The sequence below is a fragment of the Methanofastidiosum sp. genome (assembly GCA_020854815.1).
Classification (GTDB): domain Archaea; phylum Methanobacteriota_B; class Thermococci; order Methanofastidiosales; family Methanofastidiosaceae; genus Methanofastidiosum.
The window spans coordinates 1-43,386 of sequence record JAHKLW010000061.1 but is presented as its reverse complement, the minus strand read 5'-3'; the positions used below and the strand labels follow the sequence as shown (position 1 = coordinate 43,386).

At 35.2% G+C, this 43,386-nt stretch carries 55 protein-coding genes and 1 pseudogene; 28 read left to right on the top strand and 28 right to left on the bottom strand.

Features of this window, described 5'->3' with window-relative positions; all coding sequences use genetic code 11:
• Positions 1 to 55 precede the first annotated feature (55 nt).
• Positions 56 to 910 (top strand): DUF2666 domain-containing protein, encoded by an 855-nt coding sequence (locus tag KO464_07990; GenBank protein MCC7573316.1) that lies wholly within the window; start codon positions 56 to 58, stop codon positions 908 to 910.
• Here KO464_07990 and KO464_07985 read toward each other — a convergent pair.
• The 11 genes from KO464_07985 to KO464_07935 all read right to left on the bottom strand — a co-directional run bounded on the left by KO464_07985 (position 897) and on the right by KO464_07935 (position 7,229).
• Positions 897 to 1,373 carry a DnaJ domain-containing protein gene (locus tag KO464_07985; GenBank protein ID MCC7573315.1) on the bottom strand — a complete coding sequence of 159 codons (477 nt, stop codon included), beginning with the start codon at positions 1,371 to 1,373 and terminating at the stop codon, positions 897 to 899. The genes KO464_07990 and KO464_07985 overlap by 14 nt on opposite strands.
• Positions 1,374 to 1,486: 113 nt before the next feature.
• Positions 1,487 to 1,798, bottom strand: a complete 312-nt coding sequence (locus KO464_07980) for a hypothetical protein (GenBank protein MCC7573314.1) — start codon at positions 1,796 to 1,798, stop codon at positions 1,487 to 1,489.
• 24 nt (positions 1,799 to 1,822) lie between these two features.
• Entirely contained in the window at positions 1,823 to 2,245 is a 423-nt protein-coding gene (locus tag KO464_07975) for a hypothetical protein (GenBank protein MCC7573313.1), read from the bottom strand.
• Positions 2,227 to 2,739, bottom strand: coding sequence for a hypothetical protein (locus KO464_07970; GenBank protein ID MCC7573312.1), 513 nt, complete (start codon positions 2,737 to 2,739; stop codon positions 2,227 to 2,229). The genes KO464_07975 and KO464_07970 overlap by 19 nt, the downstream gene beginning before the upstream one ends.
• Before the next feature lie 154 nt (positions 2,740 to 2,893).
• Entirely contained in the window at positions 2,894 to 3,148 is a 255-nt protein-coding gene (locus tag KO464_07965; GenBank protein MCC7573311.1) for a 50S ribosomal protein L37ae, read from the bottom strand.
• 5 nt (positions 3,149 to 3,153) lie between these two features.
• A complete protein-coding gene (locus KO464_07960) occupies positions 3,154 to 3,954 on the bottom strand; it encodes an exosome complex protein Rrp42 (protein MCC7573310.1) in 801 nt (266 codons plus the stop codon).
• Complete coding sequence (locus KO464_07955; protein MCC7573309.1) at positions 3,947 to 4,675, bottom strand: exosome complex exonuclease Rrp41; 729 nt, start codon at positions 4,673 to 4,675, stop codon at positions 3,947 to 3,949. Before KO464_07955 ends, KO464_07960 begins: the two co-directional genes overlap by 8 nt.
• 15 nt (positions 4,676 to 4,690) lie before the next feature.
• Entirely contained in the window at positions 4,691 to 5,371 is a 681-nt protein-coding gene (locus KO464_07950) for an exosome complex protein Rrp4 (protein MCC7573308.1), read from the bottom strand.
• A gap of 15 nt (positions 5,372 to 5,386) precedes the next feature.
• A complete protein-coding gene (locus KO464_07945) occupies positions 5,387 to 6,079 on the bottom strand; it encodes a ribosome assembly factor SBDS (protein MCC7573307.1) in 693 nt (230 codons plus the stop codon).
• Between the two features lie 5 nt (positions 6,080 to 6,084).
• Positions 6,085 to 6,834, bottom strand: a complete 750-nt coding sequence (gene psmA / locus KO464_07940; protein ID MCC7573306.1) for an archaeal proteasome endopeptidase complex subunit alpha — start codon at positions 6,832 to 6,834, stop codon at positions 6,085 to 6,087.
• A 17-nt stretch (positions 6,835 to 6,851) separates the two neighbouring features.
• Positions 6,852 to 7,229, bottom strand: coding sequence for a hypothetical protein (locus KO464_07935; GenBank protein ID MCC7573305.1), 378 nt, complete (start codon positions 7,227 to 7,229; stop codon positions 6,852 to 6,854).
• A 160-nt stretch (positions 7,230 to 7,389) separates the two neighbouring features.
• Between KO464_07935 and KO464_07930 the strand changes: the two genes are divergently transcribed.
• Positions 7,390 to 7,569, top strand: a complete 180-nt coding sequence (locus tag KO464_07930) for a hypothetical protein (protein MCC7573304.1) — start codon at positions 7,390 to 7,392, stop codon at positions 7,567 to 7,569.
• A 289-nt stretch (positions 7,570 to 7,858) separates the two neighbouring features.
• Here KO464_07930 and KO464_07925 read toward each other — a convergent pair whose 3' ends face one another.
• Together KO464_07925 and KO464_07920 are read right to left on the bottom strand one after the other, a co-directional pair.
• A complete protein-coding gene (locus tag KO464_07925) occupies positions 7,859 to 8,029 on the bottom strand; it encodes a hypothetical protein (GenBank protein ID MCC7573303.1) in 171 nt (56 codons plus the stop codon).
• Positions 8,026 to 8,673, bottom strand: a complete 648-nt coding sequence (locus KO464_07920; protein MCC7573302.1) for a DDE-type integrase/transposase/recombinase — start codon at positions 8,671 to 8,673, stop codon at positions 8,026 to 8,028. The genes KO464_07925 and KO464_07920 overlap by 4 nt, the downstream gene beginning before the upstream one ends.
• A gap of 321 nt (positions 8,674 to 8,994) precedes the next feature.
• On the opposite strand from KO464_07920, the gene KO464_07915 reads away from it, so the two are divergent.
• From KO464_07915 to KO464_07885, 7 genes are all read left to right on the top strand, one after another.
• Complete coding sequence (locus tag KO464_07915; protein ID MCC7573301.1) at positions 8,995 to 9,186, top strand: hypothetical protein; 192 nt, start codon at positions 8,995 to 8,997, stop codon at positions 9,184 to 9,186.
• Positions 9,187 to 9,367: 181 nt separating this feature from the next.
• On the top strand, positions 9,368 to 9,595 hold the full coding sequence (locus KO464_07910; GenBank protein ID MCC7573300.1) for a hypothetical protein: 228 nt from the start codon (positions 9,368 to 9,370) through the stop codon (positions 9,593 to 9,595).
• Complete coding sequence (locus KO464_07905) at positions 9,582 to 10,286, top strand: hypothetical protein (GenBank protein ID MCC7573299.1); 705 nt, start codon at positions 9,582 to 9,584, stop codon at positions 10,284 to 10,286. Before KO464_07910 ends, KO464_07905 begins: the two co-directional genes overlap by 14 nt.
• 59 nt (positions 10,287 to 10,345) lie before the next feature.
• Positions 10,346 to 10,897: a hypothetical protein gene (locus tag KO464_07900; GenBank protein ID MCC7573298.1), complete on the top strand. Its 552-nt coding sequence runs from the start codon at positions 10,346 to 10,348 to the stop codon at positions 10,895 to 10,897.
• 130 nt (positions 10,898 to 11,027) lie between these two features.
• Complete coding sequence (locus KO464_07895) at positions 11,028 to 11,681, top strand: ACT domain-containing protein (GenBank protein ID MCC7573297.1); 654 nt, start codon at positions 11,028 to 11,030, stop codon at positions 11,679 to 11,681.
• Between the two features lie 26 nt (positions 11,682 to 11,707).
• Entirely contained in the window at positions 11,708 to 12,196 is a 489-nt protein-coding gene (locus KO464_07890; GenBank protein MCC7573296.1) for an adenosine-specific kinase, read from the top strand.
• The gene (locus KO464_07885) at positions 12,193 to 12,741 is read left to right on the top strand and encodes a flavin reductase family protein (protein ID MCC7573295.1); all 549 of its coding nucleotides are present in this window, start codon (positions 12,193 to 12,195) and stop codon (positions 12,739 to 12,741) included. Before KO464_07890 ends, KO464_07885 begins: the two co-directional genes overlap by 4 nt.
• Here the strand turns inward: KO464_07885 and KO464_07880 are convergent, their stop codons facing one another.
• From KO464_07880 to KO464_07860, 5 genes are read right to left on the bottom strand one after another with little or no spacing between them, the layout of a single operon-like run.
• Positions 12,742 to 13,233, bottom strand: coding sequence for a hypothetical protein (locus KO464_07880; protein MCC7573294.1), 492 nt, complete (start codon positions 13,231 to 13,233; stop codon positions 12,742 to 12,744). It abuts the gene before it with no gap.
• Positions 13,230 to 14,036 carry an HAD-IIA family hydrolase gene (locus KO464_07875; GenBank protein ID MCC7573293.1) on the bottom strand — a complete coding sequence of 269 codons (807 nt, stop codon included), beginning with the start codon at positions 14,034 to 14,036 and terminating at the stop codon, positions 13,230 to 13,232. Before KO464_07875 ends, KO464_07880 begins: the two co-directional genes overlap by 4 nt.
• Entirely contained in the window at positions 14,033 to 15,427 is a 1,395-nt protein-coding gene (locus KO464_07870; protein MCC7573292.1) for an NAD(P)/FAD-dependent oxidoreductase, read from the bottom strand. The genes KO464_07875 and KO464_07870 overlap by 4 nt, the downstream gene beginning before the upstream one ends.
• A gap of 44 nt (positions 15,428 to 15,471) precedes the next feature.
• A complete protein-coding gene (locus tag KO464_07865) occupies positions 15,472 to 17,082 on the bottom strand; it encodes a carboxypeptidase regulatory-like domain-containing protein (protein ID MCC7573291.1) in 1,611 nt (536 codons plus the stop codon).
• 35 nt (positions 17,083 to 17,117) lie between these two features.
• Positions 17,118 to 17,381, bottom strand: a complete 264-nt coding sequence (locus tag KO464_07860; GenBank protein ID MCC7573290.1) for a hypothetical protein — start codon at positions 17,379 to 17,381, stop codon at positions 17,118 to 17,120.
• Positions 17,382 to 17,652: 271 nt separating this feature from the next.
• Here KO464_07860 and thyX point away from each other — a divergent pair, with 271 nt between their 5' ends.
• The 6 genes from thyX to KO464_07830 are packed head-to-tail and all read left to right on the top strand — an operon-like array spanning position 17,653 to position 23,074.
• On the top strand, positions 17,653 to 18,372 hold the full coding sequence (gene thyX, locus KO464_07855) for an FAD-dependent thymidylate synthase (protein ID MCC7573289.1): 720 nt from the start codon (positions 17,653 to 17,655) through the stop codon (positions 18,370 to 18,372).
• Between the two features lie 13 nt (positions 18,373 to 18,385).
• Positions 18,386 to 18,838, top strand: a complete 453-nt coding sequence (locus KO464_07850) for a dCMP deaminase family protein (protein MCC7573288.1) — start codon at positions 18,386 to 18,388, stop codon at positions 18,836 to 18,838.
• The gene (locus KO464_07845; GenBank protein ID MCC7573287.1) at positions 18,839 to 19,528 is read left to right on the top strand and encodes a hypothetical protein; all 690 of its coding nucleotides are present in this window, start codon (positions 18,839 to 18,841) and stop codon (positions 19,526 to 19,528) included.
• Positions 19,529 to 19,567: 39 nt separating this feature from the next.
• Positions 19,568 to 20,515: a replication factor C small subunit gene (locus KO464_07840; GenBank protein MCC7573286.1), complete on the top strand. Its 948-nt coding sequence runs from the start codon at positions 19,568 to 19,570 to the stop codon at positions 20,513 to 20,515.
• A 7-nt stretch (positions 20,516 to 20,522) separates the two neighbouring features.
• Complete coding sequence (locus tag KO464_07835) at positions 20,523 to 21,896, top strand: replication factor C large subunit (protein MCC7573285.1); 1,374 nt, start codon at positions 20,523 to 20,525, stop codon at positions 21,894 to 21,896.
• Positions 21,897 to 21,907: 11 nt separating this feature from the next.
• Entirely contained in the window at positions 21,908 to 23,074 is a 1,167-nt protein-coding gene (locus KO464_07830) for a pyridoxal phosphate-dependent aminotransferase (GenBank protein MCC7573284.1), read from the top strand.
• On the opposite strand, the gene KO464_07825 is transcribed toward KO464_07830, so the two are convergent.
• Both KO464_07825 and KO464_07820 read right to left on the bottom strand, forming a co-directional pair.
• Positions 23,071 to 23,244, bottom strand: coding sequence for a hydrogenase maturation nickel metallochaperone HypA (locus tag KO464_07825; protein MCC7573283.1), 174 nt, complete (start codon positions 23,242 to 23,244; stop codon positions 23,071 to 23,073). The genes KO464_07830 and KO464_07825 overlap by 4 nt on opposite strands.
• Complete coding sequence (locus KO464_07820; protein MCC7573282.1) at positions 23,232 to 23,432, bottom strand: hydrogenase maturation nickel metallochaperone HypA; 201 nt, start codon at positions 23,430 to 23,432, stop codon at positions 23,232 to 23,234. Before KO464_07820 ends, KO464_07825 begins: the two co-directional genes overlap by 13 nt.
• A 62-nt stretch (positions 23,433 to 23,494) precedes the next feature.
• Here KO464_07820 and KO464_07815 point away from each other — a divergent pair, with 62 nt between their 5' ends.
• Positions 23,495 to 23,785, top strand: a complete 291-nt coding sequence (locus KO464_07815; protein MCC7573281.1) for a signal recognition particle protein Srp19 — start codon at positions 23,495 to 23,497, stop codon at positions 23,783 to 23,785.
• On the opposite strand, the gene KO464_07810 is transcribed toward KO464_07815, so the two are convergent.
• Positions 23,782 to 24,075 carry a DUF211 domain-containing protein gene (locus tag KO464_07810; protein ID MCC7573280.1) on the bottom strand — a complete coding sequence of 98 codons (294 nt, stop codon included), beginning with the start codon at positions 24,073 to 24,075 and terminating at the stop codon, positions 23,782 to 23,784. The two genes, KO464_07815 and KO464_07810, sit on opposite strands and share 4 nt — an antisense overlap.
• A gap of 106 nt (positions 24,076 to 24,181) precedes the next feature.
• Here KO464_07810 and KO464_07805 point away from each other — a divergent pair.
• The 7 genes and pseudogenes from KO464_07805 to KO464_07775 all read left to right on the top strand — a co-directional run bounded on the left by KO464_07805 (position 24,182) and on the right by KO464_07775 (position 32,800).
• Positions 24,182 to 24,690, top strand: a pseudogene (locus KO464_07805) (nitroreductase family protein).
• 102 nt (positions 24,691 to 24,792) lie between these two features.
• The gene (gene nifJ / locus KO464_07800) at positions 24,793 to 28,362 is read left to right on the top strand and encodes a pyruvate:ferredoxin (flavodoxin) oxidoreductase (protein MCC7573279.1); all 3,570 of its coding nucleotides are present in this window, start codon (positions 24,793 to 24,795) and stop codon (positions 28,360 to 28,362) included.
• Positions 28,359 to 29,354, top strand: coding sequence for a dihydroorotate dehydrogenase-like protein (locus tag KO464_07795; protein ID MCC7573278.1), 996 nt, complete (start codon positions 28,359 to 28,361; stop codon positions 29,352 to 29,354). Before nifJ ends, KO464_07795 begins: the two co-directional genes overlap by 4 nt.
• A 146-nt stretch (positions 29,355 to 29,500) precedes the next feature.
• Positions 29,501 to 30,394, top strand: coding sequence for a glycine/betaine ABC transporter substrate-binding protein (locus KO464_07790; protein ID MCC7573277.1), 894 nt, complete (start codon positions 29,501 to 29,503; stop codon positions 30,392 to 30,394).
• Between the two features lie 20 nt (positions 30,395 to 30,414).
• Complete coding sequence (locus tag KO464_07785) at positions 30,415 to 31,539, top strand: ABC transporter ATP-binding protein (GenBank protein ID MCC7573276.1); 1,125 nt, start codon at positions 30,415 to 30,417, stop codon at positions 31,537 to 31,539.
• A gap of 89 nt (positions 31,540 to 31,628) precedes the next feature.
• The gene (locus KO464_07780) at positions 31,629 to 32,192 is read left to right on the top strand and encodes an ABC transporter permease subunit (GenBank protein MCC7573275.1); all 564 of its coding nucleotides are present in this window, start codon (positions 31,629 to 31,631) and stop codon (positions 32,190 to 32,192) included.
• Positions 32,189 to 32,800 (top strand): ABC transporter permease, encoded by a 612-nt coding sequence (locus KO464_07775; protein MCC7573274.1) that lies wholly within the window; start codon positions 32,189 to 32,191, stop codon positions 32,798 to 32,800. Before KO464_07780 ends, KO464_07775 begins: the two co-directional genes overlap by 4 nt.
• Before the next feature lie 6 nt (positions 32,801 to 32,806).
• Here the strand turns inward: KO464_07775 and KO464_07770 are convergent, their stop codons facing one another.
• The 7 genes from KO464_07770 to KO464_07740 all read right to left on the bottom strand — a co-directional run bounded on the left by KO464_07770 (position 32,807) and on the right by KO464_07740 (position 39,565).
• Positions 32,807 to 33,298 (bottom strand): GNAT family N-acetyltransferase, encoded by a 492-nt coding sequence (locus KO464_07770; protein ID MCC7573273.1) that lies wholly within the window; start codon positions 33,296 to 33,298, stop codon positions 32,807 to 32,809.
• Positions 33,299 to 33,309: 11 nt separating this feature from the next.
• Positions 33,310 to 34,662, bottom strand: a complete 1,353-nt coding sequence (locus KO464_07765; protein ID MCC7573272.1) for an NAD(P)/FAD-dependent oxidoreductase — start codon at positions 34,660 to 34,662, stop codon at positions 33,310 to 33,312.
• A 40-nt stretch (positions 34,663 to 34,702) separates the two neighbouring features.
• Complete coding sequence (locus tag KO464_07760; GenBank protein MCC7573271.1) at positions 34,703 to 34,984, bottom strand: DUF427 domain-containing protein; 282 nt, start codon at positions 34,982 to 34,984, stop codon at positions 34,703 to 34,705.
• Between the two features lie 118 nt (positions 34,985 to 35,102).
• Complete coding sequence (locus tag KO464_07755; GenBank protein MCC7573270.1) at positions 35,103 to 35,852, bottom strand: alpha/beta fold hydrolase; 750 nt, start codon at positions 35,850 to 35,852, stop codon at positions 35,103 to 35,105.
• A 91-nt stretch (positions 35,853 to 35,943) separates the two neighbouring features.
• On the bottom strand, positions 35,944 to 37,236 hold the full coding sequence (locus KO464_07750; protein MCC7573269.1) for an aspartate aminotransferase family protein: 1,293 nt from the start codon (positions 37,234 to 37,236) through the stop codon (positions 35,944 to 35,946).
• Between the two features lie 12 nt (positions 37,237 to 37,248).
• Positions 37,249 to 38,718, bottom strand: coding sequence for an aldehyde dehydrogenase family protein (locus tag KO464_07745; GenBank protein ID MCC7573268.1), 1,470 nt, complete (start codon positions 38,716 to 38,718; stop codon positions 37,249 to 37,251).
• Between the two features lie 55 nt (positions 38,719 to 38,773).
• Positions 38,774 to 39,565 (bottom strand): proline dehydrogenase family protein, encoded by a 792-nt coding sequence (locus KO464_07740; GenBank protein MCC7573267.1) that lies wholly within the window; start codon positions 39,563 to 39,565, stop codon positions 38,774 to 38,776.
• A 156-nt stretch (positions 39,566 to 39,721) separates the two neighbouring features.
• On the opposite strand from KO464_07740, the gene KO464_07735 reads away from it, so the two are divergent.
• From KO464_07735 to KO464_07715, 5 genes are all read left to right on the top strand, one after another.
• Positions 39,722 to 41,095 carry a dihydrolipoyl dehydrogenase gene (locus KO464_07735; protein MCC7573266.1) on the top strand — a complete coding sequence of 458 codons (1,374 nt, stop codon included), beginning with the start codon at positions 39,722 to 39,724 and terminating at the stop codon, positions 41,093 to 41,095.
• A gap of 4 nt (positions 41,096 to 41,099) precedes the next feature.
• Positions 41,100 to 41,864, top strand: coding sequence for a DUF432 domain-containing protein (locus KO464_07730; GenBank protein MCC7573265.1), 765 nt, complete (start codon positions 41,100 to 41,102; stop codon positions 41,862 to 41,864).
• Positions 41,861 to 42,700 (top strand): mechanosensitive ion channel family protein, encoded by an 840-nt coding sequence (locus KO464_07725; protein MCC7573264.1) that lies wholly within the window; start codon positions 41,861 to 41,863, stop codon positions 42,698 to 42,700. Before KO464_07730 ends, KO464_07725 begins: the two co-directional genes overlap by 4 nt.
• Positions 42,701 to 42,791: 91 nt before the next feature.
• Positions 42,792 to 43,094 carry a zinc-ribbon domain-containing protein gene (locus tag KO464_07720; protein MCC7573263.1) on the top strand — a complete coding sequence of 101 codons (303 nt, stop codon included), beginning with the start codon at positions 42,792 to 42,794 and terminating at the stop codon, positions 43,092 to 43,094.
• 5 nt (positions 43,095 to 43,099) lie between these two features.
• On the top strand, positions 43,100 to 43,330 hold the full coding sequence (locus KO464_07715; GenBank protein ID MCC7573262.1) for an RDD family protein: 231 nt from the start codon (positions 43,100 to 43,102) through the stop codon (positions 43,328 to 43,330).
• Positions 43,331 to 43,386: the final 56 nt, after the last annotated feature.

The following is a 43,386-nucleotide window of genomic DNA, read 5'->3' as shown; positions in this document are numbered from 1 at the left end:
TTAATTCAGTAAATACTTTTAAGTATCCTCTACACAATAGAAGTTAGGTGATATAATGCCTCTACCAGAAAAGGTTGAGTTTATTGGTAATTACAAGGGATGGAAGTGTTACAAAAGTTTTGAATCCCTTGATGGAAAAGAAAAACTTGATATTGCAAGATTATTACTCTCTATAAGGGAATCATTTAATGAAAAAATATTTGAATATTTGGGCCAGGGATTTAATATAAAGTATATACAAGACATTGTTGATTCAATAGTAAGGGACGAAAAAACTATTTCTAAAGCCCTTTACAAAGCAAAATCGCCTACAACAACTAAAAAATTATCAGAAATTGCACAGATAAAAGAAGCTAAAGACATTGCAAAGGGAATGCTTACTGAAATGATGTTGGAAAAGCTAGGGATTGAAAGACTTACACCTGATGTCCTCGATAATTATCTCGGACAGAATCCCATTGAGGACAAAGAAAGCAAGGCCGGTTCTGATAAGCAGATGATTCATTTTCTTGGTAACTATAGTGGTTGGAAGTGCGTTAAGAGAATGGAAATTGACGAATTAACGGAGGATTTTGATATAGCTATGCTTCTTCTCTCAATAAGGGAATCCTTCAATAACAAAATCTACGACTACATGTCAGAGAAGTTTGATATGAAATCCCTTGATGGACTTGTAGAGGATATAATACCAAACAAGGGCAGATTCAAAGAAGAAGACATTGCCAATGCACTTTCAAAATTAAATTCTCCAGAATTTCTTTCTAGCTTGGAAAGAATATCTTCAGACAAAAATGCAGAAGATATCTTGAAGAGAATTGCTGCAGAAAAAACTTTAATAAAATTAAAACTACCACTATTGAATGCAAAGATGGTGGAAAAGTACATCGAAAAGAAGGCTATAATTGCCTAAGGATCATCAGCATGTATATCGTCGCTAAAACCATGATAAACGTGGCAGAATAAACAATGACTCTAATAAGGATTTGTTTTGAATTTTTTGAATAGTCATAGACTACAGTAGGCCTACTCCTAACAAATGTTCTTTGGATAGGATCAATTCCTAAAGAGTCTATGTCAACATTTGTAGTATATGTCCACCCAGAACGGCCTTCATAGTTAACAGGTTTTTTAACAGATAGATATTTCTCTCTTTCTTTGTCATATTTTGCTTTTTTCTCTTTATCTAGGAGAGTTTCATAAATTTCTTTTAATTCAAGAAATTTGTTTTTGGCCCATTCTTCTTTTCCAGGATTTTTATCCGGGTGGTATTCTAAGGCTTTTTTCCGATAAGCTTTCTTGATCTCACGAACGGTAGATGATGGCTCAATTTCTCCTACAGTTTTGTAGTAATCATTTTTTGGATTGTATGACATCTTATCATCAAACCCTCATATCTAATATTTGTATTCTAAGAACATCTTGCAATATAAAGTTATTACCTCAAAAATCTTTCATTAATCAAGGTATAGAGATATTAAGAAAAAGATTATCTAAATTTTGAATATTTGGTCAGGACTCTCAAAATATCAAATGCAATGTCCTTGTCTATTAATCCTTCGTCTTCCTTGTCCTTTAAGAACTTTTTAGCTTCGTCAAAACCTATTTTTGATGCTTTGGCGTATAAAGGTCCACGGATTAGGCCAGCTTTATCTTCAGGCATTTTATTCAATATTTGGTTCAGGTCCCATTTGAAATCTGAAACTCTTGCCATGTTTAATTTTTTAGTTTTTCTCGAATATATTTTTTGTTTGAATCTTTTAGATCCTTTTGAATAAAATGTGTTTGATTGTCCTTGCATCTAACCCTCTCTTTTACCTAACTGTTAAATAAAACTTTTTAAGCCTTTGCTTAATTCTAATAGATTTTCCTGTTCTTTTCTTATAATTTTATCCTCATAAATCTGATTTTTAATTAAAATAAAGGTCCATCCTGGCTTTTTTGAAGAAAACTTCACTGCAAGAATTGTTTTTGGATAAAGGACGGTCTTCTTTGATATTTCAGCTGCCGTGTCTAAAAGCGAATTGATTTGTGAGTTCTTGATTTTGATACATGAAAGTTTGGTGTTTTTGACCTCCATTACAATTACCTTTTCATCCTTTATGGCTATGATGTCTGGCCCGCTTTGGCTCACTCTTTTGCTAAAGACAAAATATCCATTTTCAAGAAGATATTTCTTGACTTCATATTCCGCACGGACCCCTCTGGATTTATTTCTTGTTACTGCCGTCAGGTTAAACGCTTCCATTTTGATACTTTAATTTTAGGGCCAATAGGAGAACTTGAAATATCGTCCCTTAAGAAATTGATATAATCTCCATTCCACAATAGAACGGGACCTTCTTGTTCACCTTCATAATCTTGACAGAAGAACATCTCCTTCATGAAATCAAAAGATTCACTCTTATCACCCTGGATAAGTAAGGGTAGATCGTCATCAAAGGAATCTAATTTATTATTTATGCTCATTTCTCTTCTAAGAGAAACAGAAATATCTATGACGCCTAGCCATTTCCAATCTTTCTTGTCAATATACATAAAAGAAAGTGCAGAAGGATTACCATCTTTTGATTCTACTATCATCAATCTTCTGCAACCCTTAAGAACAGCAATATCTTTTAATTCTTCAATAGATTTTTTACCTCTTGTGATCTGAAAAGAAAGAGGTATAACTCCTAGTAGCTCTTTAACAAAAGATCTAGTCCTTGTTGATGGCCTTCTAGAAGTTGAGATTAACATCATAATTAACGAGCTGGGACTGTCTTTGCCATTTCAGGCCTCATCTTGATGAATATTCTGTTACCACAGTAGGGACATTTAATTCCCCTTATATCCTCAAGTTCCGTCGGGGTGAGTATTCTTTTACACTCAATACATTTATACACTTACTCACTTCCTACTTTACAGATGCTTTCTGTGAAACCCTTCCCATTGGCGTATCTGGGAGATATGTGCCTCCAGCAAATGTAGTCTCACACTTTGAGCATTGCCATATTGCAGTGTTTATCCTTTTTACAGATTTTCTTCCACATTGTGGGCACTTGTGCTTTTGTCTCATCTGGGCTTCGATGTTAGAAATCTTAACTCTAATTTTTCTACCATATCTTGGCCCAAATCTTCCGGCACTGCTTGATTTATTTGAAACTGCCATGAACATCACCTCATTTCAGAAAATTTTTCTTTTAGAAGGGACCTTACTTCGTCGCCCCTTACCTTTGATCGTCTGACGATGTCTAAAATCTCCTCTTTTTTAAAGCTTCCTACGTCCCCTTTCTGCATTGCGGCGATTCTTCCATTGTCTTCAGTGGTTGCAGTTATTCTTGAATCCATTACACTTTCCTCTTCCATTGAGGGATCATATAATATTGAATCTGCTATTTTTGCATATGTACAAGGTATAGGGATTTTAGTCATAGGTAGAGGCATTAGTTCTTCTGTTTTCTTCCCTTCTTCGTCTAATACTGGCATTTTGGTGTTATGAAGAGCTGCTATAGCTGCAATCCCAGCTGCGTCGAATAGGTTTCCGTTGTAATCCATTATGTGTATATCAACAAACAAAACTCTAACAAGTTCTCCTTCTTTAATAACTAATTTCTGGAAATCAACGGCGCCTGATTCCCTGATTCCTCTGTCAACTATTCTTGCAAGTTCTATTGAGTCTTCCCTTGGGGGGCCTGCCTCAAAATCAGGGGATGCCATTGGAATCAATTCTGCGTTAGTTGTAAAAACACCTTGATTGGGTGTGTCAGGGAATGGTGCTCCAGTGTCACACTTAACTCCGGCAATTACCTTTGTATCTCCAATCTGGACAAAACTTGATCCTTCGGCTTTGTTTATAATGCCAAGTTCGATCTTTAGATCTCTCATGTCATTAAGGCCTCTCCCGTCTTCACGTTTGCCGTTTTTCAAGAGGCTTATCATATAATCTTTCTTGATATCTGAAAGAACACTACTCATTTGACACATCCTCCGTTATGTATTTTTTCTTTAGTGCTTCCTTTTGAATTTCATATACTTGAAGACATCCTTTCCTACCGAGGTCTAAAGCTTCTTCAAGCTGCTCTTCTGATAGGTCTCCGTCCATCTGTAAAAGACTAAATTCGTTTCTTCTTGGAAGTAGTGCCAATGGCAAATCTGCTTGACCGTAGTTATCCTCTTCTTTACAGAGATCCAATACAATTTTATCGTCAACTTTTCCAGCCGCACATGCGGGTACCAATTCTTTCATAGGTATGCCTGCATTGGCAAGTGCAACAGATGCAGCCGTTATTCCTGCACATCTTGTTCCAGCGTCTGCTTGGACAACTTCAATATTAACCTCAACCATGCATTTTGGGAAATTTTCTAGTAACAGAGCAGGTTCTAATGCACCTTGTGTTACTTTGCCTATTTCTACCCCCCTTCTGCTTGGGCCTGGTCTTTTTCTCTCTTCAACTGCGAATGAAGCCATATTATATCTGCACTTCAGTATGGCCCTGTCAGATTTCTGAAGAAATCTTGGGTAAGCTTCTCTTGGGCCATAAACAGCACAATAAATCTTATTTCCGCCCCATTCAATGTAAGATGAGCCATCTGCTCTTTTGAAAACTCCAACTTCAATCTTTATATTTCTCAATTCATCTACGGCTCGTCCATCGAGTCTCTTGCCGTTAGTAAAGAACTTTATGTCTTTCTCCATATATAACACCTAATATTATCTTGATAATTCAGCTTCAAGTATTTTTTTTATTCTGTCTGTTAGTCCTGGTATGTGGGCTTCTTTGTCAATTTTCAGAATGGCTCTCTCAACAACATCTTCCATTTGTCTCTCGCCCTTGATCCATATATTGCCATTCTGGCCAACCATAATCTCACATTTGGTCATTTGCTTCAATAATTTAATCATAGATCCTTTTTTACCAATTACTCGGGGTACCCTTGTGGCATGAATTTTTACAACTCTCCCCCATTTCATTTTGCCATAAGGTCTTTCCTTTGACTGCAAAACAATGTCTGAAGATTCTCCGACATCTCTCACATTTGCATATATTACATCGCCTACTTTGAATATCCTTTCAAGATTTGAAGTATCTTTGACATACCTCAAAGCATCTTGGACATGAAGATTGGCTAAATAAGGAGCATTTATATCTAAATCCCAACTAAGAGGATTTATGCCTACAACCGTTCCAATTACATCGTCTCCCCTTTTTGGCATATATTTGCCTTCCAGTGGAACTACCTTAACATTTTCGTTTTCAATGTAAACTATTCCTAAGACAGAAGATATTATCGTATCCTCGAATTTATCAATTCCATATTCGTATCTAAAAGGGCCCTTTGCAATAGCCATACCTGGCGTGACAATAGATCTGTCTTTTACTAAAAATTCCAATATTATCTCTCCGTATCATTTATCCATTATCTTTGTCTCAACGTTTCCTTTTGTAGCACTGTTCAACTTATTGAAAAGGTCATCTTGTAATCCGGCCGGTATTTCAATTACAAACATCCAAGAGCCGTCTCTTCCCCATTCCTCTTTAATAATAGTACCAAGAGACTTTGCAAATCCCATTGTTTTGGGTGCATGTTCAGCAGGAACTTTTACGCCAATTCTTCTATTTTCAATCTTAATAGGTAGAATTGGGGCCAATAAATGAATTATCTGCTTTATTTGGTCTTCAGTTCTCTTGTACATGTCTATTTGAACTCTTGCCTCTTCTAGAGCAGCTTCTATTCTTTGTGGTGGGTGTGGATGGCCTGTCTGAGGATTTATTGCATGTCTCGATATATATGAAATGATCTGGGCTCTCTTATTTTCCATCATTGCCCTTCTCTGATCGGTAGTAAGGTGTATTTCTCCTTTCTTTAGGATAATTTTTGAAATCTCAGTTACATTATCTGTACCAAATGCTTTTTTAAGAGACTCCGGAGATGCTTTATCTCCTTTGTTTACATCTTTAAAAATAAAATTAGTAGCGAGGAAATCGTCTGCTTCATTTCCTCCCTTAAATTCTTGGGCCTTTTTGGGATCAACTAATATCTCAAAATGTTCCCCTTGGTACTTGAGTTTTGCAGTAACTGCATCATCTAGAGATATCAAACAATCTACTCCTTATCCTCCTCTTCTTTTATCTCTTTAACTTTCTCGATATAGAGATTTAATGTATCTTCATTCATTTTTTTAAATCTCTTATCTTCCATGCTTATTACGGCCATTTCGACATTGCTCTTGCTTAAATCCCCCTCTATTGATTTTTTAAGGGCTCTCAAAGCAAGTATAATTGCATCTTCAATTGATATTTCAGGGGAATATTCTTTTTCAAATATTTCCATTGCAACGGATCTTCCTGCGCCTATTGCCGTAGCTTTCCACTCAAGATAGGCACCTGAAGGCTCAGTTACAAATATCTGAGGCCCTTCTGAATTGATACCTGCAAGAATCAAAGAAGCACCAAATGGCCTTAATCCGCCATACTGTGTGTGCATCTGTTTTAAATCTCCAATCTTCTTTGCCAGCATCATTACAGACATCTTTTCATCATAACTTAATGTATGAATCTGCGCTTCGATTCTTGCCTTGTCGACAAGTATTCTTGCGTCTGCTATTATTCCTGAAGTAGCTGCAGCAAGATGATCATCTATTTGAAATATCTTCTCAAATGATTCCGGTTCAACGAGCCTTGAAGGGATTCTCTTGTCAACACAAAGGACAACTCCTTCGTTACATTTAATACCTATAGCGGTGGCGCCCCTTCTTACTGCCTCGCCAGCGTATTGAACCTGATACAAACTTCCATCTGGACTAAAAACGGTGATTGCCCGGTCATAACCAGATGCGGGTGGAACAAATGCCATGTATTTACCTCCATAAACTAATTAACATTAGACTTAATATTTTTCTCTAACCCCTTTATAGTTCCTGATACACAAAGAGGCAATATATTAACTTTTTCTTTACCTACAGATTTAGTAAGTGATAGTATAAATATAGCTTTGTACAATGATTTTATATTACTTTCTATTATGCCATATCTATTACTTTCATCATACTCCTTAACCCAAAGACCTATTTCAGAAGCACCAAACTCTCCTAAAAAATCAATGGCTGAATTCCAGATAGCTTTAACTAGGTCCTCTCTTTTAAAGTCTTTCCCCCCTTCTATTTTAAAACTGACATATCTTGTCTTTTCTCTAAGAGTCTTTGGATTTTTTATTGACATAAAAACAACAAAAATAGTTATAATAAACATAATTTAAGGATTTTGGTATAATTATTCAATATAGGCATATTCAGGTTCTTATGCAAATTCGAGGCTTTTACCGTTTTTGCAATAAAATTTCTTCGGATTATGCATTTCGAGGTCTGAAATGTGTTTCTAAAAAATTGATTAAAACTGGAGAGTGATAAATATGGAAAAAATATCTGGTATATGGTTTAAACAATCAAAAAGAAAAAGATTGCATATAATAACAGGAGTAAGTATTTTAGGATTGTTTATTTGTATGGGGGTAGACAGCCTAATTTTAGGGTGGCTTCTAGTAGCTTTGCTTGTAATTACACTCTTTTTGTATGTGTTGGACTATCTTTGATATACGAATAAAGATAAACTAAACAAAAGAATATCCAAACTACAATTATGATACGATTATATTTAGTGACTAATGTAACGATAAAACTCAAGAAGTCTAATTTTATTTCTGTTTTAAATAACCAGCTCAATACAAATTCAAAACAAAGTTTTACTACACCAAAGAAATAAATTAGTGCAAATATAATGTTTAGCCAAATCACTTCAAAAAAAGTTGTTTTATGTTTCATATAAAAAATTAATTTTTATTCCTTAAATAATTTACTAAGAAATAAAATAAAAAATAAAAGTTACTGCTTTCTTACGGCAATAACTTTCTTACCTTCAACTTCTTTCTTTTCCCAAACTATACTGTCGCCATCTTCAAGCCCTAGATAGAAGCTTATTTCAGATGGTACTGTAGTTCTAAGGGATTTATACTCTTTCTTTGACCTTGCTACTTTAGATATTATTTCACTCATCTTTTTACCCTCACACTCTGCTTAATCAATCCTTCCCACTTGTTGCCGTCAAGACCTAGCTCAATACCCGCCATCTGTGCAGGCGTCTTTCCGTTCAAGGCTTGATGGGGTCGTATGAAGTTGTAGTACGCCTTGAAGCCGTCAACAAAATCCTTTGATGGTTCGATATTCTTTAGCCCTCTCTGCACCTTGTTTCTCTGTCGCATTGAACCGTGCAATCTTTCTATCTTGTTGTTGTTTCGTTCCTTGTTCGTGATTGCTATTTCCCTGATGTGTGTAGTGTTCCTACCGTCACCTTTTCTGTGCATCTGGAACTCTTTTCTTACTGCCTCTTTGTATGCGTTTAATCCATCAGAAATTAAGATGTCTGGTGTTGTGCCTGTGATTTGCTTTGCCTCTTTGAGTGGTAGTCTTGCAGTGTCAACATCCCTAGTCTTGCCCTCTGAAATCATTGATGTTATCAAAAAGCGTGTATCGGTGTCCATCAAGTTCCAGAGCCAGTTCCACTCGCCGTTGCACTTCAAGGCCATCTCGTCTATCGCCCACATGCCCGATACGTCGGGAGTTAGTGTCTTTGTGTAGTCTGAAATCAAGGTTAGGTACTTTCTTATCCATCGTGAGACTGTGGACTGATTGACCGTCACGTTGTAGAACTGCGCCAAGTGCTGTGTTATATTGTTCTGTGATAGACCTTTGAAGTATAAATCGAGTGAGAGTGTTATTACCCTCTGGTCGCTTGTGTTGTACTTGAATCCGTCATCGACTGAAAATCTTTTGTTGCACTCCTTGCACTGGTACATCTGCTTCATGCCGTTCTTATTCTTTCTAAATCCTTTCTTTGCTAAGTTTGTGGAGTTGCAGTTCGGGCATTTAGTTTCTGTGTCCGTCTCTGGTGTGAAGATCCGTGCCTTTGCCTCATCTTCAAGCCTACTTTTAAGTTTCATCCAGAACTTGACGGCGTTGATATGCTTGCACTCTATACGCCTGTAAAAGTGGTCGGGACAGTTGCATGTCCATATCTTGTAGCCGTGCCTTACCAAATAATATCCTTTTCCACTTTGCGAGTGGATTTTAAACTCGTCAGAACTTACCAAGATTGGCTCGTCCCCTTTGGCTATTATTGCATAGCCCCTAATCATTCTACTGTTTGTGGTTAATACCATTGTAGCACCATAAAATAGTAGAACTTTCTAGTATTTAAGCTTTACGGCGTAAATTATACCGTAAAATAGATAATAATATAAAGAAAAAAGGAGGAAATTTTATGAGAAAAAACGCAAATGTAATGGGTAACCTTAAAAAGGTTATACCTAGAGGTTTTAAGTAGAGGTAATTAAAATGGTGGCAAAAACGGACAACAAGAAAGAAATCTTAATATCCCGCATATTGAAGGACACCGCAGATTTCGTAGAGGATGAAGTAGAATATAAAAATTTTTTGGAGTCTTTAGACCCATTAGTCCTAGAAATTTTTGCCCTTGCACCAACGCAGGAAGCATGTTATACTGGAGTAAAAACGTTGTTTCCTGTTCTAATGAAGGGAGGATATTTGATTGACAACAGGTAATCCAGATTTTTTAAAGGAACTAATAAAAGTTGATAGTTTCAAAGAAACTGGATTACTGCCTAATTTTGTTAAATGTAATAGAAAAATTAATCCAATAAAAAAGTTCGAGCCAAAAAGAATTTTTATAGATGTATGTTGTTTTTTAGACTCGGTACAACTGAGATACTGTGATGATGGGTATCCTTTATGGTATGGAAGTACTGTACTTATTAATAAAATTATCAAAAAAGATTTTATTGGAATTATTAGTCAACAAACTATCGATATAGCTCTGTCGGCGGTAAGTAATCGTTGTGAAAAAAGTAACACTGATGGATCAGAAAGTGCAAAAAATATTCTTATATATAAAAAACATTTTTATGTTGAGTCTCTAACAGACGATGAATTTCACAAAGCGTTTGATTTATCCCCAAAATTAGGAATATCTTTGGAAGATGCTATCCAATTAAAATGTGCAAAGAAATGTAATGCTGATACATTTATAACCAGAGATATACATTTATTAGAACAAAAATTTTTAGAATCTGGTATACAGGTACTAAAGCCTGAAAACATAGTAGGATTCCCACCAAATTATTTATTTTGTAAAAAATATCAGATAGAAAAACAACCTCAATATTTACAAGATAAATTGAAAAACTTTTTTAAGTCTTATCCATTCCCTACTACTGAAGAAAGTCCAATGGATTAAAGTCCGTCGATAGTGGTTAAGATTGTAGCACCAACTAACTTTCTTACTACCGACAAAGGATGAAAGATATTTCAGATGAGAGAAAATACGAAATACCTTTGTATTGGAAAATGTTAAAGATTTCAAAAGAACATATAGACAGTCCGACAGGTAATGCTGAAGAAGATTTGTATAACTTATTTGCTTTTTCTCAAATAGTTTATTCTATGAGAGAAAAATTAAAGCATGATAAATACAAGGAACTTGTTACAAAAGAAGACCATTTATTTAATTATGATGAAAAATCAAAAAATAATACTGCAACTTCAAAGATAACAGAACTTTCGAGTGACCTTAGACATTATAAAACAACTCAAATGGATTCAAGACATACTGACGCTAAAGTTGAATCTAGTTTGGGATTAACTGCAAAAGTTTATGTTAATGGAATCTTACAATCTTCAAATAATCTAAAAAAAGAGAGTAATAAAGTTCCAAATTCATATGCGAATACTATAATATCTTATATTAAGATTCTTAGTAATAATGATATTGCGGTACCAAGAGAAACATTTTATCAATGCTACGAAGAAATAAGAAAATTTATGAAAGACAATTTTGGGTTAGACTAAGGACTTTTTGCAATAAATTTTCAAAGAGACTTCGACTTGCATAAGCTAATTTTATAAAAGTCTAGGTCACGAAATTGCATAAGAACCCATATTCAGAACATTTAAATATAGTATCATACAAATAATAATTGTGCAAGACAAAAAAAGCATTGCGGAAATAGTTAGAGAATATATAGGTGCACATCCCTCTATAATGGACTGTCTTAAGTATGGAATCATAAATTATTCTGCCCTTTCACGGATGATAATGGAAGAATACAAAATAGACAATATGGTTGCGGTCCTTATAGCATCAAGAAGATATGCTGAAGAGTTACAAAAAGAAAAAAATTTTCTTGAGAAAAAAATTAAACTAATTCTTAAGAAGAGTAGGATCAACATAAAGACAAAAGTTGCTACTGTTACTTTAAAACCTGGGTGGCATGTTTTCATGAAACTTGAACCAGTGCTAAAGAAGACTCTTTCGGAGGGCTATCTAATCAATATTATCCAAGGCTCCCAAGGTATAACCTTAATCTTACTTGAAGACTATCTTGAGGATGTTACAAATCTTATAGGTAAAGAGAATGTATTGAGAGTATCTAAAAATCTAGTTGAAATATCGGTAAAGAGTCCAGAGGATATTGGGAATACCCCTGGGGTGGTATCCTATCTGTCTTCAAATCTTTCCTCTGTTGGAATAAATGTTATTGAAACTATGAGCTGTTTTATGGATACTATTTTTGTCGTAGATGAGAAGGATATGGTACTTGCATTCGAAGCTCTCAATAGATGTATAGATTAAATCTTTAATATTTGAAAAAGGTAGATATTATGGAAATAAATGTTATTGACATAAAGAAGGACGAAGGTGTTGAGTTTGTAGTTGGTCAAGGGAACTTTTCTATATATACTGTTGATGATCTTGCAAGAACCCTTCTGACCTGTGTTGCAAGTATTAAGGTTGGCGTTGCAATGAATGAAGCCACGCCTAAACTCACAAGAGTTGCAGGAAACGATGAACACCTGAAGGAACTTGCTGCCAATGCTGCTTTGAAGATAGGAGCGGGACATATATTCGTTATAATGATGAGGGGCGCTTTTCCTATTAATGTATTAAATAACATAAAAAATTACCCTTCCGTATGTACTGTGTATGGAGCCAGTGAAAATCCTTTCCAAGTTATTGTGGCTAAAACTAATCTCGGTAGTTCCGTTATAGGTGTTGTTGATGGAAGTTCTGCCGAGAAGATTGAAGACAAAAACGAAAAGAAAGAAAGAAGAGATTTTTTGGAAAAAATAGGATACAAGATAGAATGAAAATTAGAATTGATAATCTAAACGGGCTCCGGTTATTAAATCCCGGACCACTAGTTTTAATCACTTCAAAATACCAAGGCAAGTCCAATATTGTTACTGCTGCCTGGACTAGCCCAGTTTCCCATTCTCCTCCGCTTGTTTCAATCTCACTTTCAACAAAGAAACTTTCACATATCTTAATTGGAAATTCTATAGAATTTACGATAAATATTCCTTCAATTGGACTTTTAGATAAAGTTCTACAATGCGGATCTGAAAGTGGGAGGAATATTGATAAGTTTAAAGCATTTAAGCTAAAAGAAGTTAAAGGAAAAAAGGTATCTTGTCCTTCAATTAAAGAATGCTTTGCTTTTATTGAGTGCAAGGTCGTCGATTCAATCTTGTGCGGTGATCACTACCTCTTTATTGGTGAGATAGTCCATTGTGAAATCGAAAAGGACTTGTACAAAGATTGTGTTGATATCGAAAAGGTAAAATTCATTAATCATCTTGGGGGGCCATATTTTACCTATCCTGAAAAAATAGTTGAAAAGAAAAGAGAGTAGTTACTGAAATTCCGATATGTGGTCTCTTTTTATGTCCTCCATCTTGAGGTCATATTCTTTGAACTCATTTTCATACTGTCTTATATTATTCATTGATTGAACAATTCCATCTTCCTGACCATTTTGATAATACTCTTTCAAAATCTTTATCTCAACAGCTGCGTTTTTTAGAGATTGGACTTTCTTTAGATAGTAATTAGTGTAAATTATCAACCAGTCTTTTTTTGATTTCTGGGCTTCGCCCATTGCATTCTCAAGGGCTATTATGGCTGTTGAAAACTCTAGTATAGCTTTGTCGGCATAAACGATAACGTTGTCCATATCTTGAATTGAATAAGCGTTTGAAGAGATGTTGTAATATTCTATGCCTTTTGATAATCTTAAATTTGCAACTTTTATGCTTGTATTCCAGTTGTCAAGAGATGTATTGAGACATAGAGGTAGTAAAAAAATTAGAATCAAACATAAAACTAATAATTTATTGTATTTCATTTTTGCACCTTTCTAGATTTTTTTAAATTAAGATATAAATCCATCATATCTTCAAAGACATAATCTGGCTTAATACGGGATTTTGATACTTCTGATTTATCAACAACACCGCTTAAGACAAGTGCAGTTCTAATGCCAAAGTTTCTTCCAGCCAAAATATCTGTATCAATCCTATCCCCAATCATCAAGCTTTGTTCCTTTTTTGATGAAATTCTTTTGGCTGCCATTTCCATAATTAAAGTTTTGGGCTTCCCTATTATTATTGGTTCAACGCCACTGGCAGATGTTATTGATGATAAAATTGCACCACACCCAGGGAGTATACCCTCATGCGAGGGATAAGTCATATCTGGATTCGTTCCTATATATATTGCACCCTTTTGGATTGCAAGGAATGCCTTCTTCATCTTCTCATATGTGAAATTGATATCCCACCCTACAACTACTAGATCAGGATTAATCTCTTCTAGTCTTATCCCAGAATTTTCTATGAGCGATACCAAACCTTCGCCACCAACCACATATGCACTTAAGTTTTCTTTTTCTTTTAGGAATGTATCTTTCAAAAATTCGACAGTAGCAACACCAGAATTTATTATTTGATTTTCTCCTATATTTATGCCCATGTCTTTCAATCTTTTTGAATAGTCAGCAGGTGTTTTGGCAGAATTGTTAGTTACACAAATAAATTTTATTCCTTCTTCAATCAAATAATCAATAAATTCTCTAGCCCCATTAATAGTGTGTTCTCCCCTATAAAGAACTCCATCTATATCCATGAATATATATTGGATGGCTTTCAAGGTTTGCTCTCCTTCTTTAGTATTCCTTCCGCCGCAAGAACCCCAGTGGCTGCAGAATTTACTATATCTCGTGAAAGTCCAACTCCATCACCAGCAACAAAAAGATTTGGTAAATTAGTTTCCATTGATGAATCCACTTTTACCCTTATTCCATAGAATTTAATTTCAGGAGCATAAAGAAGTGTTGAATCACTTCCCACTCCCGGAAGTACATTATCCAGTCTTTCAAGTGATTCAATTAAATTTGTGACTATTCTATAGGGTAATGCCATGGCTATGTCCCCTGGAGTAGCCGATAGAAGTGTAGGCTTTATGTTGCTTCTTCTAATTCGTTCAGGTGTGGATCTTCTGCCTCTCTTTAAGTCTCCAAATCTCTGCACTAGGGGTTCACCACCACCAAGAACTGTGGCAATTTTTGCAATCGATATACCATATGATGTTGTATCTTCAACAGGTGATGTCAGTGTAACCCTTGAAAGAAAAGCAAAGTTACTATTCTGAGATTTTATATCTCTCATTGAATGTCCATTTACTCCAACGTATCCATCGTACTGCTCTTTCATTACATATCCTTCATGGTTTGTGCAGAAAGTTCTTACAAAATCATCATATGTTTCAGAATAGATATGAAACTTTGGATCTCTATTAACCTCTATTACTGGTTTCATTAGAACTTTGGATACTTCGACCCTAACTCCAATATCTATTGGTTGATGATCTACTTTGATACCAAGTTCATTAATTTGTGACATCAAAAAACTAGAACCCGCCCTGCCTGGAGCAGCAATGATATACTCAGAATCAACTTTATGTGAAGTATTTTCTTGCAGATATGTAGTAGTGTATCTTTGTTTTACTTTTTCTATTTTGTTGACATCTGCCATTAATACAAATTTCACTCCTTTTTTTTCGAGATATTTTTTGACAGAGTTTATCACTACAGGAGTATAATCGCTTCCTATATGTCTTTGAGGTATCTGTATAAATTTGATCCCTGAGGCTTCAGATTTTCTTTGTAAATTCTCAATCATTTCTGTTTCGCCAATGAAAAGTTTTTCTGGAGCACCGTGCTCTAAAAAAATTGAATCAACTTCGTTCACCAAATTTATTGCTTTGTCTGCCTTTCCAGTAAGCTCTTCTAAATCTCCACCTATGTCTGGCCTTAGATTTAGTATTCCATCTGAGAGGCATCCTGAGCCACCAGCCCCATATAATACATTGCATGGATTGCAGTTATCACACGCACCTGTATGCTCAAGTGGACATTTTCTCTTGTCAACGTCCCTGCCTCTATCTAAGATAATAATGTCAAATTTATCGCTTTTAGAAAGTTTGTAAGCGGAAAAAAGACCTGCAGGTCCAGCTCCGATTATAACAACTTTTTTCTTCATATAACTAAGATTAGAAGTATAAACTAAAAAGCTTATGGATTACTTTATTTTTTTGAAGGTTTTTTTGGAAGTCCTTTCAATGGTCTTTTTGTCTTAAGTTTTGACTTTTTGATTGGCGCCGGTTTTGATTCTGCTACATCCTGTGTTTGTTGAATTTCCGGAGGGTATACTTGAGACTGTACTTCTTGTGTCGGTAGCTTTTCAAATGTCTTTTTCGGACGTCCAATGTGTTTTACATTCATCTTTAATAAAGCAATTATGATGAAAAATGCAGCAATTATAATAATAGGTAATCCTTGAATTAATAAATTAGATGATAAAATTAAATTAATTTCTTTTTCAGTCTCACCTTCAACTTTCACGACTTGTGTTACTTTTCCATATAAATTTGAAGAAGCTGTAATTTGATATTCTTTTGGAGGAAGATCCGATATTACTAGTGTACCAGAATTATCAGAGGTACCTTTTTGTTGTCCATCTACTAGAATAGAAACTCCACTTATTGGGTTGCCTTTTGAGTCCTTTAGTGAAACTTTAACTGCGCCATTTGCTTTTTCTAATGTCAATGACCTTGCAATCCCCGCTTTGGTAATTTCAAAGGTAACTTCAGAAGGTTCATACCCTTTTGCATCAGCCTTCAAGGTGTAGACCCCAGGAGGGAGCTGTATTGTTCCATTGGCCTTAGTAATCTTTTCAATTGACACCCCACTTCCTGTTCGTATTATCTCGGCATCAACTTCAGATAAAGCCTTATTGTCTTCTGTTTTAATTTCATAAGTAAGAGTGCCTTTTTGTTTTGATAGAACAACTGTAACTTCTTTTTGTTCTTCCTGTGCAAGATTAAAAGGCTCAGTTGTATATTTTTCATAATCCATGAACTCAACTTCTACAAAATAAGTTCCAGGTTTAACTGAGAATCTAAAGAATCCTCCAAGATCAGTAGAAGTATAAGTTACGCTTGTTCCTTTTAGAAAAACTTGTATAGCAAATAAAGGAGTGCCGTCGTCAGTTGTTACCTTGCCGTATACTTCTCCTTTTATTATTAAAGGAATCATTATTGAATAATCAACAGTGTCCATGGGCGTAACGGTATTGGGTACTTCATACTCCGAAGTGGAATAAGAAACTATGACTCTATAGTTTTGTGCGTCAGGAATTTCAATTCTAAATTGTCCATTTTCATCTGTATTAACAGAAAATGTTTCATTTGTAGTTACATTTGTGGCTTTGACAGTTGCATTGTCTATTCCAGCCTCCCCTGTTTCAAATATCTTGTTGTCGTTTGCGTCTCTATAAACTTGCCCAGAGATTATTTTGAATCCTGAATGTCTGAGATAGAATGTCTTTGAGTCAATAGAAGCGATATCTACATTTTCAATTATTGTCACAAATCCACTTTTTGAAATAGTAACCGAATAGGTTCCTTCTGCTATATTCTCAAAAAGCAATTCTCCTCTTGAATTTGAGTTTCCTGATCTTTGATAATTTGGATCAGATTGTAAGGACATTCTGATTTCTGCATCTTGTATTGGAGTACCATTTACACTGGCAACTTTAAATAGAAAATTCTTGTTGGTGGCGCCCCAAGTAGCTGGGGCCAGAATTACCAATATTAATATTGATAAAATGACAATCCTTGATTTTCTCCCCAGCATTGTTCTCCTCAAGATTATTAATTAAAATAAAAAAATTAAATCTCGGAAAATACTTTTCTGACGTCCTTTACTTTAATAGTATCGTCCATCTCTACTATTCTTGTTTCGCACTCAATAACATCCCTTGCGTCACCAGAAAGCTCAAGGTATGTTCCAAGATCGGAGTCGTAAGTTTTTACGTTTACAGACCCTGGAATTGTTCCCGGGCTTATTGTGTCAAGGGTTAGGTTTTCGACAAGTATCCTAACTGTGTAGGGCTTATCTGTGTGCCTTTCAATTCCTCTTTCAACAATATTCATAACACTTCACCTATCCTTTAGTAGCTGATAATCAATATATAGTTACCAGTTTATAAGCTTTTCGATATCGATAATATATAACAATGTTCCAAAATGATTACAAATTATAACTAAAAATAGCTTAATACCTTTCAAATTATTGAGAGTATTATTTAAATACTATGAAACTATTGATAATCAATATTTACCATTATACAATAAAGTATTTTGTAATATATGTATCTAATCATAAATGCTTAATCTTATATAATATTTGGCACAATTCGGTATAATGAAAGTTGTTCTTTTAGAGCATACCAGAAACCCTGAAAAAGTGTGTGCTGTAGCAGCTCTTACATCAATGAAGGAAGGAACTCCTTCCGATATGTTGAGTGAAATAGATGCAGATAATGCAAAAAAGAGGATTCAGAGGGTTGTTGGATATGGCCACTACTCAGTTATTGAGCATGCAAGTTTTACTTTTTCTATAGAGGGCATTTCTAGGGCGTGTTCACATCAACTTGTGAGACATAGAATAGCTTCATTCACCCAACAAAGCCAGAGATATGTGAAGATGGATGATGTTCCATTTGTTACGCCTCCATCGATTAAGAAAAACAAAGTCGCAGAGGACATATTCAAAAAAAGTATTAATTATAATACCGAGGGCTACAAGAAACTGCTTGAATTAGGAATAGCTCCTGAAGATGCAAGATTTGTACTCCCAAATGCCACAAAGACTAATCTTGTGATGACAATGAATGCAAGAGAGTTGCTGCATTTCTTTAATCTCCGATGTTGCAACAGAGCACAGTGGGAGATTAGAGATATGGCCTGGGAAATGCTGTATCAAGTCCTCGAAGTCTCACCGGCGTTATTTGAGTCTGCAGGGCCAAAATGTATCAGTGAAGGCATATGTACAGAGGGTAGATCTTCTTGCGGTTGCTACAAATTGTTTGAGGAAAAAAATAGCGATGAAAGAAGGATAATTATTAAAGAATTTTTTAATTAATAGCGTGATTTTTATGGTAAGGATGGATATAGATACATATTTTATGAGTATTGCAGAACTAGTCAAGAAAAGATCAACCTGCATAAAACAGCATGTCGGTGCGGTATTAGTCAAAGAAGGTTATATCATATCTACTGGTTACAATGGTGCTCCAAGGGGCCTACCTCATTGTTCAGAAGAAACTTGTCTGAGGCAGACTCTTGGATCTCTTGAAAAATCTCACCTGTGCAGAGGTGTTCATGCAGAACAGAATACAATAATCCAAGCTGCAATACATGGTGTTTCAACTGAAAATTCAACTGTTTACTCAACGCATTTTCCATGCATGTCCTGTACAAAGATCCTGATAAACGCAGGCGTGAAAGAAATAGTATATGCAAGAGATTATGACCTTGACAATGATATAAAAATGAGCATGATAAGGGATGCTGGTGTCAGGGTAAAAAAATTGCTCTTAACTGATTAGATGGAATCTACCTTAAACGACATAAGGTCTATTGATTACCCATCGTTTTCTCTTGAGAGGTCCTCATTGCTAAACGAGTCTTTGTTTGAAAAAGGTGTCAAGGATGTCTACTCTTTTGGCAAAGTTGAAATTGGATGTGATAGAGCACTAGGTAAAGGAAGCACCTCAATTGTTTTTTTGGGCAATTATAAAAACAGAAAAGTTTCAATCAAGATTGAAAGGTCTGATTCTGAAAGAAAAGGCTCACTTAAGAAAGAAGCTTTCTATTTAATTAAGGCCAACGAACATGGAGTTGGGCCAAAGGTATACGGGTATGAGGATAATTACATTATAATGGAATATATAGAGGGAAATCTACTAATTGAGGGAAAATTTGATAAAAATGATATCTTTGATATCTCAAGACAATGCAATGCTCTTGATCTTGCTGGAATAAATCATAGACAGATTCAAGGGGGAAAGCACGTTATTTGTGGGGGGAAAAATGTTATAATCGACTTTGAAAAGGCTCATTTCTCAAATACACCAAAAAATGTCACCTCATTTTTATCGATGTGCTTCCTATCAGACTGTCTTGTTAGGCAAAGAATAAAGAAAATCTTTGATTTTAAAGAAGATTTAATTAAGACACTTTTAAAAGAGTATAAGTCTAACTCAGATATAGAAGGTCTTATAGGAAATATCCAATAAGACTTAAATATTTTAATTATAATAGTTGGTTGTGATGTGATGGAGTTTGAAAAACCCTGGACAGAGAAGTATAGGCCCCAAAAGCTTGACGATATTGTTGGAAGAGACCCTATAATTAGGAGACTTAAATCATATGTAGATAAGAAATCGATGCCCCACTTGCTATTTGCTGGGCCGCCAGGTGTTGGGAAAACGACAGCTGCTATAGCACTTGCAAAGGAAATTTTTGGAGAATATTGGAAACAGAATTTTCAAGAGACAAACGCCTCTGATGAAAGGGGCATAAATGTTGTGAGAGAAAAAATAAAAGATTTTGCAAGAACTAAACCGATAGGTGGAGATTTCAAGATAATATTCTTGGATGAGTCTGATGCACTTACTTCAGATGCACAGAATGCTTTGAGAAGAACTATGGAAGTCTATACTTCAACCTGCAGATTCATTCTTTCATGTAACTACTCATCAAGAATTATTGATCCGATACAATCTAGATGTGCAGTATTCAGATTCGGTCCATTGTCAACTGATTCTGTAAAGATCATGATTGAGAAGATAGCCGAAGCAGAAAATATTGATCTTAAGGAAGACGGACTTAATGCTATTGCCTATGTTTCTGAAGGGGACATGAGAAAGGCAATCAATGCCCTCCAGTCTTCATCAGGTATAGGCGACTCTATAACAGAAAGTTTAGTCTATCAGGTTTCATCAAGGGCGAAACCTGAAGAAATAAAAAACATGATGAAAGTCGCCCTGTCCGGCGATTTCATTTCATCAAGAAAAATACTTCAGGAACTTCTTTTGGGGCAGGGATTGTCCGGTGAAGATATAATAATGCAGATGCATAGAGAGACTTTCAATTTAGAAGTTTCTGACAAAGAAAAAGTTAGAATTGTTGAGATGATAGGTGAGGCGGATTTCAGGCTTGTACAGGGGGCAAATGAATTTATCCAGCTTGAATATCTTCTAGCCAATCTTTCCTCAGGATAACGATAATATGCTTGTTGAAAAATACTTTCCAAAAAATTTTTCTGAAATAAAAGGTCAACAGGCACTTGTAAAGGATATCCTAGCATGGATAAATACCTGGGGCACGGAAAAAAGAGCACTCTTGATCTATGGCCCACCCGGTAGCGGCAAAACTACTATGGTAAAAGTATTGTCAAAAGAGCTTGGATATGACTTAATAGAGTTAAATGCCAGCGATAAAAGAGACCAAACTGTACTAAACAGGATAGTTGGAAATGCCTCTACTTCAAAGACTCTTTTTGGATACAAGAAAATAATCCTGCTAGATGAGGCAGATAATATTCACGGCAAGGAAGATTTTGGAGGGTCAAAAGCCTTACTTGAGATAATAAAGAATACACAAAATCCGATCATTCTTACCGCAAACAGCTACTGGGAAGTATCTCAATCTATAAGAGACAACTGTAAACTTGTACAGTTCAAAAGACTTCAATCGAGGACTGTATTTGCTAGATTAAAAGAGATAGCTGTCGCCGAAGGCATTCAAGTAGAGGATGAAACTCTGATGAAAATAGCAGAACAATCGACAGGGGATATGCGGGCAGCGATTAATGACCTTGACTCGTTAGGTAGGAAATTGATAAAAGGTGATGAGAAGTTAGTTGGATCTAGGGACACAGAAGCATCCATATTTGAGGCTTTGTCAAAACTTTACATGTCAAACTCAATTGATGTCAGAAAAGACTTTTTTGATGTTGATAAAAAACCAGATGAGCTTCTTCTTTGGATTGACGAAAACACCCCCAAGGCATACAAAGGAAAAGAGCTACTTGAGGCTATGAGACTTCTATCAACTTCAGATATCTACTTGAAAAGGGCGTTTAATACTAGAAATTATTCCATGTGGAAATATGCATCAGACCTTATGACTGGCGGTGTTTCTGTTGCTGGGGTAACTGAATCGAGGTACATCCCATTTTCCCCTCCAAAATATTTTCAGGTCTTAGGATCTTCAAAAAAGTCTAGAGAGGCAAAGAAGAAAATCCTTGATAAGATTGGGAGAAAGTGCCATTGTTCTAGAAAAGTTGCAAGAAACTACCTACCCATGATATCGGCGTTATTCCTTAATTCTAAAAAAGGGGCACTTATATCAAACTTTTTCGAATTTGATATGGAAGAGATTAAATTTATTGATGGTAAGAATTATAGGAAAATTGAATTGGCAAGAGAAGAGCTTTTAAAGCAGCCAGAAAAAAAGGAGAAAATTGAGGCAGTTCCAATAGCAAATGAAAAAAGATTAGAATCCAAGAAAGAAGCTACTGAAAAAGAACTCCCAAAGGAAACGGAAAAAGAGAAAGAGGACAAGCAAAAGAATCAACAAAAAACACTTTTTGACTTTTAGAGGAAGAGAATATGCCAGAACATTCTATATCATCGTCGCTGGACAGGATCCCAAAATCGGGGATCAGAAAATTATTTGATCTTGCACAGAACATGGAAGGGATAATAAGTCTTGGGATAGGAGAGCCTGATTTTGATACACCGATTAATATAGTTGAAGCTTCAATTAAAGCTCTTAAAGAGGGAAAAACTTACTATTCTCCAAATTCTGGAATTTTAGAATTGAGACAGGCAATATCTGGAAAAATGAAAAAGCAGAACAGTGTGGATGTGTCTGAAAACGAAATTATTGTGACAATTGGTGGTGGAGAAGCTCTATCCCTCGCAATTCAATCTTCAATTAAAACTGGAGATGGAGTTATTGTTCCTTCGCCAGCTTTTGTTGCTTACGTTCCGACAGTTATGCTTTCTGGAGGAAAACCAATCGAAGTAGAATGCCAAGAAGATGAAAATTTTATATTGAATCCCGACCTATTAGAAGAAAAAATAACTGAAAATACAGAACTATTAATACTGAATTCTCCTTCAAACCCTACTGGTTCAGTCATCAAAAAAAGTGACTTAGAAAAGATTTCAGACATAGTTATAGAATACAATCTAAAAGTAATATCTGACGAAGTCTATGAGAATCTTATCTACGATGGCAAAAAACATGTCAGCATTGCATCACTTAATGGTATGGAAGACAATGTTATAACTGTGAACTCATTTTCAAAAACTTATTCTATGACAGGTTGGAGAGTTGGGTACCTATGCTCAAAAGACGAAAGCCTCCTTGATAGAATGTTAAAACTCCACATGTACGGTCCCGTGTGCAATAATACTTTTGCTCAATTTGGTGCGCTAGAAGCTCTTAGGGGGCCTCAAGACTTTGTTGATCAGATGAGGGAAGAATTTGAAGATAGAAGAAATCTCCTTTTGAGTAGAATTAAAGAAATGAAAGGGGTTAGTGCAATGAAACCTGAAGGTGCATTCTATCTCTTCATGAACATCTCTGGCACTGGTATGAAGTCAGAAGATTTCTCTGAGAAACTCTTAAATCAAGAAAAAGTGGTCACAGTACCAGGTTCAGCTTTTGGTCCGTACTCAGATGATTTTGTAAGACTTGCATATCCTCTTAAAAAAGATAAGATCAATGAGGCATGTGACAGGATGGAAAGATTTCTTTCTAAATTTTAATCCTCTTCAATTTTTATAGACTTTATGTTAAACTCTCTTCCGGAGAGAATAGTGACATCATTTGACCCACACTCACATACCATCTGAAGTATTGGAAAATCATTTTCAGAACTAATATTAAATTCCTTGCCACATTTATTGCAATGAACTCTTGGCTTTAAAAATTTGATATCAAGCTTTGCTCCTTCTGCATAGTCCCTTTAGAAATTATGTCAAAGCAGAATGTAAGCTGTTCTGTATTGACTAGAAGTATCTCTCCCATCTCTAGTTTAATTGATTTGATTTTCTTGGCCTTTTCTTTTTGAGCAGCGTCAAGAACAGTCTTTAGCATTCCATCGGCAAGAGAAAGTTCATGCATAGATTCACCAATACACTTTTATATTCTGCCAAAAGAGTATTTAAAAGCTTAGGAGGATTATTTTGAAGGGTTACATAATATGGCCGGCATATCTTGATAAAAATTTTTCAAAGAAGGGCGGCAGGAAACTTCCAAAAAATCTAGCATTGGACCATCCAAAATTCGAGGAGATTAAAAAAGCTCTTGATACTATTGGAATAACTCATGAGGTTCAAAAGACCTCAAGATATCCCAAAGATCAGGGAAGAGATGAGAGAAATCTTGGAAGATTTATAGTTGAGAAAAAATTCTCCAAAAATGAAATACTTAAAAAAATATCAAAAGAGATAAGAAAAAATAGGGGCGGAAATTAAGATCTGTCCTGCAAAGTCTCTACTTCAGGAATAATCCTTTTTCCTGCGGCGACTTTGTCTATACTGTGTACAGTGCCTCCAAGTTTTTCTATCTCTTCTTTTAATAGTTCATAATCAATTGAGTCCCCTTGTATTGAAAGTTTGACTGTTTCAGTTTTTTGGTCAATTTCAACGACTGAGATATTTACACCTATAATCCCAGGAAGTTCAGCTAGTTTGTTTGCAAAGTCTGGGAGTATTGGTTTGTGGGGTTTTAAAACATCAAGAACTATAACCCTAATTGAACTCATAAATCTACCAAAGTTTATTGAATATATTGACTTTTATAATAGTTTCGGTATTTATTGAAATTAGATTTATAAGTTTAGAATTAGAATAATTGGTGGAGGAATTTAGATGGAAGCCCTAGATGCAATCCGCACAAGGAGAAGTGTAAGAAAATTTACAGATAAATTGATACCAAAAGAGGTTATTGATAAATTATTGGAAGCTGCAATGAGTGCACCTTCTGCAAGAAATCAGCAAACCTGGGATTTTGTTGTCATTGACGATAAAAATATTTAAGTGAGGTCCCTAAGGTAAGTCTTTACGCGCCTATGGCAAAAGAGGCTGCTGCTGCAATAGTAATCTGTGGAGATCCCAGTCTAGAGAAGTATCCAGTATTTTGGGTTCAAGATTGTTCTGCTGCTACTCAGAACATTTTGCTTGCTGCTCACGCCCTTGGCTTAGGTGCTGTTTGGTCTGGTATATACCCACTGGAAGATAGGTCTAGTGGATTTAGAAAATTACTTGGAATCCCAGAAAATATAGTGCCACTCTCGATGGTAATAATTGGATACCCGCTAGAAATGCCAAAGCCTGTCACTAGATTTAAAGGAGAAAGAATAAGATACAACAAATGGTAGTAATTTTTTCTATCCTTTCTTCGAAAACTCACCATGGGATAACCTTATATTTTAATTTTTTTTATGACCCTATATAGACAAATACGTTAATGGTGAGATTTTATGAAAAGGCCAATGGTTACTATTGACGGAAATGAAGCTGCCGCATATACAGCTTATCATGTTAATGAAGTTATATCAATATATCCAATAACTCCTTCCTCTACCATGGGAGAGTTATCTGACCAGTGGGCATCTGAAGGTGAACCCAATATATGGGGTACTATTCCTCATGTAACTGAGATGCAAAGTGAGGGTGGAGCCTCAGGAGCCATTCATGGCTCATTGCAGAGAGGCGCACTCACTACCACTTTCACAGCATCTCAAGGGCTTCTTTTAATGATTCCCAATATGTATAAAATAGCGGGAGAACTGACTTCTACCGTTTTCCACGTAAGTGCTAGATCTCTTGCAACCCACGCCCTATCAATCTTTTGTGACCACAGTGATGTGATGTCAGTACGTTCTACGGGATTTGCTCTTCTTGCATCAAACTCTGTTCAAGAGGTAATGGATCTCTCAATTATTGCTCAAGCTGCAACTTTAAAATCTAGAGTTCCTTTTTTACACTTCTTTGATGGATTTAGGACATCTGCAGAAACATCAAAAGTTGAAAAGTTGACCCTTGAAGATTTGAAAGAAATGATAGATGAAGATCTAGTCAAGGCTCATCGTGCAAGAGCTTTATCTCCAGATAATCCCATAATAAGGGGAACTTCACATAATCCCGATACATATTTCCAAGCAAGGGAAAGAATAAATCCATGTTATGATGCCTGTCCTGATTTAGTCCAAGAAGCTATGGATAAATTTGCGAAAATTGTTGGTAGGCAGTACAAAATCTTCCAATATGAAGGTGCTCCTGATGCTGAAAGGATTATTATCATTATGGGAAGCGGTGGTGATACTGTAGAAGAAACTGTTAATTATCTCAATAAAAAGGGAGAGAAGGTAGGGATATTAAAAGTAAGACTATTTAGGCCATTTTCTTTAAAGCATTTTATTTCAGAAATTCCTCTAACTGTAAAAAGTATTGCAGTTCTTGATAGAACTAAAGAGCCAGGCGCCTTAGGTGAGCCCCTTTACTTAGATGTCACAACCGCTATATCTTCTGCATTTTCAAATAGCATATTAAAAATGGAGAAGATGCCAAAAATAATTGGAGGAATATACGGATTATCTTCAAAGGAGTTTAAGCCTTCAATGGCAAAAGCTGTATTCGATGAATTAAAAAAGACAGAGCCAAAGAACAGATTTACTGTTGGAATCAACGATGACGTAACCCATAATAGTCTAGAATACGATCCAAACTTTTTCGTTGAGCCAGAAAACAGAACTAGGGCGGTATTCTTCGGCTTAGGCGCTGATGGTACAGTCAGTGCGAATAAGAGCTCAATAAAAATAATTGGAGAAGAAACTGACAATTATGCACAAGGATTCTTCTATTATGATTCAAAAAAGGCTGGATCACTTACGATTTCGCACTTGAGATTTGGTCCAGACCCAATAAGATCTCCTTACTTAATTGATAAGGCAAACTTTGTAGCTTGCCATCAATGCTCATTTTTAGATAAATATGACATGCTTAGTGTTGCAGAAAAGAATTCAATCTTTCTTTTAAATAGCCCTTACCCGCCAGAACAGGTATGGGATCAGCTACCTAGAAACGTCCAGCAGGAGATAATAGATAAGAACATTAGATTCTATACTATTGATGCGTATGATATTGCAAAGGAGATTGGTCTTGGAGTTAGGATAAATACAATTATGCAGACATGTTTCTTTGCATTAAGCAATGTAATTCCAAAAGAAGACGCAATCAAATCAATTAAAAAGTTCACTGAGAAAACCTATGGTAGAAAGGGAGAGAAGATATTAAAGATGAACTATGAAGCAATTGATAAAGCAATTGACAATCTATATGAAGTAAAGGTTACTGGAAAGGTGACAAGTAATTTTGATTTAAAATCATCAATGCCAGAAGAAGCACCGGAATTTGTAAAGACTGCAATATCGAAGATGATTATCGGAAAGGGTGACGATCTACCTGTAAGTGCATTCCCTGAAGATGGTACCTATCCAACCGGTACAACTAAATGGGAGAAGAGGAACATTTCACTTGATATTCCTGTCTGGGACCCTGAAATCTGTATACAGTGCGGTAAATGTGCTTTTGTCTGCCCACATGCAGTTATTAGAGCTAAAGTCTACCCAAAAGACGTATTAAAGAATGCGCCTGCTTCATTCAAACATGCTGAGGCAAAGTTCTCACAATTTAAAGATAATGTATACACTGTCCAGGCTTCCCCAGAAGACTGTACAGGATGCAAACTCTGTTATGAAACATGCCCATCGAAGAATAAAAAAGATCCAAAACTAAAAGCAATAAACATGGAGTTTAAAGATCCAATACTCGATAGAGAAAAAGAAAACTGGAATTTCTTTGACTCACTACCTTATATTGATAGAGAGAAGCTAAATGTCACAACTGTAAAGGATATACAGCTTCTAGAGCCTTTGTTCGAGTTTTCTGGCGCTTGCTCAGGTTGTGGTCAGACCCCTTATGTAAAGCTTATGACCCAACTATTTGGAGATAGGGCAGTAATTGCTAATGCCACAGGATGTTCTTCGATTTATGGGGGAAATCTCCCTACAACCCCTTACACAAAGAATAAGGACGGCCGAGGCCCAACATGGTCAAACTCTCTTTTTGAAGATACTGCAGAGTTTGGACTTGGTATGAGATTAGCACTCGATAAGCAGAGAGAATATGCAATGGAGCTAGTTGAAAAACTTAAAGATGATTTAGGAAAGGACCTAGTATTTGAACTCAAAAACACGAACCAGGATACCGAAGTAGGCATAAACAAGCAGAGAGAAATGGTAAAATTATTGAAAGCTAAGCTAAAGTCAATACAAAAATCTGAAGCAAAAGATCTAATTAGTTTAGCCGATTCATTAGTCAAAAAGAGTGTATGGATATTAGGTGGGGACGGCTGGGCTTATGATATCGGGTACGGCGGTCTTGACCATGTCTTTGCATTAGGAAAGAACGTCAATATCCTTGTTCTTGATACTGAAGTATATTCTAATACAGGCGGACAGATGTCAAAAGCAACACCTCTTGGGGCAGTTGCAAAGTTTGCAATGGGTGGAAAACCAACGCCAAAGAAGGACCTTGCTATGATGGCAATGAGTTATGGAAACGTATACGTCGCAAGGATCGCCTTCGGTGCAAATAATGCTCAAACAGTCAAAGCATTCCTTGAAGCAGAGGCATATGAAGGAACTTCAATAATTATAGCTTATGCACACTGTATCAATCAGGGATACGACCTTATCAATGGTCCAGAGCAACAGAAACTCGCCGTTCAATCCGGATACTGGCCACTTATGAGATACAATCCAAATCTAGAGAGCAAAGGTAAAAATCCACTTCAGTTGGATTCAGGTAAACCCATGTTAACTCTTGATAAATACATCTACAACGAAACTAGGTTTAAGATACTACTTAGAAGCAAACCTGAAGTGGCAAAGAAACTTCTTGAAGAGTCTCAGAAAGAAATCATTAAGAAATGGAACTTCTATAAATATTGGTCAGAAATGCCAATATCGAAAGAGGAGGAAAAATGATAGATCTTTCAACGAACTATATGGGATTGAAACTAAAGAATCCCATAGTAGCTTCATCTTCATACTTATGGGAAGATCAAAAAAATATCAAAAAAGCTGAAAAATCGGGAGTCGCTGCAGTTGTTTTGCACTCTTTATTTGAAGAGCAACTTGAAATTCAACAAGAAGAATTGAATAAATTTTTACTGCAAGGAACAGAAAGCTATGCAGAGGCCCTAACATATTTTCCAGAGATAAAGGATTTCAAGTTTGCACCTGATGAATATGTAGAGCTTTTAAGGGAAGTCAAGTCAGATTCTGAAATCCCAATTATAGGAAGCTTAAATGGCGTTTCAGATGGGGGCTGGATAAAATATTCACAAAAACTTGAAGAGGCCGGTGCTGATGCGCTTGAACTGAATATTTACTATATTCCTACTGACCCTTCAATAAGATCTGAAAAGATTGAGGAAAACTACGTTAATCTTGTGAAAAGTGTAAAACAAAAAATTAGAATCCCCTTAGCGGTGAAACTTAGTCCTTATTTCACTTCAACTCCAAATTTATTAAAAAAGCTGGAAGAGGGGGGTGCTGATGCTTTTGTTATATTCAATAGATTCTATCAGCCAGATATTGATATAGAGAATCTTGAAATAACAAAAAATCTTGTTTTGAGCAGTAGCGATGAATTAAGATTAAGACTTAGATGGGCTGCAATTATGTATGGAAAGATAAAGCCCGATATCGCAATTACAGGTGGGGTGCACACCGGTCCTGATGTGGTTAAATCAATTATGGCTGGGGCTAAAGTCTCAATGATGACTTCTGCTTTAATTAAAAATGGTATCGACCATATTGAAAAGACCTTATCTGAAGTAACAGATTGGCTTTCTAAACATGAATACGAATCAATAAAATCGATACAAGGGTTAATGTCACAAAAAAATATATTGGAACCTTCTGCTTATGAAAGGGCAAACTACATGAAGATTTTAGGATCATATAGAAAATAGCAAAACTTTAGTTCTAACTAAAATTTTTTTAACTTATATTTAAGAAAGAAAACATATTTGCAATTTTTTTCATTTATAAAAACATAATATTTATATAAGGTAATAATTAAATATTAATTCAGATAATTTTTTATAGGAGGGATATGATGAGCAAGAATTTAATAAGTTTTTTTGTGATCTTGACACTTATCGTTGCGATGTCTGGCTGTATAGGCCAAGGTACAGAACAAAAAACTATTGTAGTAGGTGCAAAAACCTTTAATGAGCAGTATATTCTAGCTGAAATGGTATCTTTGATACTTCAGGATAAGGGATATAAAACTGAAGTTAGATCTGGGATGAATGATGCCACTCTTTTTGAAGGTATAAAGAAAGGACAGATCGACGTATACGTTGAGTATACAGGCACAGCTTACGCACAACTTCTAAAATATCCGGCTTTAGAAGTCTGGGATCCAGAAGTTGTTTATGATAAGGTCAAAGAAGGATTAGAAAAAGAAAAAATAGTTGTTCTTAACATGATAGGATTTAGAGATGACTATGCTATAGCAATTAAGGAAGATTTTGCAATTAAAAACAATATCGAAACAATTGAAGACCTAATGCCATATGCGACAAATATGAGATTTGGAAGCGACCTTGTATTCCATGAGCGAGAAGACGGCCTCCCACGATTAAAATTGATTTATGGCATCCAGTTCAAAGAAGTAAGACCAATGTCTCCAACGCTTATGTATGAGGCTATCAAAAACAATGAAGTCGATGCGATTCCACCTTACACCACAGATACTAGAGTTGACCTCTACAACCTAAAGATACTCCAAGATAATAAGTCAGCTCTCCCCCCATACAATGCAATTCTTCTTATAAGCGAGAAACTAAATCAAGATGCAAAAGTTATCCAAGCTTTGAGTGTTCTGGATAATCTGATAGATACAGATACAATGAGGGCCTTAAACTACAAGTTTGATGTTGAAAAACAGGACGCAAAGGCAATAGCAAAAGAGTTCTTAGTTCAAAAAGGGATAATTAAAGGATGAATTGGAAAACAAGTGTTTAGATGACCCAAAGGCTATTTGGCAGAATAGACAACGTAGTAATAGAAAATGTAACAAAAAGCTATGGCGACTTCTTTGCAGTAAAGGATCTTAATCTTACGATAGAGGGAGGAAAGCTAATAGCCTTAGTTGGCCCAAGTGGTAGCGGGAAGACTACTACTCTCCGCCTCATCAACAAATTGATTGAGCCCGATAAGGGAAGCATCAGAATAAACAACGAAGATATCAAAGATTTGGATCCAGTAAAACTAAGAAGAAACATTGGATATGTAATTCAAGAAATTGGTCTTTTTCCACACATGAACGTATTAGAGAATATAGGGATAATCCCACAACTTGAAGGTTGGAATAACGAAGATATTAAAAAAAGAGCAGAAGATATTTTAAATCTATTTGGACTCTCACCAGAGCTTTTCATAAAACGATACCCAAAGGAACTAAGTGGGGGGCAACAACAGAGAATTGGCCTTGCAAGAGCGATAATGATGAATCCCCCCCTCCTTCTGATGGATGAGCCCTTTGGCGCACTAGACCCAATTTTAAGAAGACAGCTACAAGAAGAATTTTTGAAGATCAAAATGGAGCTTGGGAGGACAATAGTTTTTGTAACTCATGACATTAACGAGGCGTTTAAATTAGGTGACAGAGTGGCCATAATGAAAGACTCTAAACTAATTCAAATTGGCGAACCAGATGAACTCATATTAAATCCTGCAAATGATTTTGTTTCTGAAATAGTTGACTCGGATAAAAAGTTCAAACATGTTGACAATCTTAGAGTGAAGGATATAATGGACCCCATTGATAAAAAATATCTATTTGATTCAGCTCTAAATTCCAATAAAACAATTGAAGAAATGAAAAAGAGGAATGTTGAACTTGCATTAGTCTTAGATAAAGGCAGACCATTTGGAGTTGTTTATTTTAGTGATTTAATTAATCTAAAAGATAGAAATCTGAAAATAGGAGAAATTACAAAAAAGATAGTTATCCTATCAGCAAATGATGGTGCAACAAACGCCTTATTAACTTTGAAAAAAAATAATTGTTTTCATGCAATAGTTACTGAGAATGAAAATATAGTAGGAATATTACTACCAAATGAAGTATTGCTAAAACTTGTATAGATGTTTAAAGGTTTGATTATTTGATTGAAACACTAATTAAAGTATGGCAATCGCAATATCTTTTTTCAAGAACTATAGAGCACCTCTACATGTTTTCTATTGCCTTGATCTTCTCTTTAGCAATAGGATTACTAGTAGGGATTATTATTTATTCTAAACCTAAATCTGCAAATCCCGTATTAAACATTTTAAATGCCAGTGAAACAATCCCCACTCTTGCATTGCTTATAATACTACTTCCTTTATTTGGGATAGGTATGGCTCCAACAATAGTAGCCTCCATAATATACTCTATTCTCCCTGTAGCAAGAAATACTTATACAGGGCTTACAGGAGTAAACAAGAATTTAATCGAAATCTCAAATGCAATAGGACTCTCTGAAAGAGAAATAATGATTAAAGTAAGATTTCCTATGGCCCTCCCCCTTATTGCAGGGGGGGTTAGAATTGCCATAGTTTTCACAATGGCTGTTGTTACCCTAGGAGGCCTTATTGCGGCAGGAGGCTTAGGTGCACCTCTTCAGACTGGAATAAACCTTTATGATGTAAACATAATTTTAATAGTTGGTCTTTGGATCGGATTACTTGCAGTTATTTTAGATTTGGGGGCCGCAATAATCGAAAAGGCCCTGAAAGCGAGGTATGGCAGATGACAGATATCTCAACAATAATAGCAGCAACAATCCAACACCTAACGCTAACTTATGCTTCGCTTGCAATTAGTATTATAATTGGTATACCGCTTGCAATTGTTTCGATTTATAATAAAAAATTATCATCTTTCATAAATGCTTTAGCCAATCTTGTTCAGGCTGTACCAAGTTTTGCAGTTGTTGCTATCGTAGTTCCACTATTAGGAATAGGATTCACTCCAGCTATTATAGCTATAATGCTAAGGTCTCTTCTCCCAATTGTAAAAAATACAAATATAGGATTATCAGATATTGATAAATCCCTTATTGATGCAGCTGAGGGTATTGGTCTTACTAAATGGCAAATTATTAAAAAAATACGTTTTCCAAATGCATATCCTTCAATGTTTGCTGGAATTAAATTCGCAGCAATACTAGCAAATAGTGTTGCTATAATAACAGCTATTATAGGGAGTGGTGGACTTGGAACTTTAGTATTTTTAGGTCTAGCAAGTCTAAACATGAAAAATTTATTGGCTGGATCTTTGCCCGCAATAGGGATAGCCATATTCATTGACATTTCATTTTCATGGATTGAAAATAGGATAAGGCCTACAAATTTAGAATAAATATAGTTATTCTAAAATTAGTTCAAACATCTGCTCACTTACTTTTTTACCCCACTGAGTATCTTCATGCTCATTGCACAATTTGAATCCAAATTTTTCGTAAAGATGTTTTGCAGCATCTAATCCTGCAAAGGTCCAAAGATATATCCTACTATAATCTTTTTCCTTGCAAAAATCAATTGCTTTTTCCATCAATATATTGCCTATGCCTTTTCCTTGGTAATTTGTATCCAGTATGAACCACCTGAGTCTTGCACCTTCTTCTTTTGATTTGGCTCCGTCTAGGATAATTGAGCCAACAATTTGGCCATTAATTTTTACTACCCATATGCCATCCCTATTCTTATCAAATCTATTCAAGAACTCAGACAATTCAGTTGCAACTTTTGATTCAAAGTATAATCCAAATCCCCAATTTTTAGAGTAGTAATCTGCATGTAGCTTTGTTATACCCCCAATTACTCCAGGGCTATACCCTTCAATATTTATTTTTTCCATTTTGACCTCAATCATATCATATATTTCATATCATAAGTATATGAGGGATAAGACCACATTAATCTCAAGAAATTATCTACATTTATCCCCGTTTCAATTGCCAAAAGAAATAAATTGATTACTTCTTCAGAATTGTATCCATAGATTGTGGCCCCTATTAAACTATTCTTTTTTTTATCGATGAGTATCTTATATGCAGAATATTTCTGCCCTATTCTTTTGGAATTATACCATGTTGAAGTTTCAACAAGCTTCGAGGCGTAATCAATTCCCTTTATTTTTGCATCTTTCTCAGACAAACCTACTGAAGACAGGGAAGGAATTGTGAATACTGTACTAGCTATTGGAGAATCATTTATTTTTTCAATATTATTCTGAATAATGTTATTTGAAACTATTCCGGCCGTAATTGCTGCAACCGGAGTCAAGGGTATGCCCCAATCGGCCACATCCCCGGCCGCATAAACTGAAGGATTTGAAACACTCTGCATATATTCGTTGACAGTTATACCATGGGAGGTATAATCTACAAATCCTGCCTCAAGTTTTAACTCAGAAATGTTAGGAATCCTTCCCGCCCCATGAAATATTAAATCTGCATCAAGTTTTATTTCCTTCATGCTTTTTTTATCCAAACATATAATTTCGTATTTATTATCTAGTTTAGAAATCTTTATTGGTTCTGTCTCTAAATCAATGTTAATTCCTGATTCTTTAGAAGATTTTATCATTATACTTACAATATCCTGATCAAAGTTCTTTAATGCTGTTCTTCCCCTGTGGATAATTCTAACATTGGCCCCTGCTCTTGAAGCTATATGGGCGAGCTCAAAGGATATGTATCCGCCTCCAATAAAAACTATATTTTTGGGGATTATTTCTAGATCAAGAAAATCATCGCTTGTTAAAATATGTTGTTCGCCTTCAATGCCCAAATTCAAAGGTTTAGAGCCTGTTGCGACTACTATGTATTTAGCCGTAATCTTTTCATCGTTTACCTCGACAGTATTTTTGTCTATAAATTTTACTGTGCCATGCATGCTATCGATACTATTCTTGTGAAGACTTTTTTCTAGTTTATCTGGATAAGTATCTGTAAATGATTTCTTAAATTTTATTAGGTCTTCCCATTTAATTCGTACCTCTCCTTCTAAACCTTTGCCCCTTAGATTTTCTATTCTTTCTATAACTTCAGCTACGCCTATTAATACTTTTTTTGGGTCACAACCTCTCAATGCACAGGTACCGCCAAATGGCCTATTGTCAGCAATTAATACTTTCAGTTTTTTTGATGCACAATCGAATGCTACAGTTGAACCTGCAATACCAGTTCCTATAATTACCACATCGAAATCAAAATTCATTTAATCTCCTTTAAACACCCTTTAATAATTTAAAATTAAATTATTTTACTTCAACGCCTTTCCAGAAGGCAACATACCCCGTAATCTGCTTTGCTGCTTCTTTAGGCTGCGGGTAGTACCAAGCTGCATCCTTGTTCACTTTTCCATCTACTACAATGTCATAATAATATGCGAATCCTTTCCATGGACATGTTGTGTGATAATCGCTCTCTTTAAAATATTCTTTTTTAATTGAATCTGGAGGAAAGTATTGATTCCCTTCAACTTCTATCGTTTTATTACTCTCAGCCAAAACTTTTCCATTCCAACTTGCTTTTACCATTATTTCACCTCAGATTAAAAATTGTTTAGGCGATATCTGAAAATATCTGTTGTGTAAAGATATGCCATTACAACATATTTTTAATTTTAAAGAATATAAAATTTATGATTATAGATTATCAAAGCCATTTTTTAAACCACTCTACTGAAAGCCTGATAAGTTCTGCTTCATGTTCTTGTTTTAGAAACATGTGGTCGGAGTCTTTAACTATTACAAAATCTTTTGGTTCGTTAGCATTTTCATATATTCCTCTTGAATTAATTATGGTTACCAACTCATCTTTTTCCGGATGAATTACAAGTAGAGGGGCATTTATTCGTTTTACTAATTGTGTTGCATCAAGATTCTTAAGATCTAAATAGAATCCATAATTTATCTTAATCTGTCCTCTTTTCCAAGAGGGAAATTGTATATAACCCTGTTTTTTCCATTCCTCTTCTTTTCCCTTAAATAGAATGTCCCAATCAAGTTTTGCAGGCGCTGCTGCAGAAACTAAAACTTTTATTCTTGGGTCATTCGCTGCTGCGTTTATTGCTGTTAATCCTCCAAGAGAATGCCCCATCACACCTATCTTTTTGACTCCTTTTTGTTCAAGAAAATCGATTGCAGAAAAGATATCTTTTGTTTGATTGGATACTGTCATATCCTCACAAGTTCCTTCAGATTCTCCGATGCAGTCGCTGAAATCAAATCTTAATGCACAAATTCCATTATCGGATAGCGCTTTGGCAAGATTAAAATAATGTTTTACTTCTTTAAATCCAGTAAAATGAGTAGATAGGATAATCCCTTTTTCTCCTTCTCCATCTAGTATACCTTCAATTTTTAAACCTCTAGAATTTGTGAAAGAAATTTTTTGTGTGGCCATGAATATTTATGGATTTAATAATATTTAAAATTATCTAAGATGGGATATTTTCTTTTGTGAAATGGAAATTCTATTATTTTGTTCTATGGGATTAAGTGTGGCAATTTGGACATGACAAGTATTCAACAATTTCTCCTTCGTGTTTGAATCCTTTTTCAGATACTTTCTTGCAAGAAGCCTCTATTAGCTCAATAGCTTTATCAATTTCCTCTTTAGATATTATATAAGGGGGTATAAGTCTAATACCTACCTGGGCGCACCCAAGGAGTACAAGTCCATTTCCCAATGCTTCCATTATAAAATCATTTCTTTTTTTATTACTCTCAAGATCAAAGGCTAACATCAAGCCTTTTCCCCTAACATTTTTGACTATGTCCTCTTTCTGAAGTTCTACGAGTCTTTTAAAAAGATAGTTTCCATTACTTTCTATGTTTTTTAGAAGATTTTCTTCTTTGATGGTACGTATAATCTCAATCCCAATAGCTATGTCCAACAAATGTCCGCCGCCCCATGTAGATGATATGGATCCGAATTCAGGCTTATATTCACTGTTTGAAATAGTCGCCCCAACTTGTAAAGCTTTGGCAGATGACATTATGTCGGGAGTTATATCATAGTGCTCTGATGCAAACCATTTTCCAGTTCTACCTATGCCGGATTGAACTTCATCAAAGATAAGTGGGATAGTATTTTCTTTTGTAAATTTTCTTAAGTATCTCATCAAAGTATCTGGAGCTACATTATACCCTCCCTCGCCTTGGATAGGTTCAATTATGACAAATCCTATTTCTTCTGGTGTTAATTCTTGGGCAATCAATCTTTCAAGTTCGGCTATTGCCTCTTCCCCAAAAGGGAGTCTTTTCATTGGTATTGAAAGATAGTTCTTCTTTTGTACATTTGAAGAATTGGTGCATGACAAAGCACCTAATGTTCTCCCATGAAAAGCACTTTTAAACGAGATGCCAAATTTGGCTTTTTTTTGTGACCTTAAAGCAATTTTTATAGAGTTTTCAACCGCTTCTGCTCCAGAATTAATTAAAAATGCTGAATTCATTCCTTTTGGGACAATGGATAATAATTCTTCAATCAGGTCTAAATGTTCTTTTATAATAAAATCCTGTCCAGCATACTTTACGGGATGTTTGTCAGAATATTTTTTTAATACATTTAGAAGATTTTCGTGATTATACCCTAAAGGATTTGAAGCTATTTGGGATGAAAAATCAAGGAATATATTCCCATCAATATCTTCAAAATATACACCGTTTCCTTTTCCACTATGAACAAAGGGATAAGGCTTTGAATTCCCCAAGTTTATATCATTTAATTTCTCTAAAATCTTCTGTGATTTTATACCTGGTAATTTATTTACTAAAGGTTTCATCTTACCACTTTATTATTGATTATCTAGATCAATTTGAGCTTTCTGAAGTTTTCCTGAATAGTCTATATATACGGTCTTAGTTTCGGAAAACTCATTTATCCCCTCAATTCCACCTTCTCGTGTTCCATTTCCTGTTTTCTTTACACCGCCGAAAGGCAAGTGCACTTCTGAGCCGATTGTACTTGAGTTTACGTAAGTTATGCCTGCTTCTATTTCTTCTATAGCTTTAAAAGCAATATTTATGTCGTTTGTATAAATTGAAGAACTTAGCCCATAATCAACAGAGTTGGCATAATCGATTGCTTGATTTAACTTTTCAAAAGATATAACTGATAGGATGGGGCCAAATATTTCTTCCTGTGCTATTCTCATGTCGATTGACACTTCATTAAATATTGTTGGTTGGAAGAAAAATCCTTTGCTTTCAAGTTTAGTTCCTCCATAGATGATTTTTGCTCCTTCATCTTGGCCTATAGAAGTATATCTAATTGATTTTTCTAAAGCGTTATTGTTAATTAGAGGTCCCATTTCAGTGCCAATTTCATATCCTGGGCCTATTATTAATGATCTTGCTTTTTCAATCAGCTTAGATTCGAGTTTCTTCTGAATGGTATCTTGGACCAATAATCTAGAACATGCCGTGCATCTTTGTCCTGTAGTTCCAAATGCCCCCCATATTATGCCGTCTACCGCAAGTTTGATATCCGCATCTTCCATTACTATAATGACATTTTTTCCTCCTAGCTCTAATCCAATCTTCTTGATACCTCCAATTTTTAAAATATGCTCACCAGTATTTCTGCTTCCTGTGAAAGATATTGCCCTTATACCAGGATGTGTTGTTATTGTTTCACCAACGTCCTTACCTGAGCCAGTTACAAGATTTACTACTCCCGGAGGAATCCCTGCTTCAGACAATATCTTCACTAGTTCAATAGCACACAAGGGAGTATCACTTGATGGTTTAAACACTATTGTATTCCCACAAATTAAGGCCGCCATGATTTTCCATGCAGGTATTGCAATGGGAAAATTCCAAGGAGTAATAAGTCCTACGACCCCCACAGGTTTTCTGATAGTCATTGCAAATTTGTTTTTTAACTCACTTGGGGTAGTAAATCCAAATAGTCTTCTTCCTTCCCCTGCCATGTATTCAGTTATATCAATAGCTTCTTGAACATCACCTCTAGCTTCAACTAAAACTTTTCCCATCTCTCTACTTTCTAGAAGTGAAAGTTCCTCTTTTTTTTCCTTCATCAATTGTGCAGCTTTGAGAAGTATTTCCCCTCTCTTAGGGGCAGGTGTTTTACTCCAAATTTCAAAAGCTTTTTCGGCAGCTTCGTATGCCTCGATGACATCCTGCTTATTACCTAATGCAAATTCGCCTATAATCTCTTCTGGGTCTGCAGGATTTATGCTTTTGAAAGTCGAATCATTTGGAGATAATTTCCACTCTCCATTAATAAAATTGCCATATTTCATAACATCTCTTAGTATTGATTTTTAGAAAATATAAAATTAACTAATTAAAAAATAATTATTTATTCTTTATTTCTTTCATTCGTCTTAAAATATAAGGGGCCCATTTTTTTCCATATGGTATATAATCTCTAACATTAAATCCTTCTGCAAGTTTACGTTTCAATTCAAATTTTACACCGTACAAAAACTGATATTCAATGTCAATTTTAAAATTTTTATTTAATTCTATGCACTCATTAATTAGAACTTCATCATGAGTTGCCAATGCAAAGAAAGAAGAATTCTCAAGGAGATAATGCATCATTTTTCTGTAATTTTCTGAAATAATGATCTTGTTTGATATAATATCTTTGCCTGCGTAACTTCCTTTGACAATTCTTATCTTACTTCCAATTGATAACAAATCTTCAATATCTTTAAGAGATCTATCCACATTGGCTTGTAATGCTATGCCTGTATTTTTAGTATCCAAGTGCCCATAAACCCAAATTGTATCTTCAATCATTGAACTTTTCTCCATATCAATCCATATCATTGTGCTATCAGCCTTTTTTCTTAAATTTAACATATTTTCTAAAAAAAGTTCTTTTGATACTTCCAATCCTAATTGACTTGGTTTTATAGATATGTTTATGTCTTGTCCACTATTATTGATTTTTGTTATTATTTTTTGGTATTCAAAGTAATTATTTTCTATAAATTCATATGATTTTAGATGTTCATCCAAATAGTTAATCATTCCAAATATACCATTTTCATTTTCTCTCGATATAACGGAAAAAGCATCTCTAAGTTCTTCTCCTGCAATCCATTTTTTAGCATAATTTAAAGAAAATTTATTTTCCATTGGTATTACATTAAAATTAAGATTTAATAAAGATTTCTTAATTATGCAAAAATTCTAAAATAATCCTATTCAACGAAACTTTATTATACCTATAAATCTAGTAATAAAATATAGACTAATTTTTTGATATGTTGTAAAATCAATTGAGGCGAGTATATGAAAAAATACGATGTTTTAGTTATAGGCTCAGGTGCCGGGATGGGGGTGGCAAGTGACGCTCTTGAAAATGGATTTAAGGTGGCAGTTGTAGATAAGGGCCCTCTTGGTGGGACATGTTTAAATTTAGGGTGCATACCTTCAAAATTACTTATTTTCCCTGCAGATAGGATAGCAGAGATAGAAAACTCAAAAAAACTTGGTGTGGAAGCCAGTATAACTAAAATTCGTTTTAGAGAAATAATGGAAAGAATGAGGGAAACTATTGCAGAAGACAGAGATCAGATGAGAGAGGGAATAAATCATGCGAAAAATCTTGATTTCTATGATGGTACAGGATATTTTGTAGATGACTACACAGTAGAAGTAAATGGAGAAAGGATCATTGGGAAAAAGGTATTCATTGCAGCCGGCGCAAGACCCTCTATACCGAAGATTAAGGATCTTGACAAAATAGATTACTTGACAAATGAAAACATTCTTGAATTAAATGATCTTCCAAAGAGTGTAGTTATTTTAGGTGGAGGTTACATTGCATGTGAGTTTGGCCATTTCCTAGCTGGGGTGGGAAGTGAGGTAACAATAATTCAAAGAAATATGAGGCTTGTAGCAAATGAGGAGCCTGAAGTTTCCGAGCTTTTGCTAAAAGAGATGTCAAAGAGGATGAAGATATACACGAACACTGAAGTTATTGAAGTTCTAAAGGATGGTAGTTTAGTTAAAGTTGTTGGAAAAGACAGGAGAACAGGAAAAACTATTGAAGTTAAAGCGGAAAAGATTTTAGTTGCAGGGGGCAGGGTTCCAAATTCAGATATATTAAAAGTTGAAAATACAGGCGTTGAAACAGATTCCAGAGGATATATAAAAGTAGATGAGTATTTACAAACTTCTAAGGAAAACATTTGGGCCTTTGGAGATGTTATAGGTAAATACATGTTCAGGCATTCTGCAAACAAGGAAGCGGTATATGCCTGGCATAACAGCCTCCATGAAAAGAAAATACCAATGGACTATAATGCCATACCTCACGCAGTTTTTTCATACCCTGAGATAGCTTCTGTTGGAATGAAAGAAAGTGAGGCAAAGAAGAATCACAAAATACTGGTGGGATATGCAAAGTATAATAGTGTTGCAAAAGGAATTGCTATGCTTGAAGATGAGTCCTTTGCAAAGGCTATTGTTGATCAAGAAACAAATAAGATCTTAGGATTTCATATAATTGGCCCATATGCCTCAATATTAATCCAAGAAGTAATAAATACCATGGCTAACAATATGGATATGAGGGCAATCTTCAAAGGCATCCATATACATCCTGCATTGCCTGAGTTAATCCCCTCAACGTTGGGAAATCTTAGGGAAATAAAAGATTAGTTTTATGAGGGTAAAACTCATAAAGGTAAAGATAGGATATCTAATAGCCATGTATGGATATTACAAATCACCTTTAAATCCCCTTAGGATATTAACAGAAAATGTGCACCTATCGATAGAAAAAGAGGGCAGCACTCTTCGCTACAAAAGAACCTGTTTTAACGAATCTATAGACAAATTATTATTAACTAAAGATTGTGGCATAATAATAAATCCTGTAGAGCCCCTTAAAACTCCAAAAGAAGTAACTCCCCATCTTTTAATAGAGTTTGCGAATTCAGTTTTCATAGAACCGAAAGGTACTAATAATATCTACCTTATTTTCCCAGTAGATATAGGAGTCTTTATTTCAGGCCGTAAAAATTATGATCTGCTTGATGTTTTTAGTTTATCAAAGCAAAAATATACTTTGTATGGGGATCCAAGAAATGGTGTTATATGCAAGTATTACAAAAGCCCCGTCTATACTTCAATCCCAAATGATATAGATCCCTTTATTGAGGGGATCATGAGGTTAAAGATCCTCAATACAACTGATAACTGGGTAGAAGTTAGAATGGGTATTTTTGATGCACATGCTATGAAAATTTACTTTAATGAAAAACTCGTATCTACGCGAGTTAATATGAAGATATTAACTGAAAAAACTGCTGAAACTGAGTTCATTGACTCGGGGATAAAAAAAGGTATGAAGAAATCTCTTGAAGTTTTTACTTGGACAAAGATACCAGTACCAAACAAAAAATACTTAATGGAGGAAGGATTTTGAACCTTGGAGAGATAATTTCTTTACTGTCAAAGGCAATTGGAAATATTGAAACTGACAAAATCTTCCCTTATGTTTTAGCTATTGTTGTGGTTATTTTGTCCATACTAATTGCAAAGGCCGTCTCTGTGGGATTGAGAAAGCGCCTTAAAGACAGGTTTGACAAAGACATTCTGGGACTTATACTTAAAGGGAGCTATTATGGAATAATAGTATTAGCAATAGTTCTAGTATTGCCAATTTTGAATATTGACACATCAGGACTTTTGGTGGCAGGGGGAGTCACAGGTATCGTTTTAGGTTTTGCGAGTCAGAGCATAGTTGCAAATTTCATTTCAGGATTATTTATAATGGCTGAAAGACCAATCAAAATAGGAAGTCAGGTCGAAATAGATAACGTAAAAGGTTTTGTCGAAGACGTTGGATTAATGTCAACTATATTGAGAAACTATGACGGTTTGTACATAAGAATTCCAAATGAGAAGGTATTCACGACTAACATAATTAATGTAAGTGCCAATATCGCAAGAAGAATTGAATATACTATAGGGATACGGTATAGTGATGACGCTGATAAGGCCACTAAAATAATATCAGATTTGATTGAATACCATCCTTTCGTTTTAAAAAATCCTAAACCCGATGTTTATGTTGATACCTTGGGGGAGAGTTCTGTGGATATAGTAGTTAAAGCATGGGCACCTGTGACGCAGTGGTATGCAACAAAAAAAGAACTTCTATGGAAGATAAAGACAAGCCTTGAAAAAGAAGGTATTCAAATTCCATTCCCACAAAGAGTAGTTTGGTTTGCAAATGAGAAACCTAAAAATAAAAATTAAATTAAACTATTTATTTTAATTTTCTTGAAAAATATTCAAAACTCTTAGAAAATCTTTTAAAAGGAGAGATAGTAATAAATATGGTGATAAAATGGTTTTTTGTGGAAAATGTGGAAAAGATAATCCAATGGGCGCAAAGTTTTGTGAAAACTGTGGAGCAGTTCTAGAAGCTACACCTGCTACTCAGAACACACAAACTACCTACGCACCGGGAAATTGGCTTTCTCATGAACATGTAGGATTCTTGCCAAGATTGATCGCATGGATTGTTGATACTATAATCTTTGGAGTCATTGGATGGATAATAAGCATACCATTTGGAACTAATTATGGATATGGCTCTGGTATGGGCTATGAGACCGGCTTTAATCTAGCGGCACAGGAACAATTTTAACTTTATTGATATCTCTTGCATATTATGTATACTTAGATGGTATGAAGGGAGCAACAATTGGTAAAAGAGTGATGAAGCTTAAGGTCATAGGAACTAATGGAGCAATGCCAATAGGTCCAGGTCCCGGAGTTATAAGATGGTTAATAAAGATTGCATGGTTGAATAATTGTGGTTCAGTGGAAATGGGGGTATTTTTTTCGCCATATTTTTTCCTACACTTCAAATTTTTCTCATAATTCTTGCCTTCTTAGCAAGAATTTTTGACAGCGCTATAAAGGATAAACTTTAACAT

Excerpts from the sequence above, each read along its gene's own strand:
- KO464_07990 (MCC7573316.1), top strand. The coding sequence starts at position 56 with ATGCCTCTACCAGAAAAGGTTGAGTTTATTGGTAATTACAAGGGATGG.
- KO464_07985 (MCC7573315.1), bottom strand. The coding sequence starts at position 1,373 with ATGTCATACAATCCAAAAAATGATTACTACAAAACTGTAGGAGAAATT.
- KO464_07980 (MCC7573314.1), bottom strand. The coding sequence starts at position 1,798 with ATGCAAGGACAATCAAACACATTTTATTCAAAAGGATCTAAAAGATTC.
- KO464_07975 (MCC7573313.1), bottom strand. The coding sequence starts at position 2,245 with ATGGAAGCGTTTAACCTGACGGCAGTAACAAGAAATAAATCCAGAGGG.
- KO464_07970 (MCC7573312.1), bottom strand. The coding sequence starts at position 2,739 with ATGATGTTAATCTCAACTTCTAGAAGGCCATCAACAAGGACTAGATCT.
- KO464_07965 (MCC7573311.1), bottom strand. The coding sequence starts at position 3,148 with ATGGCAGTTTCAAATAAATCAAGCAGTGCCGGAAGATTTGGGCCAAGA.
- KO464_07960 (MCC7573310.1), bottom strand. The coding sequence starts at position 3,954 with ATGAGTAGTGTTCTTTCAGATATCAAGAAAGATTATATGATAAGCCTC.
- KO464_07955 (MCC7573309.1), bottom strand. The coding sequence starts at position 4,675 with ATGGAGAAAGACATAAAGTTCTTTACTAACGGCAAGAGACTCGATGGA.
- psmA (MCC7573306.1), bottom strand. The coding sequence starts at position 6,834 with ATGGCATTTGTTCCACCCGCATCTGGTTATGACCGGGCAATCACCGTT.
- KO464_07935 (MCC7573305.1), bottom strand. The coding sequence starts at position 7,229 with ATGTTTATTATAACTATTTTTGTTGTTTTTATGTCAATAAAAAATCCA.
- KO464_07930 (MCC7573304.1), top strand. The coding sequence starts at position 7,390 with ATGGAAAAAATATCTGGTATATGGTTTAAACAATCAAAAAGAAAAAGA.
- KO464_07925 (MCC7573303.1), bottom strand. The coding sequence starts at position 8,029 with ATGAGTGAAATAATATCTAAAGTAGCAAGGTCAAAGAAAGAGTATAAA.
- KO464_07915 (MCC7573301.1), top strand. The coding sequence starts at position 8,995 with ATGCTTGCACTCTATACGCCTGTAAAAGTGGTCGGGACAGTTGCATGT.
- KO464_07910 (MCC7573300.1), top strand. The coding sequence starts at position 9,368 with ATGGTGGCAAAAACGGACAACAAGAAAGAAATCTTAATATCCCGCATA.
- KO464_07900 (MCC7573298.1), top strand. The coding sequence starts at position 10,346 with ATGAAAGATATTTCAGATGAGAGAAAATACGAAATACCTTTGTATTGG.
- KO464_07885 (MCC7573295.1), top strand. The coding sequence starts at position 12,193 with ATGAAAATTAGAATTGATAATCTAAACGGGCTCCGGTTATTAAATCCC.
- KO464_07880 (MCC7573294.1), bottom strand. The coding sequence starts at position 13,233 with ATGAAATACAATAAATTATTAGTTTTATGTTTGATTCTAATTTTTTTA.
- KO464_07870 (MCC7573292.1), bottom strand. The coding sequence starts at position 15,427 with ATGAAGAAAAAAGTTGTTATAATCGGAGCTGGACCTGCAGGTCTTTTT.
- KO464_07865 (MCC7573291.1), bottom strand. The coding sequence starts at position 17,082 with ATGCTGGGGAGAAAATCAAGGATTGTCATTTTATCAATATTAATATTG.
- KO464_07860 (MCC7573290.1), bottom strand. The coding sequence starts at position 17,381 with ATGAATATTGTTGAAAGAGGAATTGAAAGGCACACAGATAAGCCCTAC.
- thyX (MCC7573289.1), top strand. The coding sequence starts at position 17,653 with ATGAAAGTTGTTCTTTTAGAGCATACCAGAAACCCTGAAAAAGTGTGT.
- KO464_07850 (MCC7573288.1), top strand. The coding sequence starts at position 18,386 with ATGGTAAGGATGGATATAGATACATATTTTATGAGTATTGCAGAACTA.
- KO464_07845 (MCC7573287.1), top strand. The coding sequence starts at position 18,839 with ATGGAATCTACCTTAAACGACATAAGGTCTATTGATTACCCATCGTTT.
- KO464_07840 (MCC7573286.1), top strand. The coding sequence starts at position 19,568 with ATGGAGTTTGAAAAACCCTGGACAGAGAAGTATAGGCCCCAAAAGCTT.
- KO464_07835 (MCC7573285.1), top strand. The coding sequence starts at position 20,523 with ATGCTTGTTGAAAAATACTTTCCAAAAAATTTTTCTGAAATAAAAGGT.
- KO464_07830 (MCC7573284.1), top strand. The coding sequence starts at position 21,908 with ATGCCAGAACATTCTATATCATCGTCGCTGGACAGGATCCCAAAATCG.
- KO464_07820 (MCC7573282.1), bottom strand. The coding sequence starts at position 23,432 with ATGCATGAACTTTCTCTTGCCGATGGAATGCTAAAGACTGTTCTTGAC.
- KO464_07810 (MCC7573280.1), bottom strand. The coding sequence starts at position 24,075 with ATGAGTTCAATTAGGGTTATAGTTCTTGATGTTTTAAAACCCCACAAA.
- nifJ (MCC7573279.1), top strand. The coding sequence starts at position 24,793 with ATGAAAAGGCCAATGGTTACTATTGACGGAAATGAAGCTGCCGCATAT.
- KO464_07795 (MCC7573278.1), top strand. The coding sequence starts at position 28,359 with ATGATAGATCTTTCAACGAACTATATGGGATTGAAACTAAAGAATCCC.
- KO464_07790 (MCC7573277.1), top strand. The coding sequence starts at position 29,501 with ATGAGCAAGAATTTAATAAGTTTTTTTGTGATCTTGACACTTATCGTT.
- KO464_07785 (MCC7573276.1), top strand. The coding sequence starts at position 30,415 with ATGACCCAAAGGCTATTTGGCAGAATAGACAACGTAGTAATAGAAAAT.
- KO464_07780 (MCC7573275.1), top strand. The coding sequence starts at position 31,629 with ATGTTTTCTATTGCCTTGATCTTCTCTTTAGCAATAGGATTACTAGTA.
- KO464_07775 (MCC7573274.1), top strand. The coding sequence starts at position 32,189 with ATGACAGATATCTCAACAATAATAGCAGCAACAATCCAACACCTAACG.
- KO464_07770 (MCC7573273.1), bottom strand. The coding sequence starts at position 33,298 with ATGGAAAAAATAAATATTGAAGGGTATAGCCCTGGAGTAATTGGGGGT.
- KO464_07765 (MCC7573272.1), bottom strand. The coding sequence starts at position 34,662 with ATGAATTTTGATTTCGATGTGGTAATTATAGGAACTGGTATTGCAGGT.
- KO464_07760 (MCC7573271.1), bottom strand. The coding sequence starts at position 34,984 with ATGGTAAAAGCAAGTTGGAATGGAAAAGTTTTGGCTGAGAGTAATAAA.
- KO464_07755 (MCC7573270.1), bottom strand. The coding sequence starts at position 35,852 with ATGGCCACACAAAAAATTTCTTTCACAAATTCTAGAGGTTTAAAAATT.
- KO464_07750 (MCC7573269.1), bottom strand. The coding sequence starts at position 37,236 with ATGAAACCTTTAGTAAATAAATTACCAGGTATAAAATCACAGAAGATT.
- KO464_07745 (MCC7573268.1), bottom strand. The coding sequence starts at position 38,718 with ATGAAATATGGCAATTTTATTAATGGAGAGTGGAAATTATCTCCAAAT.
- KO464_07740 (MCC7573267.1), bottom strand. The coding sequence starts at position 39,565 with ATGGAAAATAAATTTTCTTTAAATTATGCTAAAAAATGGATTGCAGGA.
- KO464_07735 (MCC7573266.1), top strand. The coding sequence starts at position 39,722 with ATGAAAAAATACGATGTTTTAGTTATAGGCTCAGGTGCCGGGATGGGG.
- KO464_07730 (MCC7573265.1), top strand. The coding sequence starts at position 41,100 with ATGAGGGTAAAACTCATAAAGGTAAAGATAGGATATCTAATAGCCATG.
- KO464_07720 (MCC7573263.1), top strand. The coding sequence starts at position 42,792 with ATGGTTTTTTGTGGAAAATGTGGAAAAGATAATCCAATGGGCGCAAAG.